This is a genomic window from Roseibium sp. (assembly GCF_965216085.1).
Classification (GTDB): Bacteria; Pseudomonadota; Alphaproteobacteria; order Rhizobiales; family Stappiaceae; genus Roseibium.
On record NZ_OZ244138.1, the window covers coordinates 1,322,069 to 1,378,469 of the forward strand.

A 56,401-nucleotide genomic window follows, 5' to 3' on the forward strand; every position below is an offset into this window, starting at 1 on the left:
TTTGATAGAGTCGACGGGAACGGTTGAAAACAATTCAGTGGACTTGAGAAACGCTGTTGAGTCGTCTCTTCAGGCGGTCTCTGAAGTCAGCAGTGCGTCAAGCGATGCCAACCAGTCTGTAGAGACAGTAACAGGGGCTTCCAATCGTTTGTCGGACTCCTTGTCGCGGGTTCGCGACGATGTCGATCAGGCCAGTGATATTGCAGATGCCGCTGTCGCCGAAGCCCGCAAAACTGATGAGATTGTTGGGCGTCTGTCGGAAACCGGCCGGGCAATCGGTGAAATCGTTGAACTTATCAGCCAAATCGCAAGCCAAACCAACTTGCTTGCTTTGAACGCCACAATCGAGGCGGCACGGGCGGGAGAGGCCGGTCGGGGATTTGCTGTTGTGGCCAATGAAGTCAAGGCGCTTGCCGAGCAGACCACAAAGGCAACCGACGACATTTCCGCGCAGGTTGCCGCAGTCCAGGAAGTGGCAGAGCAATCAGGTGTCGCCATTTCGTCGATTGCGGACACCATTCAGCGGGTAAGTGAAATTTCGTCGAAGATCCGGGAAGCTGTCGAAGACCAGACGTCTGCGACAGGGGAAATCAACGGCAGCGCACAGACGGCACTGGACAGCTCGGAGCGTGTTTCAGGCAATGTCAGCACATTGAACGATGCGATGGAAGCGAGTCGGACGGCAACGGAAGGAATGACCAGTGCATCCGCAGAATTGGGTAGTCTTTCCAATTCCCTCCAAGCTCAGGTGTCCCAATTCCTGCAAAGTGTCCGCGCAGCCTAAATCTTTGACGCTTGTCTATGGTGGTTAAGTCACGCTGCCTTACATGTCCCGGGCTGTATGAAGCATTACGACCGTGCACCCACATGTCACATATGTGGCTGATTTGTCACAGCTCTGGGTTTAGGTGCAGTTCGGCGGAAATCGCTCTTCCCTTAGCCGCGTTTCCAAAGTAACAAGAAGTCCTCAACCTTGACGGGTTGTTGTTTCGATCCCTTTGGCCGCCCGGCCAAGCAACCAGGAGGGCTTACATGCTGAATCGTTCGACGCACACAGCGACAGCCGTCCATCGGGTTCGCACGGGATCATCTGCGCGTTTCGCCTAAATAAGCGCGCCTGAGTTCCTAAAACTTTTCCGACGTCCGGCTTAAGCCGTCCATCAGTTCTGGCTGCATGCGTGTCCTTGCGCGTGTCTGCGGGCGTTTCTCTCAATTTACTTCGTTTCGGAGACACATCATGTCTTTCGGTGATCCCTTTGGGCCATTCCAGCCCAGCATAGGCCCGGATATCGTCCAGGAGCCACCTGTCCGGCGGCCAGACGTCATCATTGAGCCGTATTTGAAATCGCGCCCGTCCGCTCGACTGGGTATACGCAACTTCTTGAAGATATTCGGTTTGTTTGGCGGGGCGACTGGCGTTCTGACAGTGCTGTTTGCGGCGCCGGTCTTCATTTCCGAATTCGCGGCGATCAAAACTGTCGGCGTCCATGGCAAGACTCTGACAGCGCTCCAGTTCGCTGACCGGCTTGAAAATCTTCTGTTTGGTTCCTTTATCGTGGCAGTATCGCTGGTAAGTTTCTGTGCTTCGGCAGCGATTGCATCTCCGCGCCTCGGCGTGCGCGATCATGAGAGGGAGCCCTATAAATTCGAGTGCGGGGATGGTCATGCATCCGTCCAGCCCACTCATGCAAAGGTTCATCATGTATAAGTGGTTCGAAAACCTGATTGATCCGTTTGAAAACACGGAACTCGATGTGCCGCCGAAAGGCTTCTGGGCTTTCTGTTGGTACTACACCAAGCCGGTGTGGCCAATCCTTGCCGTGGCCTCGGTCTTGGGCGCTACAATTGCGATCCTGGAAGTCATGGTCTTCACCTTTCTGGGAGACCTAGTGAATTGGCTGGGAACGGAAAACGCTGAGACGTTTTTTGCTGACAATTGGGGGCGGCTCCTTTGGATGGGGGCTGTTGTTCTCGTCCTTCTGCCAGCGGTCTCGGCGGTTTGGGAAATGGCTTTCCATCAGGGGCTGATGGGCACCTATCCGATGTCGGTGCGCTGGCGGGTTCACCGGTATCTGCTCCGCCAAAGCGTAGCGTTTTATCAAAACGACTTTGCCGGCCGGATCGCCAACAAATTGATGCAAACGGCCCTGGCTGTCCGGGAGGTTGTGACCCGAATTGCGGATATCCTTGTCTATGTCGTCGTTTATTTCGTCGCTGCTTTGTTCGTGGTCGCTGAGGCAAGCCCGTATTTTGCGGTACCCTTCGTGGCCTGGCTGTGCGGATATCTGCTGACAATGCGGATCTTCATTCCACGATTGAAGAATATCTCCCGGGACCAGGCAGATGCCCGCTCGCTCATGACCGGTCACGTGGTGGATGCTTACACCAATATTTCCACCGTGAAGCTCTTCTCGCATGCTGCGCGCGAAGAAGACTATGCCAAGAGGTCCATGCTCGACTTTCTGAAGACAGTTTTTCTTCAGATGCGTTTGGTGACGGGCATGAACATCACTTTGATGGTGTTGAATGTCGCTTTGCTGTTCGGGGTTGCGGCACTCTCTATCGGCCTGTGGCAGCAAGATCTGGTGGGGACGGGCGAAATTGCAGTCGCTGTGGCGCTGGTTCTCAGGCTTCAGGGCATGTCCCAGTGGATTTTGTGGGAAGTCTCGGGCCTCTTTGAGAACATCGGTACCGTTCAAGATGGCATCAACACCATTTCGCGGGAACGCGACGTGGTTGATGAGCCGGATGCAAAGCCTCTAGTTGTCGAAAAAGGCGAGATCCAGTTTGATAACATCCGGTTCCACTACGGCAAAGATGCCGGGGTGATTGAGGACTTGAGCTTGACCATCAAGGCCGGTGAAAAGATCGGGCTCATTGGCCGCTCTGGCGCCGGTAAGTCCACCTTGGTGAATTTGCTTCTCCGATTCTATGATCTGGAAGGTGGCCATATCCGGATTGATGGACAGGATCTGTCTAAGGTCCGTCAGGATGACATTCGCAAGAATGTGGGTGTGGTTACACAGGATACGTCGCTGCTGCACCGGTCGATTTTCGAGAACGTTGCCTATGGCAAGCCGGATGTCAGCCGGGAAGAGGTCATGGCGGCGCTTAAAAAGGCGCACGCCCATGAATTTGTGCACGGACTTGAAGACCAAAACGGCCGGACCGGTCTTGATGCACACGTCGGCGAACGTGGTGTAAAGCTTTCCGGTGGTCAGCGCCAGAGAATCGCGATCGCCCGAGTGCTTTTGAAGGATGCGCCGATACTTGCGCTCGATGAGGCTACATCGGCATTGGATTCAGAAGTGGAGATCGCGATCCAGGAAAGCCTGTTCGACTTGATGGAGGGCAAGACCGTGATTGCAATTGCTCACCGTTTGTCGACGATTGCGGCCATGGATCGTCTGATCGTGATGGACAATGGCCGAATCATGGAAGAAGGGTCTCATCACGAGCTGCTGGAGCGCAATGGGGTGTATGCGCAGCTCTGGCAACACCAGTCCGGGGGCTTCCTGGCACCGGTTCAGGCCGCCTGATTCAGACGAATAAACAAAGCTAGGCCGGGATTTTTGCAAATTCCGGTCTTGCAGCTTCCCAAAAAATGGCAGAAAAACGGCGCTGTTGTGGTTTGATCTGCGACATATGGGTAATGAGGCGTTTGTTGAACTGGACAAGCGCTTTGAAGGGTGCAAAAAGACACACGCTTTGCTGGGTGCGGAAACTCGCCGCACCTGGTCACCGTTGAGCCCGGCATTCGTTCGCTGATGTTCCTTTCAAGGGAAACATCCGGACATGCGCGGGCTTTCGGTACAGGTAGAACAGGTTTCGAGAGGACGCGACCTTGGCACATACGGATCAGGCGGAACCAAACCGCCGCGATTTCCTCTACATTGCGACCGGCGCCATGGGCGTTGTGGGCGCTGGCGCGTTGGCATGGCCGTTCATCGATCAGATGAACCCGGATGCCTCCGCATTGGCTTTGGCTTCGATTGAAGTCGACATCTCTGCCGTGGAAGAGGGGCAGTCAATCACCGTGAAATGGCGCGGTAAACCGGTTTTCATCCGCAACCGCACCGAAGCGGAAGTGGAAGAGGCCAAGTCCGTTCCGCTTTCTGATCTTCCAGATCCGTTGGCACGTAACGCCAACCTGCCGGCAGATGCTGATGCTTCCGACGTCAACCGTGGCGTCGAAGGTCAGGAAAAATGGCTGGTTCAGGTCGGGATCTGTACCCACCTTGGCTGTGTGCCGCTTGGCGATGCCGGCGACTACAAAGGCTGGTTCTGCCCTTGCCATGGCTCCCACTATGACACTGCCGGCCGTATTCGTAAGGGCCCGGCTCCCGAGAATTTGCTGATTCCGCCGCTGCAATTCGTTGGCGATTCAACGATCAAAATCGGCTAACGGCAAAGATTTTTAGGAGACAGCCATGGCTGGACATTCGAATTACGTACCGCAGAGCGCTGCGGCGAAGTGGCTGGAAAGCCGCCTGCCGGTTATTTCGCTCATGCATGGGTCCTTTGTGGATTTCCCGACACCGAAAAACCTCAATTACTGGTGGACTTTCGGCGGCATTCTTTTCTTCGTGCTGATTGCTCAGATCATCACCGGTATCGTTCTGGTGATGCATTACACTCCGAGCACTGGCGCAGCTTTTGACAGCGTCGAGCACATCATGCGTGATGTGAACTTCGGCTGGCTGCTGCGTTACCTGCACGCCAACGGCGCATCGATGTTCTTCATCGCCGTCTACATCCACATTTTCCGCGGTCTCTACTACGGTTCCTACAAGGCGCCGCGCGAGATTTCCTGGATCCTGGGTGTCATCATCTTCCTGATCATGATGGCAACTGCCTTCATGGGTTACGTTCTGCCATGGGGCCAGATGTCTTTCTGGGGCGCAACCGTGATCACCAACCTGTTCTCGGCGATCCCGCTGGTGGGTGAAGATATCGTGATCTGGCTGTGGGGCGGCTTTGCGGTCGACAATCCAACGCTGAACCGCTTCTTCTCGCTGCATTACCTGCTGCCGTTTATGATCTTCGGCGTGGTTCTGCTGCACGTTTGGGCATTCCACACCACCGGTAACAACAACCCGTCCGGTGTTCAGCCAAAGACCAAGCAGGACACGATCCCGTTCCACCCGTACTACACGGTCAAGGATCTGTTCGCGATCATTGTCTTCATGATCTTGTTCGCGTATTTCGCATTCTATCTGCCGAACTACATGGGTCATGCGGACAACTACATCGAAGCCAACCCGCTGGTAACACCGGCGCATATCGTTCCGGAATGGTACTTCTTGCCGTTCTACGCGATCCTGCGTGCAGTCCCGGATAAGCTGGGCGGCGTTATTGCGATGTTCGGTGCTATCGCGGTTCTGTTCATCCTGCCGTGGCTTGACACTTCCAAGGTTCGCTCTGGTGCTTACCGTCCGCTGTTCAAACAGTTCTTCTGGATCTTCGCGATCAACGCGGTCGCTCTTGGCTACCTCGGCGCGATGCCGGCTGAAGGCTGGTACGTGATCTTCTCCCGGATCTGTACCCTCATCTACTTCGGCTACTTCCTGGTTGTCCTGCCGATGCTCGGCTTCTTGGAAAAACCGTTACCGCTGCCAGCTTCGATTTCTGAAGCTGTCCTGAAAGGCGGGTCCGGCACGCCGGCTGGTGCAACAGCTGCACCGGAAACGAAATAACGCGAACCGGATCAGGAGTTATTTGAGACAATGAATACCATGATCAAAATGGTTCGTTCCCTAGCAATGGTGGCAGCTGTCGCCATTGCGGCCCCGGCCAACGCTGCCGGCGGGAAGATTGAGGTCGACTTTCAGCAATGGTCGTTTGCTGGTCCTTTCGGTTATTTTGACCGGGGACAGCTGCAGCGCGGCTTTAAAGTCTACCGGGAAAACTGTTCTGCTTGTCACGGCTTGAGCCGGGTTGCTTTCCGCAACCTTGCTGAAGACGGCGGCCCGGGCTTCACCGAAGAGCAGGCAAAGGCTATTGCCAAAGAATATACCGTCATTGACGGTCCGGATGACCTCGGCGACATGTTCGAGCGTCCGGCGATCTTGGCAGACCGCTTCCCATCACCGTTCCCGAACGAAAATGCTGCGCGTGCATCAAACAACGGCGCTTATCCGCCGGACTTCTCTTTGCTTGCAAAAGCCCGTGCTCCGCAGCGTGGTTTCCCGTGGTTTGTCTTCGACATCTTCACGCAGTATCAGGAAAATGGTCCGGACTATATCTACTCGCTGCTGACCGGCTACGTGGATGCTCCGGAAGGAGTTGATGTGCCGGAAGGCCAATACTTCAACCATTCGTTCCTGGCCGGCCAGTTCATCTCCATGGCTCCGCCGCTTTATGAAGAAGCGGTTGAGTACACAGATGGCACGCCGATGACCACCGAAAACTATGCGCGTGATGTTGCCGCGTTCATGATGTGGGCCGCAGAGCCGCATCTTGAAGAGCGCAAGAAGATCGGTTTCCGCGTTATGCTGTTCCTGATCGTCTTTGCGGGAATGCTGTACTTCACCAAGAAAAAAGTCTGGCGGGACGTGGAGCACTAAGCTTCCGGCTACGACTGACGATTTCGGAAAAGGCGGGCTTTGGGCCCGCCTTTTTTCATTTGGAACTGTTCAAGACCGGTCTCGCTTGCTAAGCAATTTTCTGGATTTAGTGATTTCTCCAAAGAGGGCAATTATGAGCGATGCGGTTCTAGGGATCATCGGCGGATCCGGTATTTATGACCTTCCAGGTCTGGAAGAGTCTCAGTGGATCAGCGTGGACAGCCCCTGGGGGGAACCGTCCGATCAGGTCCGGATCGGGATGATCGATGGCCTGAAAATTGTCTTCCTGCCGCGTCATGGGCGGGGCCACGTTTACTCTCCGACAACCATCAATTACCGCGCCAACATCGATGTCATGAAGCGCTGCGGTGTGACCGATCTCCTATCCGTCTCGGCTTGCGGGTCTTTGAAGGAAGAACATGCGCCGGGCATGTTTGTGCTGGTGGACCAGTTTATCGACCGCACTATTGCCCGCGAAAAGAGTTTCTTCGGAACCGGCTGTGTGGCGCATGTCTCCATGGCGACCCCGGTCAGCCCGAAGCTTGTAGATGCAGTTGCCGCCGCAGCCGAAGCGGAAGGCTTGAAATACCACAAAGGCGGGACTTATCTCGCGATGGAAGGCCCGCAGTTCTCCTCACTGGCCGAAAGCCAGCTCTACCGCTCCTGGGGCTGTGACGTGATCGGCATGACCAATATGCCGGAAGCAAAACTCGCCCGTGAAGCCGAGATTTCTTATGCGACCGTTGCCATGGTAACGGACTATGACAGCTGGCATCCGGATCATGGCGAAGTCGACATTCAGGCAATCCTGAAAGTGCTTCATGAGAATGCGGAGAACGCTCAGCGTCTGGTTGGGCGGGTCGCTAAAGACTTGCCAAGAGAGCACCAGTCCTGTCCGGCAGGTTCTGATACCGCTCTGGAATTTGCCCTGATGACGGCACCGGAAAAACGCGATCCAAAGCTTGTTGCCAAACTTGATGCCGTTGCCGGACGTATCCTGAACAAGGCGTCATAGCCTTTCTGCCAATACACCTAATTCTCAAAAGGCTTCGACCCGCGCGGTAAACTTGATATAAGCGTCGGCCGGGGCTGTGCAGCGGATTGAGTTGCGCTTAATAGTTTTTGCAGGGAAGAGAGCAAAATGACCGATCAGACAATCCAAGATGAACTGATCAGCGCAATCCGAACCATTGAGGACTACCCGAAAGAGGGGATCCTCTTCCGCGACATCACAACGCTATTGGGCAATGCCCGCGCTTTCCGGCGCGCGGTTGATGCGCTCGTTCAGCCTTGGGCAGGGTCTAAGGTTGATCAGATCGCCGGTATCGAAGCACGGGGCTTTATTTTGGGCGGTGCAGTTGCGCACCAGCTGTCTGCCGGTTTTGTGCCGATCCGCAAGAAGGGCAAGCTGCCACATGAAACTGTGCGCATTGCCTATTCGCTTGAATATGGCCTGGATGAAATGGAAATGCACAAGGATGCGATCCAGCCGGGCGATAGGGTCATTCTGGTTGACGATCTGATTGCGACCGGCGGAACCGCTGAGGCTGCCTGCAAACTCCTGAGATCCATGGGTGCTAATATTGAAGCGGCTTGTTTCATTGTAGACCTGCCGGATCTTGGCGGCCGGAAAAAGCTGGAAGAGTTGAAAGTGCCCGTGCGTACTCTGGTCGAATTCCCGGGGCATTGATCCCTTATGGGGGCAGGCGGGCTGGACGAACCGGCCAAACCGGTTTTCAACAAAGACTTTCAGCAAGACTTTCAGACCCTGCTCAGGTGGCGCCGGGATGTGCGCCGCTTTCGGACGGATCCGATTGCTCCAGAGATTTTGATAGAGCTGCTTAGCCTGGCGGATCTTTCGCCTTCTGTCGGCAACAGCCAACCCTGGCGGATCGTGCAAGTTGAGAGCTCAGATAAACGGGCACGCGTTGCTGCATCGTTTGAAGCTGAAAATACTGCAGCAGGCAGCTCCTATAAAGATGAGAAGGCGCAACTGTACCGCCAGTTAAAACTTGCGGGCCTCAAGGAAGCTCCGGTTCATCTGGCGATCTTCAGCGATACCAATCCCAAACAAGGATATGGCCTTGGGCGGGCAACTATGCCCGAGACGCTTGCTTATTCCACTGTCAGCATGATCCATACTTTCTGGCTGGCTGCCAGAGTGCGAGGCATCGGCGTTGGGTGGGTCTCCATTTTGGATCCGGATCAGGTTACCCAGATCCTTGAAGTTGATACGAGCTGGAAATTTGTCGCTTATCTGTGTGTCGGATATCCTGAAGAAGAACATATGGATCCGGAACTGGAGCGTGTCCGCTGGCAGGCCCGCAGCCCATTGGACGAGCGCCTGTTTCGCCGCTAGCATAGCGCCCGGCCGATAAAATAAATGATTCACGGTCAGTCGCAGGGAGTTGAGGAGCCATCATGTCTGTAGCCATCCATGCAACAACAGTGGACGATCATGCTGATGTTCTGCAGCTTTTGATGGACCGGTGGACCTCACCGGAGATGATTATCGAGAATGAAACGATCGACGCTTCCCGGCTGCCTGGGTATACCGCGCGCAGTGATGGCGAATTGGTCGGATTGGTCACACTGATCAAGCGGGAAACCGAATGGGAAATCCTGACACTGGATTCTCTGAACCGCTGGGATGGGGTCGGTAGCCGGCTGTTGCAAGCTGTTGTTGAGGAAGCCAAGGCCAATCATATCCACCGTCTGACGGTCCGCACCTCAAACGACAATCTGGATGCTTTCCGGTTTTATCAGCGCCGTGGGTTTCGCCTTGAACGGATCGGACAAGGTGTGATCGATGCTGAACGGGAGCAGAAACCAGGCATTCCGCTTGCAGGCGATTATGGCATAGAGATCCACGACGAAGTGTTTTTTGCCCGTAGTTTATAAGCGCCCACAGCGCTCCTAGATCAACGACTACTTCTCCTAAACGCTGCCGGTTTTGCCGCGAATAGCGCAGATTTGCCTTGCGCTGCACAATAGTTATAATTCCGGCATCGTGTGTTCAAAAAACGACATTTTGCATCAGCGCGACGAACTGCAAAATGTTGAAGGGGGAGTAAAAAATTGTCTGCCGCAAAACCTTTGGAATCGGCCGAAGATATTTCTGATATTGCATTTGGTTTTATGGGGTCGAAGGCTCTTTTTTCTGCTCTTCACGCAGATATTTTTTCTATTATTTCAGAGAAGACTTTAACCCCTGCAGAAATTTCTAAGAAATGTAAACTGGATACTGAGCGCGTTACAACACTTCTAACCGCACTGACGTCCCTCGGCTTGGTGCGGCGCGAAGGGGATGGTTTTACCAACTCCCCCGCTGCAGAAGCCTTTCTGGTAAAGGGTCAAAAATATGATTTTGGCGATTATCTGCGGTTTCAGATCGACCGGCAGATGTACCCGTTTATGACCCAGCTCAACGAGGCGTTGGAGGGTTCTTTAGAAGAGGATCAGGTTGCTTCTTACGAGGAATGGTTCAGCGATGCGGATGAGGCAAAACTTTATTCCCAGTCACAGCACTCCGGATCGCTTGGGCCCGGCCGCGGCCTGGCCAAGTTGGTTGACCTTTCGAACACCAAAACACTGCTGGATGTTGGCGGCGGAACCGGTGCCTTTTCCATCTCTCTCTGCAAAGCCTACGACAAACTGAATTCCACTATTCTGGACTTCCCGAATGTCGCCAAGGTCGGCCGGGAATACATTGCTGCTGAAGGGCTGGACAACCGGATATCCTATCAGCCGGGCAATGCGCTCGATGATCCGTGGCCGCCTTCTGCCGATGCCGTTTTAATGTCCTATCTGTTTTCCGGTGTGCCGGGGACGTCCATTCCGGGCCTCGTGCGCAAGGCGATGGACACGCTCACCCCGGGCGGCGTCTTTATGGTGCACGACTTCATGGTCGATGACAGCCGGGAAGGGCCGAAGCTTGCCGCGCTCTGGCAGTTGCAGCACACGGCCTTTAATCCGGAAGCAAAATCAATCACCAGCGACTATGTCGCTGGCCTGATGGAAGCGGCTGGCTTTGACGGGATCACTGTTAAAGAAATGATCCCGGGCATGACGACCTTAGTTTTTGGACGAAAGCCAGTCTGATCACCACAAGCACTGAACGCCGGGATCAATCCTTCCGGCGTTCGACAAATACGTTTGCCTTGAAGGAAAAAACCAAGTCTCCATGCTGGTTGCGCGCCATCATATCTGAATGGAGAATGCCCCATTCCGGACGACTGCGGCTTTCTGTTTTTCCAGTTATGACCCGCTGATACGACAATGTATCACCGGCAAAGACCGGCTTGAGCCATTTCAGCTTATCAAAGCCTGGGGATGGGCCGATGCGTGCGACAGTGCGGCCTTCATCAACTGCCTCTTGAACCAATCGTTTGTTTGTAGCCACTAGCAGTTTCATAAAGACAGCTGCCGTATGCCAGCCGGACGCGCATAGCCGACCGAAATGTGTCTGTGCAGCGCCTTCTTCGCTTAAATGGAATGGCTGAGGATCGTACTTCTCGGCAAAGCGGATAATTTCCTCAGCCGTAAAGGTATGGTTGCCGAGGTCTGTCGTATCGCCGATCACGATATCTTCGAAGAACTTTGTCATCCGGCGGTCTCCCGCTTGCGGAAGAGGATCGGGTTTTCCCAAAACAAAACCTGAGTTTGATCCTGGTTGGCCGCGGTGACGCGGAATGTCACGATGCCCAGATCTGGTTTGGACCGCAGCTCCTTGCTGGTCAGCACTTCTGCGCGCGCCGTCAGCGTGTCGCCTGGATAAACGGGCTTCTGCCACTTCAATTCGTCAATGCCCGGAGAACCCTGGCCGGATGACCGGTTGAGAAGACCGGTTGCAAGCAAACGCATGACCATGGCCCCAGTGTGCCAGCCGGAAGCTGCCAATCCGCCCAGCAGGGACGCTTTGCCGGCTTCTTCATCGAGGTGAAAAGGCTGAGGATCGAATTCAGCAGCAAAGTCGATGATTTCGTCCTTGCTAACGCTGATGCTGCCCAACTCAAAGATCTGGCCGGGCTGAAAGTCTTCAAAATGATAGATGTCTGGCATGAATGATTTCAAGGTCGGAGGGGCCATAGCGCAGGGATCCGCGCTATGGTGGTCCGCAATTCTACCGATTAATCAGTCGTAGTAAATCTCATTATCACCGAGATAGACGTTGCTGGCGGCACAAATGTCGATCGCGATCAGCTCATCCAGGACTTCGCTGTCATTATCACCCAGCCATCCGACTTGGAACACCTGATCGCAGTTCCCAGTATCTGCATTAAAGGACGCCTGAGCGTTTTGGCCAGGAACTAAAGCATCTGTGAGCCAATTGTCGCTCCAGCCATCACCGGCATTGGTGTAAAAGCCGACAACCACATTACCTTCTGTGTTGTTGTAAATCTGGAAATAGCCTTCAGACCCGGTGCCTTGTGCCAAAACAGTTCCAGAAAAGGCGGCCAGTGCCGCCGTAAGGCAGAGTGATTTTAATATTCTCATGAATTCTCCCCCCAAAAAAAGATCCTTGGTTACGGATCTTGTTTTTATGCTAGTGCTATGGACGAGATATGTAAAATCCAAAAGACCTCAGAAGTATTGTTTGAATATTTTAATCTTCTATCCGTTTAGCTCATCAGCTTGATCGAGATAGTAAGCGAGATCTTCCTCGTTGTAGATATTTACTGGTAATACTCGAATCGATTTTCCTTTGCCCGTCAATAACCCGCGGCTGTCGGTCATCTTTGCGCCCTTCAAGAATCCAATGTCGATCCCATGCGGCATCGTTCTTAAATGGCAGATCCCACTTTTCGCATTGGCATAGGTTGTGATCCTTGGTTTCTGGGTTTCTTGGAACCCATATCTTGTCAGAAGAAGATCGCGTACCTGAAGGAATAGGTCGCGTTGATCTGACGCCATGTCCCGTTCAAATTGTGTCATGTGCTGCTCCGTTTTTGTTGACCGGAGCTCTCATAACTGGTCGCAACTGACATCCTTATGGCAGGAGACTTCAATCAGCCTCGGAAAAACAGTGAACCGAAAATGTCAGAGCGGCCAGAAAAGAAGAATCGCTGGAATGCCGATTGCAAGAACAAGCGCTTCCAGCGGCAATCCAATCCGCCAGTAGTCACCGAACCGGTAACCTCCGGGGCCCATGATGATAGTGTTGTTCTTGTGCCCGATTGGCGTAAGGAAGGCGCAGGAGCCGGCAACGGCGACAGCCATCAAAAACGGGTCGGGGTTTACATTGAGGCTGTTTGCGATCTGAACCGAAATAGGCGCCGCAATCAGGCAAGTTGCGACATTGTTCAAGAAATCCGACAGGGTCATGGTCACGGCCATTAGGACCGCCAGCGTGACCCAAGCCGGCGCGCCTGCTGTGAGTGTTAGAATGCCGTCGGCAATGATCTGAGCGTTGCCGGCTTCTTCAAAGGCTTGTCCCAACGGGATCAGGGATCCAAGCAGGACGATCACTTTCCACTCCACAGCCGAATAGACTTCTGTTCCACTAACGAGACCCGCTGCGGCATAGAGAACCACACAAGCGGCCAAAGCCACAGGCAAATAGGCGAACCCAGCTACCGCGGCGGTGATTGCCAGCGCAAATCCCCCGATGGCAAGCCAGGCTTTGTTGCGCTGGATCATGCCAGTCGTCCGGCCCTCGAGCGGGAATACGCCCAGCCATTGGATTGCGGTATCAAGCCGTCCGGATCTTCCAAGCAGCAGGAGAACATCTCCAGCGCGAATCTGTTCGTGCCGGACCCGGTTCTGGATGCGCCGGCCTTCCCTGGAAATACCGAGCAGAGTAACGCCATAACCGTACAATAGGCGCATCTTGAAGGCCGACATGCCGACAATTCGGGCACCGTCCGGAACAATTGCCTCGACCAGATTGAGCGCGCCGCCAGTGATCCCGCCCTTGTGTTGCTCTGACCCGGCAAAGTCGAGTTTGGCAGCGCCCATAAAGGCTTCGATGGCTTTGGGATCCCCTTCAACCAGTAGAAAGTCGTTTTCCTTGATGAGCTCGGCCCGGGCAAACCCCCGGATCCGGCGCCCATGGCGGATAAGTCCGATTATGGTGATGTCTTTTTCTTCTGCCACTGGATAAAGATCGCCGACCGTAAATTCCTTATCCTTTGAGAGCTTCCCGACCTTGAGTTCCGCGCTGTAAAGACCATCCGCAAGGCCTGTTTCGTCAGGAGCTGCCCGGAAACGGGCCGGTAGCAGGCGCCAGCCGATCAGGGTAACGAAGGCGATGCCGCTGATGGCAACCGCCAAACCAACCGGAGCGAAGTCAAACATGGAAAATGGGCTGCCGAGCGCATCGGACCGGTATTCGGCAATGACGATATTGGGTGGCGTGCCGATCAGGGTGATCATGCCGCCGAGGATTGTTGCGAACGACAACGGCATCAGCGACAGACCGGCCGAGCGGGACGCTTTCTTGGCAGCTTCAAGATCGAGCGGCATTAGAAGCGCCAGCGCTGCGACGTTGTTGATAATGCCGGACAGTGCTGCTCCCACCACGGCCATAATACCGATGTGTCCGGGAAGGCTGCGCGAAGCGGAGAGCAGTTTTCCGGCGACGAGTTCAACTGCTCCGGAATTCATCAGGCCTCTGGAAACGATCAGGACGAGGGCGATGATGATGACCGCGGAATGGCCGAAGCCTGAAAAAATCTGACCCGATGGGACGAGGCCTAATAGGGCGGCCAGGATCAAGGCGGCGAAGGCGACTAAGTCAAACCGGATCCGGCCCCAGACCAGAAGGGCGAAGACAACGGCGAACAATAAAAAAAGTAGAATTTGATCAGGGGTCACCTGGAACAATCTCCGATCCCGATAAGCGCAAAGAAGTGTCAGAAACTTAGGCCGGATTGGAGTTGAGCGTCGAGCGATTTCTAATTGGTGATGTCTGGCAGTAACCGCTTTCATGGCGTAACTGTAAAAGCGGGCAGACGGTGCCGGTGCTCATGTTGCCGTACCATGAGGTCTGTCGGGCGACTTGTTGGTGTTGTTTCTGGAAATTAGGTTTTGTGAGTGCCTTGTGGTAATCTAGGGTTGTATTGATGGCAGGTGCGGCTACAGAGATGTTTTTGCCGCTGTGTTTGTTTGAACACCCGGTCGCCACAATCAATATCCACTTCTTTTCAAAGAAGGCGGTATCTGCCGCTGGAAGAGGAGAATACTAATGAGCAAAGGACAAAAAACTGCCCTTGAGACCATCACCAGCGCGACCTTCGCGCGCATACAGTATTATGTCAGGGCAAGTCACTACCGGCAAATCCATGGAAAATGGGCCGGCGAAGCTGCGCCAAACCCGCTTGTTATGATGGGGTTGGAGCGCAGCTAACACTGCTGGAGCTAATCCGTCCGGCGGGAGGTCTTACGGTTCATTCAACCGCAATACTGAGCGGGGGAAGTCCATCGACTGTTCCGAGCAACTTATCGCCGCGGACAACGGGTCCGACACCTGCTGGCGTTCCGGTTTGGATGATGTCACCGGGGGCCAGCTCGAAATAGTCTGACAGATAGGAAATCATTTCCGGAATTTTCCAGATCATCTGATTGAGATCCCCCTCCTGGCGCAGGTCACCATTTACGGTCAGCTTGATCGTGCCGGTATCAGGATGGCCGCTTTCGGTTGCAGGAACCAAGGCTGTAATGGGCGCCGAATCTTCAAATGCTTTGCCGATTTCCCAAGGGCGGCCCATCTTTTTAGCCTGGCCCTGCAAATCTCTGCGTGTCATGTCGAGGGACACCGCATAACCAAAAACGTGATCTAGGGCTTCGCTCACCGGGATGTTTCTGCCGCCTGATTTGAGAGCCACGGCCAGTTCTATCTCGTGATGCACATCTTCCGATTTCGGCGGATAGGGGAACGTGCCGGATGTGTCGAGATTGTTAGGGTTTTTCTGGAAAAAGAACGGTGGTTCCTTGTCCGGATCATGGCCCATTTCCACTGCATGAGCTGCGTAATTTCGCCCGATGCAATAGACGCGTCGGACCGGGAAAAGAGCATCGGTCCCCAGAATGGGGAGGGTGGGAACCTTCGGTGGCTCAATCACAAAATCTGGCATGCGTGACCTCGGCTTGTTCTTGTAAGCGATGGCGTTCGACCCTACTCAAAAATCGATCAATCGCAATCAATATTTTTAATTTCGATATTTTCTTGCAAAATTCGAATTGATCTGGATTAATTGGAATATTGATTGGAAATAGATCGATCAATTGATGCGATGGCGAGACATCGCACAGCAATAGGGTCTCTGCATACAGCCGACTCTGTGCATAATCGATTATTGTCAATCAGAAATAAAAAAATCGATAAAAATACAATTTTATGTTGATTATCGATTAGACTCAGTGTTTGATCACGAGTGTGTGATGAGGGAGAGCGATCTGTGTTAACCCGTCCGGAATCATCGAATTGCGCAAACGCCGTCAGCGCCTTGAAAGCCTTTATCGCTGACAATGCGTATCAGCCTGGTGACCGGCTTCCGGCCGAACGGGAGTTGATTGATCAGCTTGAGATCAAACGGACGGTTCTGCGAAAAGCGCTCGATATGATGGAGCGGGAAGGGGCTATCTGGCGACATGTTGGCAAAGGGACTTTCGTTTCTGCTCCGACTGACATGCTCGACATTGGCAGCTTGTCTGATATTGGCCGGCAGATCACACCGGTCAAAATGATGAAGGCGCGTCAGTGCATAGAGGCTGCGATTGCAAGAGAAGCGGCAATCCATGCCTCACATGAGGCCGTTCAGAAGATCAATGGCTTTAAGGATCGTATACGCGGCGTGTCGAGCTGGGCCGAATACGAAGCGCTGGATGATCAATTCCATGCAGCTGTTGCGGAGGCTGCGGACAATATTCTGCTTCTGGCCTTGTTTGATCAGCTTAACAAGGTCCGCCGGGCTGTCGCTTTAAGTACGGTCATCCGCGCAACAGAGCGGCCGCCGGAAAACCATACAAGTTTTGAAGAGCATGACCGGATCTGTGCGGCTATCGAGGCGCGAGATCCAAAGGCTGCACATGACGCGATGTGGCAACACATCCAGTCTGTGTCGGCCCGATTATTCGAGCAGCTGTGAGGAGGCTGTTTTGAACCGGCAAAGAAGGCGAAGGAGGTCGCACTCTAGGCCGGAATAAAGAACCGCGAGGTTCAAGTTGGGAGGAAATAATGAAACGCTTACTTCGTAAACTCTGCGTGGCCGCTGCCGCGCTGCCGATGGCTGCTGCCTTAATGACCGGATCTGTAGCTGCGGAAGGCAAGATCAAGATCGCATTGGCCGAAACGCCATCAGACGAACTTGCCGCGTTTTTCGTGGCGCTTGACCGGGCGAAAGCCAATGGCCTCGACTACGAGTGGACCGCTTTTTCCGATGAAGAGTTGGCTATTCAGGCCGTGTTGAGCGGTCAGATGGACATCGGTTTTGGAACACCCTATGCGGCCATGCAACGCTCTAAAGCCCCCATCCGGATCGTATTTCAGCTGTCCAAGCTGAAGTTCTTCCCGGTCACGTCCAAAAAGTACAGCAAACTTGAGGATCTCAATGGGGAGCCGATCATGCTGCACTCCCGCGGTGGCGGGACAGATTCCATTGCCAATGTGATTGAGGACAAGCTCAACATAAAATTCGGTGACCGGTCTTATGTTCCAGGTTCGTCCAACCGGGTGGCGGCACTGATGGCCGGGCAAACCGATGCGACGATTGTTGATTTGTCGAACAAGAACAAAGTGATGAAAATCGCCGGTGACAAGTTCAACGTCCTGCCGATGTTTGAAGTTGAAGCGAGCGATGAAGCATTGTTTGCAAATCTCGATTGGATCAAATCCAACGAGAAGGATGTCGCTATCTTCGTTGAGGCCCTGGTCAGCACTTGGCTGGACATGTCGAAAGATCCGACGATCATTTCCAAGGAAACCGATCCGGAAGGTCCGATTGGCCAGTTGCCACCGGAAATCCTCGGCAACTTGGATACCTTCTATTCGGACGCTGTTGCAGGCGGATTGTATTCTCCGAACGGTGGAGGCCGCACAGCCGCAAAGGCGGACCTTGAGTGGTATCACAATGCCGGTCAGCTAGAAGGTGATCTCGCGTCCTTGAATATCGAGGACTTCTGGTACCTCGCACCGCTGGATGCAGCGACGAAGTAAGCCGACCGCTCAGGCTGCCGGACGTCCGGCAGCCTGACATGCTTTTTCCGTTCAATAAGGACAGCGATAAATGAAAAGCCGCTCTTTCTGGCTGAAAATTCTATCGGCGGTGATCCTGTTTGGAGCTTGGCAGATCGCAGGAATGATTCCGGTCAGCTACGCGTTTCCGACTTTCTTTGAATCCATGGGCGCATTGCTGCGCATGGCCGGTGATGGAACGTTGTTCCAGGCCTATCTGGAAACCTTGCGCCCATTGGTCGTCGGTGTCGCGATTTCAGCGGTTTTTGGAATAGCTCTTGGGTTGTGGATCGGCCTCAGCGCCAAGTTTGACTGGCTGTTCTCGCCGATTTTCATCGTCATGCAAGCCGCGCCGCTGGCTGCTCTGATCCCGCTTCTGGTGATGGCTTATGGGATCGGCCTGACATCCAAAGTGTTTGTGGTCTGTATCATGGCGATGCCGGTCATCGTTCTGAACACCGCAAGTGCCGTGCGCAATACGCCGTCGTCGATCAAGGATATGGGCCGCTCATTCCTGGCGTCAGACAGGGAAATCATCTTGAAGATCATCATTCCGGCGGCATCGCCGGTGATTTTTAGCGGGCTCCGCCTCGGCGTTTCAGCCGGCTTCATCGGTGCCATTCTGGCGGAACTTAAAATCACGCCGACCGGTGTTGGCGACATCATCACCTACAGCCGTTCGATCGCGGATTATCCGGCCATGTACGCTGCGATCTTCTCAATCATCCTTCTCGCCGTCGTGTTCCTGAATCTCTTGGAACGGCTTGAGGTCTACCTGTTTGAAGGAAATGTCCGTGGTTATGCCTCAGATTAAAGAAGTCGTGGATCCCGCAGCCGCACCGGTCGACAACGCGGTTGTTGTCCGTGGCGTGTCAAAAACTTATGGCGATGTTGAAGCGCTGAAAAACCTGTCCTTGGAGTTTCCAAGAGGTCAGTTGACGTCTCTCTTGGGGCCATCTGGTTGCGGAAAGACAACGCTTCTGAAAATCATCGCCGGCCTTCTCGATGCGAACAGTGGGGAAATCGAAGTCAACGGCAAACCGGTCACGGGGCCTGGCCCAGACCGTGCCTTTGTTTTTCAAGATTTTGCTCTGCTGCCATGGGCCAATGTATTGAACAATGTGGCCTTTGCCTTGGAACTCAGAGGTGTTGGGCGCTCCGAACGTGAAGCGATTGCAGAGAAATACATCGCCGAAGTCGGCTTGAAGGGCTTTGAAAAGAAGTATCCGCATCAGCTTTCCGGCGGCATGCGCCAGCGGGTTGGACTGGCGCGCGCCCTGTCGGTGGATGCGGACGTTCTCCTGATGGATGAACCGTTTTCAGCTGTTGATGAGCAAACTCGGCGCAAATTCCAGGAAGATCTTCTGAACCTTGTCCAGAACGAAAACAAGACATTTATCTTCGTCACGCATTCGATCGAAGAAGCTGTCTATGTCTCCGATCAGATCGCGATTTTGCTGCCGCGTCCGAGCCGTGTCTCTGAGGTTATCCGGCCGTCAGGATTGCGTACCAAGAATGTCGACAACATTCGCAGAGACCCAGAATACCTCGACATCGTCGACAGTATCTGGGCATCGCTGCGCAGCTATGTGGAATAGGAGGCGATATGACTATTTTTGGAGTTCGCCTGCCAGCCATGTCGTCGCTCATCCTGTGGGGGCTTTTGTGGGAGATTGTCGGCCGTTTGGATCTGACCTTCTTCATCCCGCCCTTGTCGGAAGTGGTGGTGACGCTGTTTTCAGTGATTACGACCGCGCCCTTCTTAAAAGCCCTGTCTGAAACTGCCTACGCATTTGCCGTTGGGGTGACGTCGGCGATTGTGATCGGCATTCCGATCGGGATCTTGATGGGCAAGAACCGTTTGATCGATGAGTTGTTGTTGCCTTGGGTCAACATGTTCCTCAGCGCGCCGTTGACCGCGCTGGTTCCGGTGCTGATGGTCTTGTTCGGCTTTGGAATGAAATCGATCATCATCACGACGACGCTGTTCGCGATCTGGATCATTATCCTGAATGCCCGGGCGGGGGTGTTGCAGATCAACCGGTCCTTGATCGAAATGGCACGGTGTTATGGCGCCAATCCGCTGCAGGCCTTTTACAAGATCTATTTCTGGGCGGCCTTGCCGGAAATTCTCGGCGGCGTGCGCATTGGCGTGATCCGGGCAGTCAAAGGCGTGATCATCGGCCAATTGCTGATCTCGATTGTCGGCTTCGGCGCACTCTTTGAGCTCTACGCCAACAACTTCCTGATGGCGCATTTCTGGGCGGTGCTGCTGGTGCTGTTTGCGCTAGCCTTCTCAGTGGCCGAGTTCCTCGGGTACCTGGAACGGCGGGTCTCATATTATGCGGCGTCGCGGTAGGCTCGGGCCCTATCGCGAGAACTGGAACCCGGGCAGATTGCCCGGGTTCATTTTGTTTTTATTAAGGTGCTTGGACCGCCGGTCTTTGCTGTCAGTGACAGAGAGCTCCGGTCCTCATGTATTTTCAGCTGGAAGCAGAACCGGAGCGGACTGCTGAAACGATAGGCTGACATCGGTCCCAGGTTGAAGCGGCGCGTTGATGTCGCCAGAGGTGACAAACAGCGACCCAAACTCTGCCTTCAGCGTGTATTCCATATGGCGGCCGACATAAGTTGCCTTTGAAACCTGCGCTGGAATGCCGCCGTCTTGAGATCCGACTGAAATGCCGATGCGGTTTGGTCTGACTGCAAGGACAGCCGGGCCGGCAGACAACCCGCGTGCGGGCAAGGACTGCCGGTAGGCCCCAATGCTGATCGAAGCTTGGTCTCCGTCAACACTTTCGATGTCACATCTGATCAAGTTCGCTTCGCCGATGAAATCGGCCACAAATTGATCGTCTGGATATTCATAAAGGTCGCGAGGGGCACCCTCCTGAGCAATCTGAGCATTGCGCATCACAATAATCCGGTCGGAGACCGCGAGCGCCTCTTCCTGATCGTGGGTGACATAAACCACCGTCAGTCCCAGGGATTGCTGAATATCGCGGATTTCCTCACGCACCTGACGGCGCAGCTTGGCATCCAGGTTTGAGAGCGGTTCGTCGAACAAGAGAACCTGAGGCTCCAGTACCAAAGCGCGGGCGACAGCAACACGCTGCTGCTGGCCGCCGGAAAGCTCCGACGGCAAGCGGTCGCCATAGCCGGCCAGACCTACCAGTTCCAATCCGTCCAAGGCCCGGTCTCGAACCTCAACCCCTTTGAAGCCGCTGAATTTTAGGCCATAGGAGACGTTCTCCAAAACGCTCATGTGCGGGAAGAGCGCATAGGACTGGAACACCATGGAGACGTCCCGGTCGGTCGCCGGCAATTTGGTGACATCCTGATCGCCGATCAGGATGCGGCCTTCTGTTGCCATTTCCAGTCCGGCGATCATGCGCAAGGTCGTTGTCTTGCCGCAGCCTGACGGGCCGAGCAGCGTGACCAGCTGCCCGGCTTCGATCGTCAGCGAAATGCTATCCACCGCGGTGACGTCCCGGCCATAGACCTTGGTGACGTTTTCAAACGTGACGGAGGCTGCATTGCCTTTGGGTTTCACAGTCATCGTCGGTTCCGTTCTAGAAGTCATTTGGCACGCTCCGTCCTCCGGCCGATGTCGGTTTTACCGACAAACAGTTGAAGCAGGGCGATGGCTGTGAGCATCACCAAAATGAGCGTGTTGGAATAGGCAATCGCCAGTCCGTAGTCGTTGTTTTCCACCCGGCCGATGATGTAGCTGGTTGCCATGTCGTATTCGGCGCTGACCAGGAAGATAACGGCGGAAATCGCGGTCATCGCCCGGACAAAGGAATAGACAAGAGCCGCCAGGATCGCCGGTTTCAAGAGCGGCAGGATTACCCGTCTGAACGTTGCCGCACTGTTGGCACCAAGCGTCAGCGAGCTTTCATCCAGGCTCTTGTCGAGTTGGCTCATCGAGGCGATGCCGGCCCGGACTCCAACGGGCATGTTGCGGAAAACAAAGCTGATGATCAGGATGACGCCGGTTCCGGTGATCTCGATCGGCGGGACGTTGAAGGCGAGAATGTAGCTCACGCCAATAACGGTGCCGGGGATCGCGAAACTCAACATCGTGCCGAATTCAAACGCATTCTTTCCTGCAAACGACTGCCGCGTCAGCAGATAGGCCGTGACAAGGCCGACAGCAGCCGTCAATGGAGCCGCAAGAGCAGAGATTTGGATGGTGGTCCAGAAACTGTTCCAGGCAGAGCCTGTCCAGCGGATGCCGTCTTCAACCAAACGAATGGAGAAGGCCGTCTCATAGTGTTTGAAGGTCAGCGTGTTGTTGACGCCCCAAAGCTCGACGAACGAACCATAGAAGATCATCACGTAGATGACGGCGGTGAAGGCCGCCCAGATGAAGGCGATCGAATAGACTGGGATCATCACGCCAAAGGGTAGGGTCGGATGGATCCCGGAATCGCCTTTGCCCGATACCGTTGTGTAGGATTTTTTGCCAAGCCAGAAGCGCTGCGCATAAAAGGCCGAAAGAGTGAAGCCGAGCAGAACAATCGCCAACACCGCCGCGCGGCCTTGGTCATATTGCGCGCCAACAATGGCGAAGAAAATCTCCGTCGACAGCACATCGAAGTTGCCGCCAAGAACTAACGGGTTTCCGAAATCCGCCATGCTTTCGATGAAGCCGAGCAGAAATGCGTTGGCGAGACCCGGACGCATCAATGGCAAGGAGACTGTCTTAAAGACTTGCCAGCGGTTGGCCCTCAAAGTCTGTGCGGCTTCTTCCATCGACGGGCTGACACCTTCAACAACACCAATCAGCACCAGAAAGGCGATGGGTGTGAAAGCGAGTAGCTGGGCGATCAGGATGCCCGGAAGGCCGTAGACCCAGCGGGTTGGCTGCACGCCGAGAACATCAGCGACAGCGGTCGTGACTGTGCCGGACAAGCCAAACAGCAAGATGATTGCCAGGCCAATCACAAACGGTGGGGTGATGATCGGCAGAACGGTCAACGCCCGCAGGAGCTTCTTGTGCCGGAAGTTGCTGCGAGTTGCCACAAGTGCAAAGACTAGGCCGAGCGCGGTGGTCAGGAAGCCAACCAGGATCGCCAGGAACAGCGAGTTCCAGGCCGCTCCGCAGCGTCCGCCGGACAGGCAATCGAGGCTCCAAAGGCGGGAACTCAGGAACTTGGAGAAGAAGACAGCGACCGAATAGGTGTTTTCTTCGGTAACGAAGGCGGCGATCAGCAGTTTGGCGATCGGGAAGAAAACGAACACCGTGACAACTGTGATGACGAAGCCGATCGATGAAACGACAAAGACATCACCATTGACGGCGCCTCGAGCCGCGATCCCTTGTGTGAATAGGAACAAGAAACAAGTCGCCACCAGCATGGCGCCATAGCCCATGCCAAATTGCCGGTCTCCCAGTTGGCCGAAAAGGCTTTCCAGCCAGGAAAAATTCCAGCCGCGCAGGCCGATGCCGAAGCCTTGCGCGATCAGCCATGCGGCGCCAAAACCACCGGCGAGGATAAGTATCCGGGCGTAATTCGGATGTGCCTTGGGCAATGAGACAGCAGCAAGTGCGCCGAGCAGCGGCAGCACGAGCGGTGAAAGCCAGAGTTTCTCGCCTTGAGCAAGGAGGAGCAGACCCGGAGCATAATCGCTGTCGAAGGGATAGCCGTCGACCAGCCACTCCAGGGTCCAGAATTCCTCAATGCCATACCAGGGGAGAACGGCAAATCCCAGCCATCCGATAACGATCCAGAAGATCAGGACAGGACGGCTGGAATTACTGTTATGAGCGAGTTTCACGATTATTGCGGCAGTGTGGAGACCTCATCATCCCATTTTTTTAACAACCGCTTGCGTTCGTCGCTGGAGCCGTATTTTGCAAAATCGTAGTCGATCAGTTTGATCGAGGACAGATCCGGCGCCTTGTCCGATGTTGGCGCGTTTTTGTTGGACGGAACCTGGAACGCGTTGACCTGCAGTGCCAATGCCTGCGCATCAGCCGACAGTGCCCAGTCGTAGAACTTCTTCGCGTTTTCCGGGTTGCGGCCATCCTTCACGATAGACATGGAGCCGATTTCGTAGCCTGTACCTTCACACGGTGCGACCACCTTGATCGGGAAGCCGGCCGCAGCCTGTTTGACGGCGTCATGCATGAAGACGATGCCAATGGTGTTTTCGCCGCGAGCTGCTGCCTTGATCGGAGCTGATCCGGATTTTGTGTACTGGTTGATGTTCTTGTGAAGGCCCTTCATGAACTCAAAGCCTTCGTCTTCGCCGAAGAGCTGCATGATGGTCGCTAGCGTTGTGTAAGCTGTTCCCGAGGAATTCGGGTTGGCCATCTGGACGTGGCCCTTGTATTCCGACTTTAACAAGTCCTTCCAGCAAGACGGCTCGGGCAGATTGTTCTTGGCAAGAACATCCGTGTTGTAGCCGTATCCAAGTGCGCCGGAATAGATGCCGATTGTTCTGTCACCGGCAGAGCTTGCCTGCGAAATAGCCCAATCCTGAAGCTCGCCGCGGATGGGCGTGACATAGGATTCTGTCAATCCCTCTTCAGCGGCCTGAAGATGCGGGTCACCAGTTCCGCCCCACCAGACATCCCCTTTCGGGTTGGACGCTTCCGCCTTGATTTGAGCGAAGGTTTCACCGGAGCTTTTCCGGGTCATGTTCACTTTGATATCGGTCGCGTCCTCAAAACCGTTGGCCATCAATTGGCACCAGTCTTCCTGCGCGCTGCAATACAAAGTGAGCTTTTCCGCCGACAGAGCAGGACCCGCGGCCAGAAGGCCCAACAATCCAGCCGACGCTAACATCAACGATTTCCGCATTCCTACCTCCCAGTTAGAATATTTATTTCATGAGGTTATTAGAATGGAATTTTTTGGACAACTAAAATTTTGCCAACTAATCAATTTTTCTGTTTTGCCGGAGCAATTTGCGCCGGGCAAAACAAAAAAGGCGCCGCGATGTGCGGCGCCTTTGAAAGCGAATACGGAAATTAAGAAAAATCAGGTATTAAACTTGAACAGCAGGACATCACCATCCTTGACGATATATTCCTTGCCTTCATCGCGGGCCTTTCCGGCCTCCTTGGCAGCGCTTTCGCCGCCAAGCGAGGTGTAATCGTCATAGGCGATCGTCTGTGCGCGGATGAAGCCGCGTTCAAAATCCGTGTGGATCACGCCGGCAGCCCCCGGCGCCTTGGTGCCTTCAGTGATGGTCCAGGCACGGGTCTCTTTTGGACCGGCAGTGAAGTAGGTGATCAGACCCAAAAGGTCGTAGCCTGCACGGATCATCCGGTCGAGGCCCGGCTCCTCCAGTCCGATGGTTTCCAGGAACTCTTCCTGCTCTTCATTGTCCAGCTGCGAGATCTCCGCTTCGATTGCAGCGGAAATAACAACGGATACAGCGCCTTCAGCAGCTGCCTTTTCGGCAACTTTCTGGGACAGTGCATTGCCGTCGGCGGCCGATCCCTCGTCAACGTTGCAGACGTAAAGCACCGGCTTGGAGGTCAGCAAGTTGAGGCCCTTCAGCATCTTGGCTTCTTCGGCATCGGCAACGTCCAGCATGCGGGCTGGTTTGCCGTCTTGCAGCAACTCAAGGGCGGCTTCCATGATCGGCAGCACGGCCTTGGCTTCCTTGTCTCCGCCAGTCGCCTTTTTCTTCAAGGGCGCGATGCGCTTTTCAAGGCTTTCCATGTCGGCGACCATAAGTTCGGTCTCGACCGTATCCGCATCGGCGATCGGATCGATGGCTCCGTCCACATGGGTGATGTCGTCATCTTCAAAGCAGCGCAGCACATGGGCGATGGCATCGACTTCGCGGATGTTGGCCAGAAACTGGTTGCCAAGGCCTTCACCTTTGGAGGCACCGCGTACCAGACCGGCGATGTCGACAAAGGTGATCCGGGTCGGGATCACTTCTTTGGAGTCGGCAATATCCCGGATCGCATAAAGGCGCGGATCCGGCACGGCCACTTCGCCGGTGTTCGGTTCAATGGTGCAGAAAGGGTAGTTTGCGGCCTGAGCCGCCGCTGTCTTGGTCAGCGCATTGAAAAGGGTGGACTTACCGACATTCGGCAGTCCGACAATGCCGCACTGGAAACCCATCGTGAGTTCGCTTTCGGTTTGTGTCTGAAACTGTTGCCGCGCTACATGCCCGAGGGGGCAGACAAGGTCAAGGGTTTCTGCGATGTCAGCTAGGAGGCTGGCTGCCGATTTGGCGCTGTCTTTGCGGAAATGAGCAGCGCCGTTATTCGCTGGTGCGCGCGATGCGGTTTAATATCCCCGAACTCACTGCCAGGATCGCATTTTCATCCAGGGCTTCCGGAGAATTCCAGGTCGCTACAAAACACCACTTTGTGCCGTCGTGCGCAGTCAAATGGTATGTGAGGTTCAGAACGCCGGTCTCACTGCCGCCTTTGAAAGCAATGGTTTTCCAATCCGCCGGCTTTGCCTGCCCGGAATTGATCTTGAACACGGGCAGATGGTCCACTTTCGCAATGACTTTGCACAGGCTGGGGGCAGCCGCATACCACTCCAATCCCGGCTGATAGCCGTTGTTGACATCGCCGGGGTCGGGCGCGTGGCGTCCTCCCAGTTCAGCAAGAATTCTGCGTTTTTCCGAAAGACCGCCAGAAAGATACTCTGATGCCTCTTCGTCAGAGGCTTTGAGCTGGAAGAATTGGCGTGTTGTCAAAAAAGGAACTTGTTCTGAGATCTTTTCGAGTTGTGCCAAAGGCAGCTGCGACATGAGGAGGTCTGTTGCCGTGTTGCCGGAAATAGAAATCATCAAGGCTGCTGCGGTTTCGATCGTAACGTGATGACCATCGGGCCAGGTGTGCAGAGTTCCGGATGGCAGGGATTTATGGAGTTTATTCAGTGTGAGCACGCTCGACCATTCAAGCTCTCCCGCTTCCACTTTCATTGCGAGTGCGTCCAGCACAAACAATTTGAAAGCAGACCCGACAGCCAGTTTTTCCGACGGGGCGTGGCTGGCGACTATCTCTCCGTTCTTCGTCAGGAGATAAGAGGACTGCTCAGCAAACCTTGGAAGCTTTTTGAGGAGGTCTTTTAGAGTGCCAGTTTGTTGAATGTCCTTGATTTCAAAACCGGTTATTCGACCGTTGCCACTTCGAAATAGCCGAATTGCAACATCATGTGTTGCCGTTGAGAGCGCAAAGTTTCTAGATTGGGTCGATTTGGAAACCTGTTCCGCCGGGCCATAAGTGGTTTTGAGCTCTTTCAATGCTGGCCGCAGCCTTGTCATCGGGACAGCGGTCCGGAAGGACTGCGCGAACCAATCAGAGTGCGGGGCGGTTTCGTTCCAGACCCGTAACAGGAGCGTTTCATCGGACAGGTCTGCAGTATCGGTCTCAGCTTGGGCAGGGCCGGCAACCAGAAGAAACAAAAGCACTATTGTTAACACTGTTTTCAAAGCGGTGCCTGAATGGTTGGGGTTGGCAGGTCCTATCTAATTTGTAAAAGCAATTGAGCGCAGGGTCATTATGTGACCTGCTCTCTTATTGAGAAGCGCTCAGAACAGTTACTGCAGTCCAGTTGGATCGATCAGTCCACCACTGCATCCCATATCGGTTTCATCTGCCGCAAGCATCAGTTCTCCCAGGTCCGCCGCCGGATTGATTTGACCGCGCAGGCTGATCCAGATTTCGTTGATTAAGGTGCGGTTGCCATCGTTGGTGCACTTGATGAGCACACGGTCGCCTGCACCTTGACCAAAATCTTGATCAAATGCGGACCGAATTTGAACGCCGGTCACTTCCCGGCCGACGTTGTTGAAGAAGAGGTCGCCAACGGCTGAGTCATTCACAAGACCTGTTAGCAGGAGCGTGTCGTCATAATATTCATCGGCGCCGCCTTCGCCGAAGTAACAAGTGCCGTGTTTGATCCATTCATGATGGTGCAGGTGGCTGGCAACCCCGGGCATGGCCGCGGCGAGTGCATCGGCTGTTTCGGTGTCGAGGTCCGGCGCGGGGAGTAAATGCCAGCTGCCCGGCTTGTCGAGGTTACGGACAGAGGCGGAGACGCCGCAATAATCATTGCCGCGGGGTTGTGGCCACAATCCATGGATTGAGAGCTGCCGGGTCGTGTGGGGCAGATTTCCGGTATTTAGATCCTGGCATTCCTGTTTGCCAGGCCGGATTTCGCAAAAGGCCGGCTGCCAGCTCAAGGTCAGAAGATTGTCCGTCGATTCTCGTGCATCCAGAACCGGCGTGATTTCATCGTCGGTCAGAGGCGGCGCCGTTGCCGTATCCGCTTCAACAACATGTATGCCGCAGGAGGTGCTTACCCAGCGCGATTGGGTTACGGGGGCGCCATCGACATGGATTTGGAAAAAGTCCCCGCCTGTTTTGTTGATCCCGAGAAGCTCATAGGCAAGCTGCGGTGCGGTCAGAATTTCACCGGGATTTGTCTGACGGTTTTTGCTTTGGTAGGCCTCGCAGACCTTCTCCGCGATGAAATAGCCTTCAAGCTTTTCAAAGGCGGCTGGAGACCCAATCGACAAGCCCAAAACGGCGGATGCTAATAGAAAGTGACGCATGGTTTTCCCCTAAGATAACCTCGGGCCATTATGTCTATGCAGGTCACTATATTATGACGGGAAATTCCATGGAACTAAATTTTTGATTGAACCTAGCTGCCAAGTAGCTTCTTCAGCATATCAGCCATCGGTCCAGACTTCGGCAGGGGCGCTGCCTGGGTTTGCCGCGCCTGATGGATATGGCTTTTTTGTTTTGGCTTCAATACCTGTTCGGTTTTGGCTGAGGTTGGTTTGCCGTTTCGCCGCGCTTTTTCTGGTTCTAAAGCCAACGTGAGCTTGTTGGCGAATTGGCTGTCCTTTGCCTCAGCCATCAGGTCGGCATTGTCCGCAATTTCGGTTAGAAGCGGTTCCAGCCAGTCTTGATCGGCTTTTGCGAAGTCGCCCAGAACATAATTGGCCACGAGTTTCTTGTCGCCTGGATGGCCGATCCCAAGCCGCAAACGGCGGTAGTCCGGACCGATATGAGCCGAAATTGACCGCAAGCCATTGTGGCCGCCATGCCCTCCGCCTTTTTTCATGCGGAATTTCGCGGGTGGCAGGTCCAACTCGTCGTAGATGACGACAATGTCTTCCGGGTCGATCTTGAAAAAGCGCATCGCTTCCCCGACCGAGCGCCCGGATTCGTTCATATAGGTCGACGGTTTGAGCAGGAGCACCTTTTCGCTGCCGAGCCGGCCTTCGGAGACCTGACCCTGAAACCGAGCCCGCCACGGCTGAAAGCCGGAATGGCGCCGGTGGATTTCGTCGGCGGCCATAAAACCAATGTTGTGCCGGTTGCCAGCGTATTTTGCACCGGGATTTCCAAGGCCGACGATCAGTTTCATCACGGGTCTCTGAGAGCGTTTCAGTGGCCGCAGTTTAACAGCCGAAAATTAAAAAGAAAAAGCAGCCGGTTTGGCTGCTTTGGGGATGCAGAAGGCGGTGCCGCCTTCTGCAAAATCAACGAGAAGATCAAGCTTATTCGCTTGCTTCTTCCTCACCGTCTTCGGAAGCTTCAGCGTCGTCCTGAGCACCGCCACCAGGAGCAGCCAGTGTTGCAACAGTGAAGTCACGGTCGGTGATGGTCGGCTGTGCGCCTTCCGGCAAAGTGGTTGCGGAAATGTGCAGCGTGTCACCGATTTCAACATTCGCCAGATCGAAGACCAGGGATTCCGGAATCGCATCTGCTGGAACGATGAGTTCGACCGTGTGGCGAACAACGTTCAGCATGCCGCCTTTTTTCAGGCCCGGGCAGGTTTCTTCGTTGATGAATGTCACCGGAATGTCGACGGTCAGTGTCGTGTCACTGGAAACGCGCAGGAAGTCAACATGCAGGACATCGTCGCGCACCGGGTGCAGCTGGAAGTCCTTCGCGATGACTTTGTGCTTTTTGCCGTCAACATCGATTGTGCCGATGTGTGTCAAAAAACCACCTTTGTGCAGGGTCAAAGTGGTTTCTTTCACCGGAATGGTGATCGGCATAGCCGGTTTTTTGTCGCCGTAGATAACGGCAGGTAGAAGGCCTTCGCGACGCAGTGCCCGTGCGGCCCCCTTGCCCACACGATCCCGTGCCGACGCCTTCAGCTCATAGCTGGCAGCCATGGCAAACTCCTATAGGTATATGATATGGACCGGCGAACAGGCGCACCGAATTGACGATAACTTGTCCGGGATCGGTCCTTTGAACGCCTCCTCCAGGGGTGCAGGCGCGAGCGCGCGTATAGCTGAAAACATAGTGGAATGCAAGTGTGCCTGCGCATTCAGCGCGATCTCGTTCAGCCGCCCGGCAACCGGCGGGATGTGTCTTCCAGATAGTCCGGATCAGCCTTTTTTGCAAAAGATGCCCGCCAGGGCGCTGCCAGTTCCGGCAGGTTCGATAATGCCAAGGCTGTGGTACTGTCCAGCCTCGGATTAAAGCGGGCTATAATGACGTTGCGCAGGTTCCAATCCGGGCATGGCCGTTCAATAAGGACCATCGTATCACCCGCCTGAATATGGCCGGTTTCCAAGACGCGGTAATACCAGCCTGTTTTACCTGTTTTTTGGAAGTTGGCGGCGAGAGCCGGATTGGACGTATGCAGGTTGAGTTTCCAGCAAGGCTGGCGGCCTTGAGCAATCTGGAGGCGGACCGAACCCACAGCAAACACGTCGCCAATACAAAGATCCGTCTCGGTGAACCCGTGCGAAGAGATGTTTTCACCGAATGTCCCGGGCTCGTAGGCGAAGCCGTCTGTGCCAAAAAGTTCCGCCCAGTCGGCGTAGTGTTCCGAAGGATAATGGTGCAGAGCCTTCTCCGGGCCGCCGTGAACTTCTAGATCGGCCTGTTGGTCGTCAGAAATGCCGGTTTCCGTCACAAAAACAGATCCGCCAACCCGGTTTTTGCGGATCGCAGACGGCGCTTTTCCGTCCCAACGCTGTTCCGGTTTTCCGGTGTAAAGTCCGAGGATTTCTGCGGCTGTCGTCATGTCGTTGCACCTTGCTTGGCAGCGTGTTCGTGGCAAATCTGGTTTGTTTCAGACGATTTCAAGGGCACCTCTAACAGCTGGCAGTACAGGCCTGCATCAGTTTCCTGGTGGTGTCTACAGTCTTTGCAAAGGCCAAAGGATTTTCCGCCGCGCTGGTCAAGAAGCTGACGGACCAACGCACTTAAACCATCCTGCAGAGCAACCGCACTATCCATCGTAAGTTCCGCGATTGCGTCCTCCATAGCCGACTGTGTTTCCAGTATCTTTAGGCCAGGGAGCGTGAGGTCATAGCGGATACTGCGTTTGTCTTCCGGCAGCCGTGTCTCGGCAATCAGGTCCTTCCGGGCCAGCGCTTTCAAGGTCTGCGAAGCGGTTCCGCGCGTAGTCGCAAGATAATCGGCGACATGGGACGGCGCCCGGGAAAACTTGTTTGCCCGGCCGAGATAGGCCAGCGCAGCATATTGCGATGGATTGAGCGGGCCATTCCATTCTTCAGCAGCGTTCAGGCGGCCTAGCCGGTCAATCAGATCTGCAATGAGGCGGCTTTGTCGTTGGGGGTTCAGCATAGAAGTTTTATAGCGAGTCGAAATTAAACTTGCAATAATAGCGACTCGCTATTATTAGGTTGGCATCTTTCAACAAGGAGAACATCCATGCTTAAGAAACTTTTTGGCGGCCTGGTTTCCGTATTGGTTCCTGCAACGGCGTTAGCAGGTGGAGATCATAGCGGCCACGCGATCCATCAACACGGCGCGGTCTTGTCGGCCGAAAATGTCGAGATTGACCAAAACTACGATATCATGGCAGCACACGTGCACCGGAACGGGCGAATTGTGACGTTTCACATGACGCTGAAAGGAACGGCCGGTGCAACGGTTCCTGAACCGGCCGGCCAGCTCGCGGGCGCCCCTGTTGAGGCCTATGTCTGGCCGACATCGCTGAAACCGGACGCTGTGGGATTTGAAAGTGAAGATGGCATTTTGGCGTTGGTTGCCACGTCCCACCCCGACTTCGATGATACGCCACTTTTTGATGAGGACGGGGATGGTGATGTCGGGAACGATGGCGCCAAATGGCATTCCCATTGGGTCGTGCTAACGCCCAATGAAGCATGCGGAGCCGGGGCCTTGTCTGTGAAGGATATTCCGGATGGTGTTTCACCGAAAATGCCAGCCACCTGGCCCGGATTGCCGATTTACATCGATAGCCCGGGCTATTCACCGGTGCTTTCGGGTGAGGAGATCACAATCAATGTCAGCTTTGATGATCCGGCCATTGCCAGCGGAATGTCTTATGACGGCGTGACGTCCGCCCTACGGGTCAATCAGAACATCCACGCGCCATTGCTCTGCGTCGTTGATGTCTTTGATGTTGCTTCTGGAGATCTCAGCCTTCCAGGAAAGCTGAACTGAAAATTGCGGCCATGGCTGCAAACAAAAAAAGCGCCGGCATGGCCGGCGCTTTGACGTCTTCTGTGATCCAGAAAATTAATTGAACAGACTGGAAACTGATTTTTCCAAGGCTGTGCGGTTGATCGCTTCGCCCATCAGCGGCGCGATGGAGATCGCCCGGATGTTCGGTGCAGCGGTGATCGCAGCGGTCGGCTCGATGGAGTTGGTGATCACCAGTTCCTTCAGTTTGGACGAAGTTACACGCGCAACCGCGCCACCGGACAAAACACCGTGGGTTATGTAGGCGGTCACCGACTTGGCGCCCTTGGCAAGGAGCGCATCAGCTGCATTGCAAAGCGTGCCGCCACTGTCGACGATGTCGTCCACTAGAATGCAATCGTAACCATTCACATCGCCGATGATGTTCATGACTTCCGACTCTCCAGGCTTGTCGCGGCGTTTATCGACGATGGAGAGCGGGGCCTCAATGCGCTTCGCCAGCGCTCGGGCGCGAACCACACCGCCAACATCCGGGGAGACGACCATGACATTGTCGGTCGCGTAGCGCTCCTTGATGTCCCGGGTCATCACCGGAGCTGCGAACAGGTTGTCGGTCGGAATGTCAAAGAAACCCTGGATCTGTCCGGCATGGAGATCCAGCGTCAGGACGCGATCTGCACCGGCCTCAGTGATCAGGTTGGCCACCAGTTTTGCGGAAATCGGTGTCCTGCCTGACGCACGGCGATCCTGACGGGCATAGCCGAAATAAGGAATCACGGCCGTGATCCGGCGGGCCGAGGACCGGCGGAGCGCATCGATGATGATTAAGAGCTCCATCAAATGGTCGTTGGCCGGATAGCTGGTGGGCTGGACGACAAAGACGTCCTCACCGCGTACGTTTTCCTGGATTTCTACGAAGATTTCCTGGTCGGCAAAGCGCCGGACCTGGCATTTGGCCAATGGTACATCCAAATATTTGGAGATTTCCTCAGCCAGGGCTCGGTTGGAGTTGCCCGCGACGATCTTCATAAGCCGCAAGTCCTTCTGGTGCGGAGCCGGGTCTATTGGGCCAAGGCGGCCTGATAAACACGCGGTAGGAGCCTAAGTCGTTCAAGGTGCCTCTTGCCTGGACTTTTGCTAAAAAAACCTCGGCAGGCGGCGGCGTTGTAACAATCAACCGGTCAGACGACAACCGCGCTATTGGAGTCTGGCGCGGTTTTTTTCGATTTTATGACGAACAAGGTGCTTGAACCGTTTCAATAGGTTCTTATTGGTTGAGCCAGGCCTTGATTTCCACCACAGATCGTTCCGCGATGCGCGAAAGCACGTCGGATGAGGCACCCGTCCATGGATCTCCCGTCGATCCACCCGTCTCCTCCGTGCCAGAGATTCGCTTCAGGCGGCGCCCCGATCTGTCGACAACATCAAACACATAAAAGATGGTGCCCTGGCCGGGCTGTCCTGTTGCTGCCAGGTAGCCATTGACCCGGTAGGTGGCGTCGGCGCCGACACGCCTGACCAACTTGAGGCCCTGAGTGGCCGCTTTTGCGCCGATTTCGGATGACAATTCATCCGCTATGTTTCCGGGCGCGCCCGTGAACGGTTCGAAGGCGAAAGTCACGCCCTGTTCCTGATCAATCTCCTGGATGAATTGTGGAGCAGTTGGCGTTGCAGATATCGCTGATGGCGGCTGAGGCGATCCTTGGCAAGCTGCCAGGCCAATCAACAAAAGAAGACCGCCCGCGGCCTTAAAAAGGTTTGCTTGAGCAATTGAGATTCTTTTGCACATGAAGACGGTTGGCCTGATTTATGTAATTTACGAGAGAGTCGGTTGCCCGGAAAACCCGGAAACCCGCTCAGATCGGGTTCTGGTTTAGCCCGACTTGCGCGGCAGGTCGAGAGGGATGGTGGATAAGCAGGGTTTTTGGACCTTGGGTTTTTATCCTGATCGACCCTTTCTTTCGAAAAATGAGTCTTTTGGCCAGCGCCAGTGTCGAGGAATTCGGGTGAAACGGCAGGAGAACCATGAGCCTCGATGATCTCTTATTGTTGCGGCCTCTCTGGCGTTTGGGAACAAACTCAACCCTTGATCATGATCGCACTGACCTGCCGTCCATAATCCGGCTCCTTGCGGTGCGTCGTCCGGCGGTAGGAAAAAAAACGCGCTTCATCCTTGTAGGTGCAGATATTCATGGCATTGACGTGCGCCAAACCAAGGCCGGTAAGCCGATCTATAATGAAGGCCGGAAGGTTGAACATATGAAAACCGTCTTGGGACGAGGGTATGAAATACTGCGCCCAAGAAGATGATTCCGATAAGAAGCGGTCGTGGAACTCCGGGCCGACCTCATAAGAAGCTTGCGAAATGGTGGGGCCGAGCACCGCCCGGATTCGGCCTCTTTGCGCACCCAGGTTCTCCATCGCAGCAACCGTATTTTGAAGAACACCTGAGATCGCCCCCTTCCAGCCTGAGTGGGCCGCACCGATGACGGATGCTTCAGGATCAGCAAACAACACCGGACCACAGTCCGCCGTGGAGATGCCCAATGCAAGGTTGGGGGTTGCGGTGACCAGGGCATCTGCTTTGCGGTTCTGATTATCCAGCCAAGGGCCGTCAACAGTCAGCACATCTGGAGAATGGATCTGATAGGGAGAGACCAAATGATCGCGAGCGACGCCAAAGGATTGCGCGACACGGGACCGGTTCTCCAAAACCAGTTCCCGGTCATCGTCCGAGCCAAGGCCGATGTTCAAGCTGTGATACAGACCGGAGGAGGCCCCGCCGTTGCGGGTGAAGAACCCATGTGAGAGTCCGTCAGACTGAAGTTCCGGGGCTTCGAGTTTCATGTGGCTCTCCAAAATTGGACTCATCCATTCTCAAATGCACTTAAGGTGCCGGATCAAATGGTGCAAAGGGTATTCCGTCTGCGGTAATCGCAAGCACCTTAAAGAGCGCCCCCATTTGGTCAGGGGCCGCCAGGCGTTCAACCGCATCACGGATGCTGTCTTGCTGGTGTGGTGATTTTCCGGCGCCGAGGCTGCCAGCACGTTCCAGGAGCCCAGCCCGCAGCAGGAATTCTCCTTGTTCGAGAAGCGGCAAGGGGACAGCTCCGGCAGCCTGCGCGGCGAGGGCAAGGGTCTCAAAATTGACGTGGGCCGTAATGTCGGCTTCGCCGGGATGCGCAAGAACATCATCATAGCTGTGGTTATAAAGGGCCTGTAATGTGTCTCCGGCAGCCGATTTCGCGTAGCCATAATCTATGAAAAGCGCGATGCCGCCGTGTTTGGCAATCCGTGCGGCGATTTCTTCTGCGATCGCATTGGCCGCAGGTTGGGTTTCCAAAATGCTGCCGCCTGACGCGCTAACGGCTCCGGCCGGAATTGCAGTATCGGGCAGTCTGGCTACGCCGACGCCAAAAACAAGGTTGCCTTTATCGTCCAACCCGACCTGACGTTCTCGCCAGCCGCTGACTGTTTTGACGAATTGGTGAATGGGTAGGGCGTCGAAAAACTCATTCGCGATGACAATCAACGGGCCGTCCGGCACTTGGGCAAAGTGATCCCGGAACTCCGGCTGAAGCGCGGCTGTCTGTAGCGTATCACTCTGAATTTTCCGGAGGCGCGGGCTCATTTCGACAAGGTTTAGGCGCGCCGCATTGAGGAAGGCGGGCCGCCGTGCAGCAACCCTTTGAAAGTCTGCCATCAACGTACCGCGGCCCGGGCCAAGTTCCACTAGCTGGACGGCGTCCGGCGCGCCGAAGCTTTCATAAGCTCCCAGGCAGACGGCGCCGATCATTTCGCCAAACATTTGGCTTACTTCCGGCGCCGTTATAAAATCGCCTTTCCGGCCAAATGGCTCGCGTGTTGTGTAATAGCCGAACTGAGGATCGCTCAGGCACAACGTCATATATTCGGCGACAGGCAGTGGGCCGCCGGAAGCAATGCGTTGGCGAAGTTTGTCTTTCAAGCCCGTCACTGTTCGGCAGCCGGTTGTGGGCGTTTGGCAGCCCAAATCATCGCGGCGATGCCCGCCAGAACCATCGGTGCGGACAACAGCATCCCCATGGTCAGGAAACCGCCGAAATAGCCGATATGGGCGTCAGGTACCCGGTAAAACTCAACGAAGGACCGGGCTAATCCATAGCCGCAGGCAAAGGCGCCAGCTAAAAAGCCCGGCTTTTTCAGAAGATGAAACCGGTGGCTCAATACCCGGAGAACCAAGAATAGAACAATACCTTCCAGGGCCGCTTCATAAAGCTGGCTCGGATGGCGAGGTTCAGGACCGGCGTTGGGAAAGACAAACGCCCAAGGAACATCAGTTGGCCGGCCCCAGAGCTCACTGTTGATGAAATTCGCCATCCGTCCAAAAAACAATCCAATCGGGGCAGCACAGCCCGCCAAGTCGAACATAGTCCAAAGCGGAAAACCGCGCTTCCACGCAAACAGGATCATGGCAATGACCGTTCCCGCAAAACCACCATGAAATGACATGCCACCGGACCAGATGGCGAGGATTTCTCCTGGATTTGCGAGATAGTAGGCCGGATTATAGAAGAGCACATAGCCAAGGCGGCCGCCTAAGATAATGCCAAATGTCCCCCAAAGGACAAAGTCATCGAGATCCACCGGAGTTGGTCTCTTATTCCCGGCCCACAGTCCATCATTGAGCACAAGCGCGCGCATGTAACGCCAGGCCAAAACAATCCCGGCGATATAGGCCAGCGCATACCAGCGCAGAGCAAATGGGCCTATTTCAACAATGACGGGGTCAATGGCTGGAAACGGCAGGGCAAGAAGAGGGGGCAATCTGAAACCTCATGAGGTCGGTAAAGCTGCGAAGGCGGCTATTCGGTGGCAACGCTTGCGCGATCTACTGCGCTGCGTCAAGGCTCTCGCCTTGCATCATTCTTGTTCAATACCGGCGTTATACTGAGTTTCCAATTGGCTGCGTCGATATCGAAGCTTGAAGTTGCCTTCGAACCCTCATACGTAGCGTGTATCTGGAATTTCCTTATATAGGAGCGGCATATGACCCAAGGCCCGAACCGTTTGCTCGATGACTTTGCCAAATTGATGACCGATGCCGCTGGTGTCGCACAAGGGGCCCGCCGCGAAGTGGAAACTGCCTTTAGAGCTCAGGCTGAGCGGTTCATGTCGGATATGGACATTGTCTCGCGCGAAGAACATGACGCTGTTAAGGAAATGGCAGCTCGTGCCCTCGACAAAGTTGAAGAGCTTGAAACCCGTCTTGCTGCCCTGGAAGGCGGCGATAAGGATGCGCCATCCGGGGAGTAATGCTGCTTGGGTAAGGTGGCGCTACTAAACCGAATCGTGACGGCAGAGGATGGTCCGGTGAACCGGGCCATACCTTCTGGGCAAATTACCTTGCCAAATCAGTGCAATTTAGTGTGATCGACCGATTTCTGTTAACGAATCATGACGGTAGGGTAACGGTTGAACTTGGCGGAATTGCAGTGTTTTTGCGCAGTTTGGCTAATTAAGTTGCTGAGTCGTCCACAAGTTTCGATATTTTTATTGAATTTGGTAGGTAGGCCGTAAGTCCTTCCTGCTCCTATACTCAAGGACAACAGGGATTCGTCGGAGCAAGACGGAACCGGTCATTGATTGGGCCAGTTAAGGACGCGTCTTTGCTCCTCTGCTTGGGACTTACCCCGGCGGCCCACCCGGTTATCCTAATCGGGTACTCGGCCCCGGCTGGAAAGGGGAGTAGGCATCATGAGCCTCATCGAGATCGACTTCGAGAGACCTGACAACCCCGTTGATACCATCGAAACTGTGGCCGCCTTGAACGACTGGACGTTCGAGCGCTCAGATGATGATGAGATCACGATCTCCATTGCCGGAAGCTGGTGTAATTATCATGTTTCCTTCTCCTGGATGGAGGATGTTGAAGCCCTGCATCTGGCCTGTGCCTTTGATCTCAAAGTGACAGAACTTAGAAAGACGGAAGTCGTTCAGCTTCTGGCTCTGGTGAATGAGCAATTGTGGGCGGGCCACTTTGACCTCTGGAGCAAAGAGGGCGTGGTGATGTTCCGCCAATCGCTCATTTTGGCAGGCGGCGCCGAACCGACTTCGGCACAGATCGAAACCATGCTGTCGAATGCCCTTGAAAACTGCGAGCGTTTCTATCAAGCATTCCAGTTCGTTGTCTGGGCCGGTCACAGTGCACAAGAAGCGCTTAGTACCGCTCTGTTCGAAACTGCAGGAGAAGCATGACCTTTTCAAAAGAGCGCCCCTTTCTGCTTGTCGGTGCCGGCAAGATGGGAGGGGCCATGTTGTCCGGCTGGATGGCGGACGGTATTGATCCGGCTTCCGTTCTGGTACTGGATCCGTTTTTGTCAGCCGAAGTCAGCAATCTGCTGACCAAGCACGGCATCCGGCATGTCACCGACGTGCCGGAAGAGATGACCGCCGGCATCGTTTTGGTGGCCATAAAACCGCAGATGATGGACGAGGTTCTGCCTAGCCTGGCGCCGGTGATTGACCAAGAGACATTGGTTTTATCGGTTGCCGCAGGCACACCTGTCTCTAAGTTTCAAAGTGCATTTGGCGATATTCCTGTCGCGCGCTGCATGCCCAATACGCCGGCAATGGTCAAACGTGGCATCACCGCCGTTTTTCCGAACCAGAAAGTTTCTGAAGAGCAAAAAAGCACGGTCACCCACCTGTTGACGGCAGTGGGGAAGGTGGTGTGGCTCACCAGTGAAGACCAGATCGATTTGGTGACAGGTGTGAGTGGCTCGGGGCCAGCCTATGTGTTTTACCTCGCAGAAGCCCTGCGGGAAGCGGGCAAAGCAGCCGGATTGCCGGACGCCCTTGCTGAGGAACTGGCGATCGCGACGGTGTGCGGCGCAGGGGAGCTGATGCATCAGTCGGGCGAAGATCCAGCAATCTTGCGTCAAAACGTGACCAGCCCGAACGGCACGACGGCTGCGGCACTGGATATCCTGATGGCCAGCGGCGGTTTGCAGCCCGTGATGACGGATGCCGTGGCAGCCGCCGTCAAACGTGCCCGGGAACTTGCTGGTTAGCTAAAGCATTTGGGGTGCGGCGAGATACCCCTTTTCGCCGCATTCCGGGTTTCCTATGTTTCTCATAAGACAAGGAGATCCGGATATGGCGACCGCAAAGACGAAGCAGAAGATCCTCACCACTTTTTTGGACCTGATTTCGGAGAATCCTTATGAGGATGTTTCTTTGCAGCTGCTTGCGGAGACGGCAAAGGTCAAATTGTCGGAGCTGCGCCGCGCCTATTCTTCCAAGCTGGCTTTGGTTGAAGCCTTTTACGAGAGTGTCGATACGGCCGTTCTAGATCAGCGTGACGAGGATCTTGGCGATCAGCCGCCCCGCGATCGGCTTTTCGATATTCTGATGACCCGCATCGATGTCTTGGCCGAGAACAAAGAGGCTGTTCGGGCTTTTGCTAAGGCTGCATCGCAGGATCCTGGCCTTGCCCTGGATTTCAACCGCTTTGCCGTCCGCTCGCAAAAATGGATGCTGGTTGCCGCCGGGATCGATCTTTCCGGAATTAAGTCCGGTATCGTGGCGCAGGCTCTGGCGGTGTCCTTTGCCCGTGTAGTCGACACCTGGCTGGACGAACCAGATGAAGGCATGCCGCGTACCATGTCCCGCCTCGACAAGGAACTCGACAAGGGATCGTCCTTCATGAAACGGCTGAACCGTCTGGAGGGCGTTGCCAAAGGATTTCGGAAGTTTGTGAAGGCTGCTTCCAGAAGGCGGCCGCAGCGCTCTGGCCGGGACGGATATCCAGACGATGATTACGCTGCGGATTCCGAGCCTGAGGCAATGCGGGAAAGCGGCGTGTAATTCTGGGCTTTACTCGTTCCAATTCTGTCGCCATCTTCACTTCAAAATGATGGAGTGACGTGTGAGCGACCAGATTAGTTTTGACGATTTTTTGAAAGTTGATGTCCGGGTTGGCCGTGTAATCGAGGCCGAGGAATTTCCTGAAGCCCGGAAACCGGCCTACAAGCTGCGGATCGATTTTGGACCGAACATCGGCATCAAAAAAACCTCAGCCCAGATCACCAAGCACTACACTCCGGAAACGTTGAAAGACCGGCTGGTGATGGCTGTGGTCAACTTTCCACCGCGCCAGATCGGACCGGTGATGTCGGAAGTCTTGACGCTTGGCGTACCCGATGGTGACGGTGAAGTGGTTCTTCTGACGCCAGACAAGGACGTGCCAATCGGCGGGCGGCTTTATTAGAGCGCCGAGCGGAAACGTGGAAGCGTTTGACCCGTCTCATTTGTTTGCTGGCAAGGCAGGCCGCCCGCAGTGGTCTGGCGCCATAAGGGTGGGTCAACGCACGTCAGCAGGCCAATGAGACGGGCCCCTCCCGGTGGCTTTTGGCGATCCTCCGGCCGTGTTGCACCTCTTGCCCGATGCCCCGCATCGCGCTGCGTGCCGCGCCTATCCGGATAAACCGCCCAAAGCCATCAAACGTTTTCACGTTTACGACCGGCGCTCTAAGCCGGAATTCTTAGCCGGGCTCTGAGGCCGCCGAGCGGACTGTCTTCCAGATAAAGATCACCGCCATGAGACCGGGCGATGTCGCGGGCAATGGCAAGCCCCAGTCCGCTTCCGGTCTCATCCAGGTTCCTGGCAAGATCCAGCCTTTGAAAGGCGCGAAACGCCTGGTCGCGCTGGTCTTCCGGAATGCCGGGCCCGTTATCGTCAACGGTGATGACCAGCCAATTCTTCTCAATGCGGCCACCAAGGGCGACGCGATCGCCATATTTGCAGCCGTTGGTGACAAGGTTGGCGAGGCATCGTTTCATAGAATTGCGGCGCAAGAGAACTTCCGACGGTCCTTCAAAGTTTGCTGACACCGTGTTGCCGGAAATCTCCGCTTCTTCTTCCAATTCTTCAAACAGCAACGCCACGTCAGTCTCCTGAGGGTCTTCATCTCCGTCGCCTTTTGCAAATGCTAGGTAATCTTCCAGCATACCGCTCATCTCGTCGACGTCTTTGCGCATGGCATCGCTTTCCGGCGTGTCGCCAAGGAAGGCCAGCTGCAGGCGCAGGCGCGTCAGGATGGTGCGTAGATCGTGGCTGACACCCGCCAGCATGGTGGTGCGTTGCTCGATCTGACGTTCAATCCTGCGGCGCATGTCTGCAAAGGCAATGCCGGCTCTCCGGACTTCCAGAGCACCGCTTGCCTTGTAGTCATCAACCGGACGTCCCTTACCAAAGGCTTCGGCTGCGTTGGCGAGCCGGATAATTGGACGCATTTGATTGCGTAGGAACAAGACGGCGATGATGATGAGCACAACCGCAGTTGAGAACATCCAGACAAGAAAGATATGAGAGTTGGATGCATAGGTTTGGCTGCGGCGGGTAAACACGCGCAGGATCGCGTCGTCCAGCTGAATGCGGATCTCGACAAATCGGGACCGGCCGACGGTGTCGATCCAAAATGGCCGCCCAATGGTCTGTCCGATTGCCTTGCTCAGTTCCTGATCAATCACGTCGAAGAAAGGTTTGGGAGCAGGCGGCGGCAGTGGTTCTAACGGCAACACCGACATCGACATGCCAAGTGCACGCGATCCCATTTCCTCAATTTTTGTATGTTCCGGGTCTTGCGGAAAATTCTCCAGCGCATAGACAACGGCAGCAATCTCACGCACGACCGCTTCGGACATCCGCCGGGAAACCAGCTGATAGTGGCGCTCCATAAACACAAAGGCGATCACGGATTGCAGGATAACAACCGGGATCACAATGATGAGGAAGGTTCGCGTGTAGAGGCCCTTGGGCATGACCCGGTACAGAAAACGGGACACGCGCCGATAGCCGCGATGAACCGTTTGAAGGGGCAGATACGGGGTAAACCTCTGGAGAAGCCTCTCAATGCTTGCCATATGTGCGGAGCCTAGTCACATGCGAGCCGGTAACCGATGCCGCGGACCGTTTGCAGAAATATCGGATTTCCAGGATCTTCTTCAATTTTCCGCCGCAGGCGGTTGATTTGAACGTCGACTGTGCGCTCACCCAGGCCGCTGTCATCGCCAACAATCTTATGCCGTGGAACGGTGGCACCTGGCTGTTCAGCAAAGATCGACAGGATTTGTTTTTCCCGGTCGGTCAAGCGGATGGATTTATCGCCGTTCTTCAACTCACCGCGAGAGGTATTGTAGCAGAAGGGGCCAAACCGAATTTCGGTGACGGTTGTTGGCGGCTGATACTGGCCACGCCGCAAGATAGCACCGATGCGCAACAGGAGTTCTTTCGGCTCAAAGGGTTTTCCGAGGTAATCATCAACACCGGCCTCCAGTCCCGCGATGCGGTCTGGGGCGTCGGTCCTGGCCGTCAGCATCAAGATCGGGACCTGGGATGTCTGGCGCAGGGACGCGGCGAGCTCTGTGCCTGTTTCACCCGGCATCATGACGTCCAGGATAATGAGGTCGAACTCCAGGCCGGACAGGCATACCCGTGCTTCTGCCGCATTGGCTGCTGCCGACACCCGGTAACCATTGTCTTTTAAAAGCCGCCCAAGAAGATCTCGGATCCGGCTGTCGTCATCCACCAAAAGCAAGTGGGGTGCATTGTCTTCGGGAGCGGTCGCGTTCATTACCGGTCACGTATCCTTCCAAACACAGGCATCGGCCGGAGCCGGTCAATCTTTCAGGTCATACGAACTGCGTATCAGTTCGATGATGTCATCCCGGGCTTCCGGATCAATCACTTGCAACAAAAAACGCCGGACGACTTTATCGGCGCCATCTGGCAACCCAATTAGGGCACGTTCAAGGCGGTTTTGTTGCAAACGGGCCAAGTCGTCCGCTAGGGCACGGCCCTGATCAGTCGTATAGAGCAGACGCTGGCGGCGGTCATGCGGTCCTTCACGCTGTTCGATGATCCCGGCATCGACGAGTTGCTTCAAAACCCGGCCGAGGCTTTGTTTGGTAATCCGCAAGATTGCAAGCAGATCCGTTACCATGATCCCTGGATTGCGTTCCACGAAATGGAGAACTCTGTGGTGCGCCCGGCCAAAATCATATTCGGCCAGAACATCGTCCGGATCGCCGGTAAAATCCCGGTATGCAAAGAATAAAAGCTCGATCAAATCATAAGGAACGGCATCTACAGGATCCCCTTCATCTCCTGCCGGTGCCAGCCGACTCATTTTATTGGATTTGGAGGGTAAGGAAGCTTTGAAATTTATGTCAGTCATATTGACTTATTTCGGACCGATTGTTACTTGTTGACGGCGGTGCGCGAAATGATTGGTCGTTTTGTTGCTTTTTTCAGCATTTACTGACAGACGAATCCAATCAGGATCGGCGCGCTTCTCAAGGATACCGATAGTTGACGTGCTGTGCAAAAGATACAGCCATTCGATGGGCCTTCTTTCGCCAGAGCCAATTGAATAGCAACTAGATAATGAAAACATGCTCTATAGAGCGGGCGGGAGTTAAGAAATGGCTGGAAAGCCCTTTGATCAGCTTACGGGTGATATCTGGTATGATGGCACCTTCGTGCCCTGGTCGGATGCCAAACTGCATGTCTTGAGCCATGGACTGCACTACGGCAGCAGCGTGTTCGAAGGCGAGCGCGCCTATGGCGGCCGCATTTTCAAGTCCGAAGAACATACGGAACGTCTTCTGGCCTCTGGCCGTGAACTCGGGTTCGAAATTCCCTGGACAGCGGAACAGATCAACGTTGCCAAAGAAGAAACTCTGGCACGCATGAACCTGACCGATGCTTATCTTCGCCCGGTTGCTTGGCGCGGCAGCGAGATGATGGGTATTTCGGCGCAAAAGAACACCATTCACCTCGCGATCGCTGCCTGGGAATGGCCGAGCTATTTTGCACCGGAAGAACGCCTGAAAGGCATCCGCCTCGACATGGCGGACTACCGCCGTCCGGACCCGAAAACCGCGCCATTTAAGGCAAAAGCGGCCGGGCTTTACATGATCTGCACCATTTCCAAGCATGCAGCCGAGGCCAAGGGGTATACCGATGCCTTGATGCTGGACTGGCGCGGTCAGGTCGCAGAAGCAACCGGTGCCAATGTGTTCTTCATCAAGGATGGAAAGATCCATACGCCAACACCGGACTGTTTCCTGAACGGTATCACCCGTCAGACAGTTATCGGCCTTGCCCGGGACCGCGGAATTGAGGTTGTTGAGCGGGTGATCATGCCTGATGAACTCCCCAGCTTTGAGCAGTGCTTCGTGACCGGTACGGCAGCTGAAGTGACCCCAGTGTCCGAGATTGCGGGGAACACTTATGAAGTTGGCGAGATCATCAAGACGCTGATGGAAGATTATGACGCGGCTGTTCGTCCGCAAGCCGGCGAGCTGAAAACGGCTGCCACAGGCTGAGTACAGTTCTGTTCCTGAAGTTGAAAGGCGGCCTCGGGCCGCCTTTTTTATGTGCGGTTGCTTGTGAGAGGCTTTCGGCCGCGGATCTTGGCTAGGCGCCGACCACTGCTGATCGCCATGCCCGCATCATGCTGGATCGCAAGCAGGGCAGGGGTGATCGAAATCACCAGAAACAGTCCAACCGCCAGCCCATAGGACAGGGTGATGACCGTGGGCAGCAAAAACTGCGCTTGCCGGCTGGTTTCAAAAAGTAACGGCGCGAGCCCGAAGACGGTTGTGGCGCTCGTCAGAATCACTGGACGCAGCCTGTCGCTGACACCGTTGATTAGGGCTTTCTTGAACGGCTGGCTCTTGGCGTAGTCGTCAATCGTCGTAACCAGAACGATGCTGTCGTTGATGATGATTCCGGACATGCCAATGAAACCGACCACGGAGAACATCGATAAGGGAATGCCATGCAGGTAATGCCCCCACAACATACCAATCGCGCCAAAGGGGATAATTAGCATGATGGTCAGTGGCCGGGTCCAGGATTCAAAAATCCAGGCAAGTGTCAGATAGATTCCGGCAAGACAGAGAGCAAAACCAAACATGGCGTCGGTGAGGAAGCTGCTTTCCTGTTCGGCTAGACCTCGGACTTCGCTTTCAACATCAAATTCCGCTGCCAGCTGCGGCAAGAACTCTTCAGTCAGGCGTTTCATGACCAGGCTGGCGGCTTCCGGGTCGTCTTCGGAGATGTCTCCGGTCACCTGAAGGGTTTTCAATCCGTCGGTGCGCCGAACCGAAGCAAAGCCGTAACTGCTGGACACTTCGACGATTTCGTTCAGGGGTACATAGGCGCCCGCATTGGTTCGGATGCGTGTGGTGTAGAGAAATGCTGAATCGACTTCGTCATCCGGCATCAAGACTTTTACGGTCGCAGTCCGGCGGCCGACCGGGAACTCGGCAACTTCGACACCTTCCAGCCGGTTGCGCAGGATCCGGGCAACATCATCGGTGTTAAAACCGAGTGCTTCACCGCGCGGAGTGAGAGTTAGGTTCAATTCAGGTTTGTCGTAGGCGAGGGTGTCTTCCAGTCCGCTCACCCCATCCAAAGATGACAATGCCAGTTTCAGGCTTTCAGCCGCAGCCTTCAACGTTTCTGTAGAGGCGCCGTACAGCCGGATATCAATCGCATCTCCGCCGGGACCGGAATGATCACCGCGCACGGACAAGGTTTCCAAAAGAGGCGGGCGGTTAATTTCCTTGCGCCAATCCCGAATAAATCCATAGGCCGAATAGGGGCGCAGATCCGGGTCGATAAGTTCGATGGTAATCCCTCCGAGGAGATCGGCATCTTTGGTGTCAGCACCGGCCAGTCCGCGGCCCATATTGCCGCCCACAACCGTGAGTGCGAACTTTAACGGATTGGAGCCATACTCTTCTTCATACCGCTGCCCAGCGGTATAAAGCGCCCGTTCCAATTCCTTGACCATGTCCTTGGTGTTGGTCCTGTCTGCCCCTGGCACCATGGCAAAACTTGCCGAAATCACAGTCCGTTCTGGAGCGTTGAAAAAACGCCAGCGAACCGAACCATCAAAAAACAGCGACAGCGATAGAGCCAATATCATCACCGCAAAACCGAGAGTGGGATAGCGTGCCGTGATGACCCAGGACATAACGCGCCGGAATATGTGCTCGCGGTACCAGACAAAGGCGCGGTTGAACATGCGGTTTGGCCAGTCATACCAATGCTGCTTTTTGCTGGCTGCAAGGGAATGGCGCATGTGAGCTGGTAGAATTAGAAAAGATTCGACCAGACTGGCGATCAAGACAACGGACACCGTGAATGGAATGTCCGCGATGAGGGTGCCAAACCGTCCGCCGATGGCAACCAGGCCCGCAAATGCGATCAATGTGGTGATGGATGCGCTGAACACGGGCGCTGTCATCCGTCGGGCGGCAAGACTGGCAGCTTCTGCTGGTGAATACCCCCGCCGGTGCAAAAAATCGGCATGCTCCCCGACAACAATGGCGTCATCAACGACGATGCCGAGGCAGATGATCAGGGCAAAGACCGACACCATATTGAGGGTCAATCCAAAGAAATACATCAACCCAATGGTGGCCGTCATGGCGACCGGAATACCTGCGGCGACCCAAAAGGCTGTTCTTGAGGACAAAAACAGAAACAGGAACGCCAGAACCAGCCCCAATCCGAACAACCCGTTTTCGATCAGGATGCTCAACCTGTCGATAATGTTTTGCGAGCGAGTGCGGGTCAGCTGGACCAAGACGCCTTCTGGCAAAGATTCTTGATAGGCTGCTGTAACCCGCTCAACGTCCCGTTGGATGGAAATCGTATCGCCCTGTGCGCTGCGATAAACCTGTAGGACAACCGCTGGCATCCCCGTGTGGAAATAAGCCCGTCCGCTTTCAACACCTTCGGTCTTGATTTCAGCTACGTTTCGAAGGTGCAGTTTCTCGCCCTGTGCCGGAGCCTTGAGGACAATTTCACCGAGTTCTTGTTCACTGCGGCGGTTTTGTCCCGTTCTGAGGCGTGCACTTCCTCCGCTGACATCGCCGGCGGGAGTAGTTTCCATTTCAGCCGCGACCACATCTGCGATGCCGTCAATGGTAAGATTATGCTGGATCAGCATGGCTTCACCCACATTCACGCGGATGATCGGGTTTTCCAGGCCGCGCAGGCTCACACGGGTAACGCCTTCGCGGAACAACTGCGTTTGCAGATCTTCGGCGAACCGGGCGAGCTGATCGATGTCCACTGGACCGTAGATGACAACATCGGTTACCCGGTCGCGATAAACGCCCCGGGTGATGACGGGTTCGTCTATCCCGTCTGGAAGGCTGGACCGGGCCTGGTCCACGGCGGCTTTGACTTCGTCCGTCGCCTGTCCCATGTCCCAGCCGTCTTCGAACTTCAGTTCAATGCTGGCCCGGCCCTCACGGGCAACGGAGGTTGCCTCATCGACACCATTTATCGACAGCAACTGGGGACCCAGAATTTCAACGACCGTCCGATCCATATCCTCAGGGCCGGCTCCTGACCAGGAAATGTCGATATCGACATCTTCTCGTACAAAGTCAGGAAAAAACTGGGTTCGGATTTGAGTTCCTGCAGCTATTCCGAACAACAGCATCAGCAACAGCAGCAGATTGGCCGCGGTGCGGTGCTGAACCATGTAGTCCAGAAACGATGCGAAACGCGGACCTCCCGGGGAGCGCATGATCAGTTACTCTGCCAAGGTTTTAGGGCGGCCGATATCATGCGTGTCATCCCCGGCGCTCCCGGCGCTGTTCCAGGCGCTCGATCAAGTCTTTGGGAACCATCGGCTTATTCAACAAAGCAAGAAATTTTGCTTTGCGCTGTTCGGGCATGTTGCTTTCGGCGAGTTGCTGGATCAGCGCTTCTCGCCGTTCCGGCTCTAGGGCGACCAGGTCACCGGGAGGTGTGGCTTCTCCCGATTGCGACAGAGCAGGATCAGTATCTTGTTTCAAATCTTTCTGGCGGGGTGTGACTTTTAGACCAGGACCAAGTTGAGGCAGGCGTTCACGCACATACGTTGCATTGAAGGGCACATTTGTCAGCACGACTTCATCGCTCATCCGGCGCAGCACTTTGGCGGTAATTTCTTGCAGCCGGCTGTTTTCATCGACGAGCATCAAACGGCCGTCCTCGGTGATTGCGGCGGCTGGCACCACCGCGACACCGGTCAGTTCGGGCTCCTGAACCTCGACTTTGACAAAATCGCCCGGCCGCAAAACTGTCCCAGGGCCAATATCGAGACTTGCAAACAGAGTCCGGCCGGCTTCGCCTTCTGCGACAACGGCGGCAGCGCGGTCGATATGCGCAGGAAGTGTCACGGACCGGGCGCCGAGTTCTAGCGTGATGGTGACGGGCGCTTTGATCAAAGCACCGCTTTCATCAAGCAGGCGGGAGAACTCGCCGGTCGAAAGCGGAAAACGGACCTCAAGGGCTGCAGGGTCAATCAGAAGTGCGAGTGTTTCGGAGGGACTGACCCTCCGGCCAAGGTTCGCATCGACGTCAGACAAATATCCGGCGAACGGGGCGGTGAGGGTGGTTTCTTCCAGAACTCGTAGAGCATCTTCCATGGCTAGCTGAGCGCGCTGGACACTGAGATCCATACGTTCGACTTTCTTGCGCGCTGTGATGACCGACTGAAGCCGGTTGCTCAGAGCCTGTTCCAAAGAAGCCACGGCCAGCTCTTCAGTTTCCACCTGAACAGCGGTCGAATAGCCCTTATCCCTGAGCTGGAGTTGCCGCTCAAGCGCTTGTTTGCGCAAATTGAGTTGGCGCCGGGCCGCTTCCAGTTCCTGTTCCGCGCCGACAATAGCTTCTTCTGCTTCCGTCTTCTGAGCTTCTGCATCGGCGAGCGCTGCTTCTGCATCAAGATATTGGAATTCGGCATTGGCCGGATCGATGCGTAGGAGCAGTTCACCTTCGGCGACCGCCGCGCCGTCGCGGAATTTGGCGGCAACTTCCACTAGGCGGCCTTCCGAACTTGCGCGCAGCTGCAAGGTTCGCCAGCTTTCGATTGTACCATAAGCGGTCGTGATCGGGGTTACAGTTTGCGGGATTAACTTGGCAACATTAACGGCGTAGCTGCGTTCGCGGACCGGGCGAGACCGGGCAGGTTCTTCCGCTGTCACGGATTCATACAAACGGTAGGCACCAAAGCCTCCGAAACCGACCATAACTGCGATCAATGCCAAGCCGATCAGGCCGCGCACCAAAAATCGCATTCACCTCTCCCACCATCGCTTGCACTTGCTGGCCTGTCAGGAGACCTCGACCAACATGTAGTGCTTTGTGCCTGTTTTACCACGTCTTTAAGGCGAGAAACTGAAAAGCTTGTAACCAGGTGTCACAAAAAAAACCGGCACCAATGATGCCGGGTTCTATTGCCGTTAGGGCAGGGTTTCTTAGAATTTATACGCGATACCTGCGCGAACCTGGTGGTTGTTGAAGTCGGAGTTGACCCCCGTTCCGCCAAGGTTGAAGTTCTGATCGCCGAAATCCTGATAAGAATAGTCGAAGCGGGCAACAATATTGTTGGTCACCGCAGCTTCGGCACCGGCGCCAAGTGTCCAGCCGAGCGCTGTTTTACTGTCTTTAAAGCCGTTCGCAGAGGCTTCGAGGTCAGCAAGAGCAAGACCACCGGCACCGTAGATCAAGTAACGGTCAAAGGCGTATCCGAGGCGACCGCGGAAATTGGCGTTCCAATCCGAGCTAGATTTCAGCGAAAGGCCGCCCACAGTGCCACTTTTTTCGATGTCGGTTAGGTTGAAGTCCGTTTCCAGACCGACGACGACGTTCGGCGTTACCTGGAAGTTATATCCTCCATAAACGCCACCGCCGACACCATTGGTGTTGAAGTCGTTGCTCAGACCGCCGGTGGTATTATCGAAGTTGCTAAACACCCATCCCAATTGGCCACCGACATAAATGCCGGTCCAATCGACGGATTGCGGTCCCGCCGGTGCCGCGTCGTATGCGGGCGCTGGTGCCGGAGCCTGCGGCAGGTCGGCTGCCAAGGCAGGAAAGGTACCTGCCGCGCTGGCTGTGAGGGCAAAACCTGCAAGTGCAAGACGGTTCATTGAAATTACTCCAAATCCACACTAATTCGTTCGTTCCAGACGGGCTTGAAGCCGCGTCCACACTTCCCCCGCTCATTGATATGGGGACCGTTTGTGGCGGATCAGGTCAGACAATGTGGAGTTTTGGTGACAAATGGCGGCAAATTTCTGTCAGGGTGAATGGGAAATTAAGTATTCAGCAATATGCGAAAATTGGGTTTGAAGATCCTTGTTCGCAGCTTCCCCCGCACCAATCTATTGCGTATAACGCGCCCAGTCGAAGACGCGCCGTGTCAAATGCCGCGCTTTTTCACAACTCAGACCCGAACCGGAACTCAGAATGCTGTTTGACTACATAAGCCTGGCAGGCGGATTGGTTGTGCTGATTATCGCCGGCGATGTGTTGGTCAGGGGGTCCGTTGGGATCGCCCAGCGGCTTGGCATTCCAAACCTGGTGATTGGCTTGACGATTGTGGCGTTCGGCACGTCGGCTCCTGAATTGGTGATCTCGCTTAAAGCGGCCTTAAAAGATGCAGGCGGCATCGCCATTGGTAACGTGGTCGGGTCCAACATCGCCAATGTGCTTCTTGTTCTCGGCATGCCGGCATTGATCGCCGCCACACCTTGCGGCGAACAGGGCGCAACGCGGACTGCCGTTTTCATGGTTGCGGTCACGCTGGTATTCATCGCCCTTTGTTTCTATTCGCCCATTGGCCTCTGGGCAGGCATTCTGCTTCTGGCTCTTCTTGCTGTTTTCCTCGCCGGGTCGACGATTGCGGCCCGGCGCCATCGTAAGGATCTGAAGGCAGCAGCCAATGCAGCTGGAGCTGATGTTGCCGCCGACAGTTTCGATGAAGACGAGTTGGAGGATGTCGATGACGTTCCCGATTCTGTCTGGATTGCGCTCATCTATATTGTCCTCGGGCTCGTCGGACTGCCGCTTGGCGCGCATTTCACCATTACAGGTGCCACCACGATCGCAACCGCCTGGGGTGTGAGCGAAGCGGTGATCGGCTTGACGGTGATTGCGCTTGGCACGTCCTTACCGGAACTTGCAACGACGGTGATGGCGGCCATTCGCCAGCATGGCGGCGTTGCGATTGGTAATGTGATCGGCTCGAACATCTTCAATCTGCTGGCGATTATCGGCATTACGGCCGTGGTTGTTCCGATTGATGTGCCGCAAGAGGTGCTGAAACTCGATGTCTGGGTAATGCTAGCGTGTGCCGTTCTTTTGACCGCGCTGGCCGGATTCAAGATCTGCCTTGGCAAAATCTCTGGCTTTGTGATGACTGCTGCCTATGCGCTTTACATCGCCAGTGTTTACATGCTGGGCTATGCTGGTTGAAGGTCTTGAACCTTACTTCTTATCAATTCTGCGATTAGCGGATCCGGCTTGAAAGGCAGGTATGGACGACGTGTCCGAAACCGACAATCTCAAGGACGATGCATCCAGTAATGACGAATGCCCGGCACTGAAGGGTGTCGAAGTCATTGCCCGAGAAGTCAAACGCCTGCCAAATGGGCCGGGTGTTTACCGGATGCTCGATGAAAATGGCGACGTTCTTTATGTCGGAAAGGCGCGCAGTCTCAAGAAACGGGTGACAAGCTACACACGGCTGCAAGGACAATCCAACCGGATCATGCGGATGATCCTGGCAACGACCGCTATGGAGTTCGTCGTCACCAAGACCGAACCCGAAGCGCTGCTTCTGGAAGCCAATCTGATCAAGCGGTTGCGGCCCCGTTTCAATGTTCTGCTGCGGGACGACAAATCGTTCCCTTACATTCTGGTGACCGGTGATCATGAGGCATCCGCGATCATCAAGCACCGTGGTGCCAGAAAGCGGAAGGGCGAGTATTTTGGACCCTTTGCCTCAGCTGGCGCGGTTGATCGCACCATCAACGCTTTGCAGAAAGCCTTTTTGATCCGGACCTGTTCCGACAGTTATTACGAGAACCGGTCTAGGCCATGCCTGCAATATCAGATCAAGCGTTGTGCCGGCCCCTGCACGGGGGAAATTGCGGAAGAGGACTATGCCGGCCTTGTGTCGGAAGCGAAGGCGTTTCTGTCTGGCCGCAGTCAGTTGATCAAAGGGCAGCTGGCTCAGCAGATGGAAACGGCATCCGCCGACTTGGAATTTGAGCGGGCTGCGATCTACCGCGACCGGTTGGCCGCGCTTTCCCATGTGCAGGCTCACCAGGGGATCAATCCGCAGACCGTGGAAGAGGCCGATGTCTTTGCCATTCACCAGGAAGGCGGACAATCCTGCGTACAGGTATTTTTCTTCCGGACAGGGCAGAACTGGGGCAACCGGGCCTATTTTCCCAAAGCCGACAAATCCTGGGACGAGGCGGATATTCTGGAAAGCTTCCTGGCGCAGTTTTATGACGACAAACCAGCCCCCAAACAGATCCTCCTGTCCAATCCGCTGAGTGAACAGGACCTCCTGGCCGAAGCGCTCACCGAGCGCATGGGCCGCAAAGTCGACGTCTCTGTTCCCAAGCGTGGGGAGAAGAAAGAGCTCGTCGCGCATGCGCTGACCAATGCCAGGGAGGCGCTGGGCCGGCGATTGGCCGAAACCTCGAGCCAGGCACGGTTGCTTAAAGGCGTTGCGGAAGCTTTTGATCTGGATAAACAACCCAGGCGCATCGAGGTCTACGACAACTCGCACATCATGGGCACAAATGCTGTGGGCGGCATGATTGTCGCGGGCGCTGAAGGCTTTGCCAAAGCGCAGTACCGGAAGTTCAACATCAAATCGGAAGATCTGGTGCCAGGCGACGATTACGGCATGATGCGTGAAGTTCTGACCCGGCGCTTCTCCAGGCTCCTAAAGGAACATGCTCGGCCTGAAGGCATGGCGGATGATGTGGCGGACGCTGAAGCAGTTGCAGAGACTGATGAGGCCGATGTGCCCGTCGAAACTGACATCCCTGCCTGGCCGGATCTGGTGCTGATCGATGGCGGACAGGGGCAGTTGACGGCTGCCCGGGAAACGCTGGAAGAGCTTGGCATTACGGACGTGCCTCTAGTGGGTATCGCCAAAGGGCCCGACCGGGATGCGGGCCGTGAGAAGTTTTTCATTCCAGGCCGGCAATCCTTCATGCTGCCCGAACGCGATCCGGTGCTCTATTTTGTCCAACGCCTGCGCGACGAAGCCCACAGATTTGCCATTGGTTCGCACCGGGCGCGGCGGAAGAAAGACATTGCCAAGAACCCGTTGGATGAGATTGCCGGTATCGGCCCAACCCGCAAGAAGGCACTGCTGTCACACTTCGGCACGGCCAAAGCCGTGTCAAAAGCGGGTGTGGAAGATCTTGCGGCAGTTCCGGGCATTTCCGAAGCCATCGCCCGCCTGGTTTATGATCATTTCCACGAGTGAGTTTGTTTTTCTGCGCAGACGCAATAAAAGAGCGGGTGCTGCGGCTCCGTATTGTTCAAAAATGCTCGAGTTGCCAATGAACGTCTAAGGAAAACTCTTGCCAAGATCTCCCAGTGACATTTCCCGGATGGTCCGCAAGTTGTTAGGGCTTGCGGCATGGTGTGCAGTGCTTGGGGCTATCTGTGCCAGCGCGCTTGGCCTGTCATCATTTCTGGTGCCAGATTATTGGCTCTCTGACAACATGAGCTTCTTCCTTTGGCAATTCCTTTATGCAGGATTTGGTGGGGTGTTGCTCGGAGCGATTGGCCTCTTCTTGGCTCATCGGTTTTGGGCGCTCTATCGCCTGACGGTTGCCGTTGCCGCGATCGCAATAGTGTCGCTTGCGGTCCTGACCGGCTTTCGAACCGTTGAAAACACAAAACCATTTGCACCCACAACTGGCGAAGTCCAAACGCTCAAAATCGCTTCGATCAATTTGGAAGCGCTGTTCCTCGGAGATCCGATTCTTGAAACCTACCTGGAAGAGGTCGATGCCGATGTGATTGTCTTTCAAGAGACGATCTGGAATTTGCAAAAATGGCAGTGGCAGCGGCGTGGTCTGCCCATCGGCGGCACGGACAATGGGATTTATCCGGCCAACTATCATGTCGGCCAGCTGGGCGGACTGGTGGTGTTCTCCAGATTTCCGATCGAGGACACGGCCTCTATTGTGATTCCGGGTGTCTCGATGCCAGGTGCCAATGTTTATCACGATGCCGACCGGGAAATTTTATCGATGTCTTTGCTTGTCGGGGGACAGAAGGTCAAACTTGTCGCCGTCCATCCGGATAGCCCCCGGACCCAGCCACGCTGGCAAAACAAACGCTCCTATCTGGACATAATGGACGAAGCAATCGCGCAATTGCGCCAGGAAGATCCTGCTCCATTTGTTGCGATTGGGGATTGGAACAGCGCTCCTTGGTCGGCCCGCTTCCAACGATCATTGACCCAAAATGATCTCAAAACCGCTTATCCAGATGGCATCCCGCAGCCAACGCGGTATTTCTATGACTACCGGCTGCGCTGGATTATCGGGGCTCCAGTTGACCAGGTCGCGGTTTCGGACGATGTCGGCATCGAAGATGTGGCACTTGGCCCACATATCGGGTCAGACCACAGGCCATTGATTGTTACGCTGCAGCTTCCTGAGGCGGCAAAAAACTGAGGCGCGGATTACACGTCTGGATTCCTCTGTGGGCTGGGCCAGAAAACAATTGAGCTTGGGCTCAGGATTGGAAAAACTGCAGCGGACTTTTGACCGATTCCTGCGGAAAGCCTAATGGCCAAACTCTACTTCAATTACTCCTCGATGAACGCGGGCAAATCGACAGTCCTGCTGCAAGCCTCCTATAACTACGAGGAGCGTGGGATGAACACGTTGCTCCTGATTGCGGCATTTGATGACCGCGCCGGTAAGGGCAGGATTGCTTCGCGCATCGGATTGGCAGCGGATGCGGATGTGTTTTCCGCAGCAGATGACCTTTTTGATCATGTGGTGGCTGATAGAAAAAACCGGGAAATCCACGCGGTTTTGGTCGATGAAGCGCAGTTTCTGACGGAGGAACAGGTGTGGCAACTGGCGCGGGTTGCCGATGAATTACGCATTCCGGTGATGTGTTTTGGGCTACGCACAGACTTTCAGGGAAAACTCTTCCCGGGCAGTTCGGCGCTGCTCGCGATCTCCGACAATCTGAAGGAAATCAAGGCGGTTTGCTGGTGTGGACGTAAGGCAACGATGGTGGCCCGGCTGGATGCTGACGGCAATATCGTTGATGAGGGGGATCAGGTCGTCATTGGCGGCAATGAGACCTACATTTCTTTGTGCCGGCGCCACTGGTCCGAGAAAAATCTTGGCGGTCAGGATTAGCGGATAACAGCCGTGTGCAAACGGACGGCTTGAAGCGCTGGCTGGACCGGCCTAAAAGAACGGCAGGAACTTCTTGAGAAGGATGGCCACATGTTCGGCAAAGTGTTGAAGTCATTGTTTGGGACGTCTGAAGGCGGTCAAAAGACCGGCAGCAGTGTCTCAGTTGACTATGACAGCTACACAATCATCGCGGAACCGCAACAATCCGGCGGTCAGTGGCAAGTCCGCGGCCGGATCGAGAAACAGGTCGGAGAAGACCTGAAAAGCCATGTCTTCATCCGGGCGGATACGCTGCCGGGTGAGAGCGAAGCGGCCAACGAGATGATCCGCAAAGCCAAATTGATGATCGATCAACAGGGCGATACCATATTCAAGTGAGGGCAGGGCCGGACAGGTTGAAAGGCTCCGAATTTCTGGACCTGCCTGCCGTTTGCAGTTAGAGCCTGAAAGTCCAGCCAAAAAACCCATCACCTTCCCCGAATAGCCTGATACAGACCGGTGTTAGAAAGCCAAATGAAAAACAGCGTCGCCTTCAGCTTGCCAAATCTTTTGACATATGGGCGGATCTTGGCAGTTCCTGCCGTGGCTGTTTGCTTTTATTTTGAAGGCACAACACCGAGGTGGATCGCGCTTGGCCTGTTCATCCTTGCTGCCATCACTGATTTTTTCGACGGATATCTGGCGCGGGCCTGGCAACAGCAATCTGCTCTTGGCCGGATGCTCGACCCGATCGCCGACAAGCTTCTGGTTTCCGTCGTCCTGTTGATGCTGGCGGCAGATGGCACCATTGGCGGATGGTCTCTGGTGGCCGCAATCATTATCTTGTGCCGCGAAATCCTGGTGTCTGGATTGCGGGAATTCCTAGCCGAACTGCAGGTCAGTGTTCCGGTGACCCAACTGGCCAAATGGAAAACAACACTTCAGATGATTGCCATCGGTTTTCTGCTGGCAGGACCTGCGGGTGATACGATCTTTCCGTATACGTCTTTGACGGGTCTGATCGCGCTTTGGGTGGCAGCC

General features: G+C 55.0%; 57 protein-coding genes (2 of these 57 cut by a window edge). 30 read left to right on the forward strand and 27 right to left on the reverse strand.

Going from position 1 to position 56,401, the window contains the following annotated elements; all coding sequences use genetic code 11:
- The 11 genes from ACOOFE_RS06070 to ACOOFE_RS06120 form a co-directional block, all read left to right on the forward strand.
- Window positions 1-784: the 3' portion of a methyl-accepting chemotaxis protein gene (locus ACOOFE_RS06070; RefSeq protein ID WP_420414136.1), read on the forward strand. Its footprint begins 536 nt before the window's first position; 784 of the gene's 1,320 nt are visible here — the last part of the coding sequence; its start codon lies beyond the left edge, outside the window; its stop codon occupies window positions 782-784.
- Between the two features lie 453 nt (window positions 785-1,237).
- Entirely contained in the window at window positions 1,238-1,708 is a 471-nt protein-coding gene (locus ACOOFE_RS06075) for a hypothetical protein (protein WP_420414137.1), read from the forward strand.
- Window positions 1,701-3,539 carry an ABC transporter ATP-binding protein gene (locus ACOOFE_RS06080; protein WP_420414138.1) on the forward strand — a complete coding sequence of 613 codons (1,839 nt, stop codon included), beginning with the start codon at window positions 1,701-1,703 and terminating at the stop codon, window positions 3,537-3,539. Before ACOOFE_RS06075 ends, ACOOFE_RS06080 begins: the two co-directional genes overlap by 8 nt.
- Window positions 3,540-3,844: 305 nt before the next feature.
- The gene (gene petA / locus ACOOFE_RS06085; RefSeq protein WP_141185578.1) at window positions 3,845-4,405 is read left to right on the forward strand and encodes a ubiquinol-cytochrome c reductase iron-sulfur subunit; all 561 of its coding nucleotides are present in this window, start codon (window positions 3,845-3,847) and stop codon (window positions 4,403-4,405) included.
- A 25-nt stretch (window positions 4,406-4,430) separates the two neighbouring features.
- Window positions 4,431-5,696 carry a cytochrome b gene (locus tag ACOOFE_RS06090; RefSeq protein WP_141185579.1) on the forward strand — a complete coding sequence of 422 codons (1,266 nt, stop codon included), beginning with the start codon at window positions 4,431-4,433 and terminating at the stop codon, window positions 5,694-5,696.
- Between the two features lie 30 nt (window positions 5,697-5,726).
- On the forward strand, window positions 5,727-6,566 hold the full coding sequence (locus ACOOFE_RS06095; RefSeq protein ID WP_420414139.1) for a cytochrome c1: 840 nt from the start codon (window positions 5,727-5,729) through the stop codon (window positions 6,564-6,566).
- Window positions 6,567-6,699: 133 nt separating this feature from the next.
- Window positions 6,700-7,581: an S-methyl-5'-thioadenosine phosphorylase gene (locus ACOOFE_RS06100; RefSeq protein WP_420414140.1), complete on the forward strand. Its 882-nt coding sequence runs from the start codon at window positions 6,700-6,702 to the stop codon at window positions 7,579-7,581.
- 126 nt (window positions 7,582-7,707) lie between these two features.
- On the forward strand, window positions 7,708-8,256 hold the full coding sequence (locus tag ACOOFE_RS06105) for an adenine phosphoribosyltransferase (protein WP_141185582.1): 549 nt from the start codon (window positions 7,708-7,710) through the stop codon (window positions 8,254-8,256).
- A gap of 6 nt (window positions 8,257-8,262) precedes the next feature.
- A complete protein-coding gene (gene bluB, locus ACOOFE_RS06110; RefSeq protein ID WP_420414141.1) occupies window positions 8,263-8,925 on the forward strand; it encodes a 5,6-dimethylbenzimidazole synthase in 663 nt (220 codons plus the stop codon).
- A 62-nt stretch (window positions 8,926-8,987) separates the two neighbouring features.
- Window positions 8,988-9,467 carry a GNAT family N-acetyltransferase gene (locus ACOOFE_RS06115; protein ID WP_141185584.1) on the forward strand — a complete coding sequence of 160 codons (480 nt, stop codon included), beginning with the start codon at window positions 8,988-8,990 and terminating at the stop codon, window positions 9,465-9,467.
- A 177-nt stretch (window positions 9,468-9,644) separates the two neighbouring features.
- Window positions 9,645-10,667, forward strand: a complete 1,023-nt coding sequence (locus tag ACOOFE_RS06120) for a methyltransferase (RefSeq protein WP_420414142.1) — start codon at window positions 9,645-9,647, stop codon at window positions 10,665-10,667.
- A 25-nt stretch (window positions 10,668-10,692) separates the two neighbouring features.
- On the opposite strand, the gene ACOOFE_RS06125 is transcribed toward ACOOFE_RS06120, so the two are convergent.
- The 5 genes from ACOOFE_RS06125 to ACOOFE_RS06145 all read right to left on the reverse strand — a co-directional run bounded on the left by ACOOFE_RS06125 (window position 10,693) and on the right by ACOOFE_RS06145 (window position 14,381).
- A complete protein-coding gene (locus ACOOFE_RS06125) occupies window positions 10,693-11,172 on the reverse strand; it encodes a MaoC family dehydratase (protein ID WP_420414143.1) in 480 nt (159 codons plus the stop codon).
- Window positions 11,169-11,627, reverse strand: a complete 459-nt coding sequence (locus ACOOFE_RS06130; RefSeq protein ID WP_420414144.1) for a MaoC family dehydratase — start codon at window positions 11,625-11,627, stop codon at window positions 11,169-11,171. The genes ACOOFE_RS06125 and ACOOFE_RS06130 overlap by 4 nt, the downstream gene beginning before the upstream one ends.
- Before the next feature lie 72 nt (window positions 11,628-11,699).
- Window positions 11,700-12,062: a hypothetical protein gene (locus ACOOFE_RS06135; protein WP_420414145.1), complete on the reverse strand. Its 363-nt coding sequence runs from the start codon at window positions 12,060-12,062 to the stop codon at window positions 11,700-11,702.
- A gap of 117 nt (window positions 12,063-12,179) precedes the next feature.
- Entirely contained in the window at window positions 12,180-12,500 is a 321-nt protein-coding gene (locus ACOOFE_RS06140; protein ID WP_420414146.1) for a hypothetical protein, read from the reverse strand.
- Window positions 12,501-12,605: 105 nt separating this feature from the next.
- Window positions 12,606-14,381 carry an SLC13 family permease gene (locus ACOOFE_RS06145; protein ID WP_420414147.1) on the reverse strand — a complete coding sequence of 592 codons (1,776 nt, stop codon included), beginning with the start codon at window positions 14,379-14,381 and terminating at the stop codon, window positions 12,606-12,608.
- A gap of 370 nt (window positions 14,382-14,751) precedes the next feature.
- Between ACOOFE_RS06145 and ACOOFE_RS06150 the strand changes: the two genes are divergently transcribed.
- Complete coding sequence (locus tag ACOOFE_RS06150; protein ID WP_168206332.1) at window positions 14,752-14,913, forward strand: hypothetical protein; 162 nt, start codon at window positions 14,752-14,754, stop codon at window positions 14,911-14,913.
- A gap of 40 nt (window positions 14,914-14,953) precedes the next feature.
- Here ACOOFE_RS06150 and ACOOFE_RS06155 read toward each other — a convergent pair whose 3' ends face one another.
- Window positions 14,954-15,640: a fumarylacetoacetate hydrolase family protein gene (locus tag ACOOFE_RS06155; protein WP_420414148.1), complete on the reverse strand. Its 687-nt coding sequence runs from the start codon at window positions 15,638-15,640 to the stop codon at window positions 14,954-14,956.
- A 324-nt stretch (window positions 15,641-15,964) separates the two neighbouring features.
- Between ACOOFE_RS06155 and ACOOFE_RS06160 the strand changes: the two genes are divergently transcribed.
- The 5 genes from ACOOFE_RS06160 (at window position 15,965) to ACOOFE_RS06180 (ending at window position 20,098) form a co-directional block, all read left to right on the forward strand.
- Entirely contained in the window at window positions 15,965-16,654 is a 690-nt protein-coding gene (locus tag ACOOFE_RS06160) for a FadR/GntR family transcriptional regulator (protein ID WP_141185592.1), read from the forward strand.
- Between the two features lie 89 nt (window positions 16,655-16,743).
- On the forward strand, window positions 16,744-17,721 hold the full coding sequence (locus ACOOFE_RS06165) for an ABC transporter substrate-binding protein (protein WP_420414149.1): 978 nt from the start codon (window positions 16,744-16,746) through the stop codon (window positions 17,719-17,721).
- Window positions 17,722-17,791: 70 nt separating this feature from the next.
- Window positions 17,792-18,553 (forward strand): ABC transporter permease, encoded by a 762-nt coding sequence (locus ACOOFE_RS06170; RefSeq protein ID WP_420414150.1) that lies wholly within the window; start codon window positions 17,792-17,794, stop codon window positions 18,551-18,553.
- Window positions 18,540-19,337, forward strand: coding sequence for an ABC transporter ATP-binding protein (locus tag ACOOFE_RS06175; RefSeq protein WP_420414151.1), 798 nt, complete (start codon window positions 18,540-18,542; stop codon window positions 19,335-19,337). Before ACOOFE_RS06170 ends, ACOOFE_RS06175 begins: the two co-directional genes overlap by 14 nt.
- Before the next feature lie 8 nt (window positions 19,338-19,345).
- Entirely contained in the window at window positions 19,346-20,098 is a 753-nt protein-coding gene (locus tag ACOOFE_RS06180) for an ABC transporter permease (protein ID WP_141185595.1), read from the forward strand.
- A 114-nt stretch (window positions 20,099-20,212) separates the two neighbouring features.
- Here ACOOFE_RS06180 and ACOOFE_RS06185 read toward each other — a convergent pair whose 3' ends face one another.
- The 10 genes from ACOOFE_RS06185 to ACOOFE_RS06230 form a co-directional block, all read right to left on the reverse strand.
- Window positions 20,213-21,322 carry an ABC transporter ATP-binding protein gene (locus tag ACOOFE_RS06185; RefSeq protein WP_420414152.1) on the reverse strand — a complete coding sequence of 370 codons (1,110 nt, stop codon included), beginning with the start codon at window positions 21,320-21,322 and terminating at the stop codon, window positions 20,213-20,215.
- Entirely contained in the window at window positions 21,319-23,523 is a 2,205-nt protein-coding gene (locus ACOOFE_RS06190) for an ABC transporter permease (RefSeq protein ID WP_420414153.1), read from the reverse strand. The genes ACOOFE_RS06185 and ACOOFE_RS06190 overlap by 4 nt, the downstream gene beginning before the upstream one ends.
- A gap of 2 nt (window positions 23,524-23,525) precedes the next feature.
- Complete coding sequence (locus ACOOFE_RS06195; RefSeq protein ID WP_420414154.1) at window positions 23,526-24,551, reverse strand: ABC transporter substrate-binding protein; 1,026 nt, start codon at window positions 24,549-24,551, stop codon at window positions 23,526-23,528.
- Between the two features lie 180 nt (window positions 24,552-24,731).
- Window positions 24,732-25,832, reverse strand: a complete 1,101-nt coding sequence (gene ychF, locus ACOOFE_RS06200; RefSeq protein ID WP_420414155.1) for a redox-regulated ATPase YchF — start codon at window positions 25,830-25,832, stop codon at window positions 24,732-24,734.
- A gap of 142 nt (window positions 25,833-25,974) precedes the next feature.
- Window positions 25,975-27,138 (reverse strand): serine hydrolase, encoded by a 1,164-nt coding sequence (locus ACOOFE_RS06205; RefSeq protein WP_420414156.1) that lies wholly within the window; start codon window positions 27,136-27,138, stop codon window positions 25,975-25,977.
- A gap of 129 nt (window positions 27,139-27,267) precedes the next feature.
- Window positions 27,268-28,284: a ribonuclease T2 family protein gene (locus tag ACOOFE_RS06210; RefSeq protein WP_420414157.1), complete on the reverse strand. Its 1,017-nt coding sequence runs from the start codon at window positions 28,282-28,284 to the stop codon at window positions 27,268-27,270.
- 92 nt (window positions 28,285-28,376) lie between these two features.
- Window positions 28,377-29,108: an aminoacyl-tRNA hydrolase gene (gene pth, locus ACOOFE_RS06215; RefSeq protein WP_420414158.1), complete on the reverse strand. Its 732-nt coding sequence runs from the start codon at window positions 29,106-29,108 to the stop codon at window positions 28,377-28,379.
- A gap of 133 nt (window positions 29,109-29,241) precedes the next feature.
- Window positions 29,242-29,865, reverse strand: a complete 624-nt coding sequence (locus ACOOFE_RS06220; RefSeq protein ID WP_141185602.1) for a 50S ribosomal protein L25/general stress protein Ctc — start codon at window positions 29,863-29,865, stop codon at window positions 29,242-29,244.
- Between the two features lie 173 nt (window positions 29,866-30,038).
- Complete coding sequence (locus ACOOFE_RS06225; RefSeq protein WP_420414159.1) at window positions 30,039-30,728, reverse strand: MOSC domain-containing protein; 690 nt, start codon at window positions 30,726-30,728, stop codon at window positions 30,039-30,041.
- Entirely contained in the window at window positions 30,725-31,294 is a 570-nt protein-coding gene (locus ACOOFE_RS06230; protein WP_420414160.1) for a MarR family winged helix-turn-helix transcriptional regulator, read from the reverse strand. The genes ACOOFE_RS06225 and ACOOFE_RS06230 overlap by 4 nt, the downstream gene beginning before the upstream one ends.
- Before the next feature lie 87 nt (window positions 31,295-31,381).
- On the opposite strand from ACOOFE_RS06230, the gene ACOOFE_RS06235 reads away from it, so the two are divergent.
- On the forward strand, window positions 31,382-32,140 hold the full coding sequence (locus ACOOFE_RS06235) for a hypothetical protein (protein WP_420414161.1): 759 nt from the start codon (window positions 31,382-31,384) through the stop codon (window positions 32,138-32,140).
- A 75-nt stretch (window positions 32,141-32,215) separates the two neighbouring features.
- On the opposite strand, the gene ACOOFE_RS06240 is transcribed toward ACOOFE_RS06235, so the two are convergent.
- From ACOOFE_RS06240 to lgt, 5 genes are all read right to left on the reverse strand, one after another.
- Window positions 32,216-33,148 (reverse strand): ribose-phosphate pyrophosphokinase, encoded by a 933-nt coding sequence (locus tag ACOOFE_RS06240; protein ID WP_141185608.1) that lies wholly within the window; start codon window positions 33,146-33,148, stop codon window positions 32,216-32,218.
- Between the two features lie 238 nt (window positions 33,149-33,386).
- Entirely contained in the window at window positions 33,387-33,740 is a 354-nt protein-coding gene (locus tag ACOOFE_RS06245; protein WP_209011012.1) for a hypothetical protein, read from the reverse strand.
- Window positions 33,741-34,198: 458 nt separating this feature from the next.
- A complete protein-coding gene (gene pgeF, locus ACOOFE_RS06250) occupies window positions 34,199-34,966 on the reverse strand; it encodes a peptidoglycan editing factor PgeF (protein ID WP_420414162.1) in 768 nt (255 codons plus the stop codon).
- A gap of 40 nt (window positions 34,967-35,006) precedes the next feature.
- Window positions 35,007-36,095, reverse strand: a complete 1,089-nt coding sequence (locus ACOOFE_RS06255; RefSeq protein ID WP_420414163.1) for a class I SAM-dependent methyltransferase — start codon at window positions 36,093-36,095, stop codon at window positions 35,007-35,009.
- On the reverse strand, window positions 36,092-36,925 hold the full coding sequence (gene lgt / locus ACOOFE_RS06260; protein WP_420414164.1) for a prolipoprotein diacylglyceryl transferase: 834 nt from the start codon (window positions 36,923-36,925) through the stop codon (window positions 36,092-36,094). The genes ACOOFE_RS06255 and lgt overlap by 4 nt, the downstream gene beginning before the upstream one ends.
- 222 nt (window positions 36,926-37,147) lie before the next feature.
- Between lgt and ACOOFE_RS06265 the strand changes: the two genes are divergently transcribed.
- From ACOOFE_RS06265 to ACOOFE_RS06285, 5 genes are all read left to right on the forward strand, one after another.
- Window positions 37,148-37,414 carry an accessory factor UbiK family protein gene (locus tag ACOOFE_RS06265; RefSeq protein ID WP_420414165.1) on the forward strand — a complete coding sequence of 89 codons (267 nt, stop codon included), beginning with the start codon at window positions 37,148-37,150 and terminating at the stop codon, window positions 37,412-37,414.
- Between the two features lie 441 nt (window positions 37,415-37,855).
- Window positions 37,856-38,356: a YbjN domain-containing protein gene (locus ACOOFE_RS06270; RefSeq protein ID WP_141185612.1), complete on the forward strand. Its 501-nt coding sequence runs from the start codon at window positions 37,856-37,858 to the stop codon at window positions 38,354-38,356.
- Window positions 38,353-39,171, forward strand: a complete 819-nt coding sequence (gene proC, locus ACOOFE_RS06275; RefSeq protein WP_420414166.1) for a pyrroline-5-carboxylate reductase — start codon at window positions 38,353-38,355, stop codon at window positions 39,169-39,171. The genes ACOOFE_RS06270 and proC overlap by 4 nt, the downstream gene beginning before the upstream one ends.
- 85 nt (window positions 39,172-39,256) lie before the next feature.
- Complete coding sequence (locus ACOOFE_RS06280; protein WP_420414167.1) at window positions 39,257-39,967, forward strand: TetR/AcrR family transcriptional regulator; 711 nt, start codon at window positions 39,257-39,259, stop codon at window positions 39,965-39,967.
- Between the two features lie 61 nt (window positions 39,968-40,028).
- Complete coding sequence (locus ACOOFE_RS06285; protein WP_420414168.1) at window positions 40,029-40,370, forward strand: tRNA-binding protein; 342 nt, start codon at window positions 40,029-40,031, stop codon at window positions 40,368-40,370.
- A gap of 260 nt (window positions 40,371-40,630) precedes the next feature.
- Here the strand turns inward: ACOOFE_RS06285 and ACOOFE_RS06290 are convergent, their stop codons facing one another.
- The 3 genes from ACOOFE_RS06290 to ACOOFE_RS06300 all read right to left on the reverse strand — a co-directional run bounded on the left by ACOOFE_RS06290 (window position 40,631) and on the right by ACOOFE_RS06300 (window position 43,290).
- Window positions 40,631-41,947: an ATP-binding protein gene (locus ACOOFE_RS06290; protein WP_420414169.1), complete on the reverse strand. Its 1,317-nt coding sequence runs from the start codon at window positions 41,945-41,947 to the stop codon at window positions 40,631-40,633.
- An 89-nt stretch (window positions 41,948-42,036) separates the two neighbouring features.
- The gene (locus ACOOFE_RS06295) at window positions 42,037-42,735 is read right to left on the reverse strand and encodes a response regulator (protein WP_141185617.1); all 699 of its coding nucleotides are present in this window, start codon (window positions 42,733-42,735) and stop codon (window positions 42,037-42,039) included.
- Between the two features lie 45 nt (window positions 42,736-42,780).
- A complete protein-coding gene (locus ACOOFE_RS06300) occupies window positions 42,781-43,290 on the reverse strand; it encodes a MarR family winged helix-turn-helix transcriptional regulator (protein ID WP_420414170.1) in 510 nt (169 codons plus the stop codon).
- A gap of 295 nt (window positions 43,291-43,585) precedes the next feature.
- Between ACOOFE_RS06300 and ACOOFE_RS06305 the strand changes: the two genes are divergently transcribed.
- Window positions 43,586-44,491, forward strand: a complete 906-nt coding sequence (locus ACOOFE_RS06305) for a branched-chain amino acid aminotransferase (protein WP_420414171.1) — start codon at window positions 43,586-43,588, stop codon at window positions 44,489-44,491.
- A gap of 47 nt (window positions 44,492-44,538) precedes the next feature.
- Here the strand turns inward: ACOOFE_RS06305 and ACOOFE_RS06310 are convergent, their stop codons facing one another.
- From ACOOFE_RS06310 to ACOOFE_RS06320, 3 genes are all read right to left on the reverse strand, one after another.
- Window positions 44,539-47,718, reverse strand: coding sequence for an efflux RND transporter permease subunit (locus ACOOFE_RS06310; protein WP_420414172.1), 3,180 nt, complete (start codon window positions 47,716-47,718; stop codon window positions 44,539-44,541).
- A 46-nt stretch (window positions 47,719-47,764) separates the two neighbouring features.
- Entirely contained in the window at window positions 47,765-49,255 is a 1,491-nt protein-coding gene (locus tag ACOOFE_RS06315; protein ID WP_420414173.1) for an efflux RND transporter periplasmic adaptor subunit, read from the reverse strand.
- A gap of 180 nt (window positions 49,256-49,435) precedes the next feature.
- Window positions 49,436-50,110, reverse strand: coding sequence for an outer membrane protein (locus ACOOFE_RS06320; RefSeq protein ID WP_420414174.1), 675 nt, complete (start codon window positions 50,108-50,110; stop codon window positions 49,436-49,438).
- A 319-nt stretch (window positions 50,111-50,429) separates the two neighbouring features.
- Between ACOOFE_RS06320 and ACOOFE_RS06325 the strand changes: the two genes are divergently transcribed.
- From ACOOFE_RS06325 to pgsA, 6 genes are all read left to right on the forward strand, one after another.
- Window positions 50,430-51,437, forward strand: coding sequence for a calcium/sodium antiporter (locus tag ACOOFE_RS06325; protein WP_420414175.1), 1,008 nt, complete (start codon window positions 50,430-50,432; stop codon window positions 51,435-51,437).
- 61 nt (window positions 51,438-51,498) lie between these two features.
- Window positions 51,499-53,475, forward strand: coding sequence for an excinuclease ABC subunit UvrC (gene uvrC / locus ACOOFE_RS06330; protein ID WP_420414176.1), 1,977 nt, complete (start codon window positions 51,499-51,501; stop codon window positions 53,473-53,475).
- 97 nt (window positions 53,476-53,572) lie between these two features.
- Window positions 53,573-54,679 carry an endonuclease/exonuclease/phosphatase family protein gene (locus ACOOFE_RS06335; RefSeq protein ID WP_420414177.1) on the forward strand — a complete coding sequence of 369 codons (1,107 nt, stop codon included), beginning with the start codon at window positions 53,573-53,575 and terminating at the stop codon, window positions 54,677-54,679.
- A 114-nt stretch (window positions 54,680-54,793) separates the two neighbouring features.
- On the forward strand, window positions 54,794-55,381 hold the full coding sequence (locus ACOOFE_RS06340; protein ID WP_420414178.1) for a thymidine kinase: 588 nt from the start codon (window positions 54,794-54,796) through the stop codon (window positions 55,379-55,381).
- 90 nt (window positions 55,382-55,471) lie between these two features.
- Window positions 55,472-55,759 carry an HlyU family transcriptional regulator gene (locus ACOOFE_RS06345; RefSeq protein ID WP_141185626.1) on the forward strand — a complete coding sequence of 96 codons (288 nt, stop codon included), beginning with the start codon at window positions 55,472-55,474 and terminating at the stop codon, window positions 55,757-55,759.
- A 135-nt stretch (window positions 55,760-55,894) separates the two neighbouring features.
- Window positions 55,895-56,401 carry the 5' portion of a CDP-diacylglycerol--glycerol-3-phosphate 3-phosphatidyltransferase gene (pgsA, locus tag ACOOFE_RS06350; RefSeq protein WP_141185627.1) on the forward strand. It continues 75 nt past the right edge of the window, so only the first 507 of its 582 coding nucleotides appear in the window; its start codon is at window positions 55,895-55,897; its stop codon lies off the right edge, out of view.

Bases quoted from the DNA above. Each gene is read 5' to 3' on its own strand.
- ACOOFE_RS06210 (WP_420414157.1), bottom strand. From the start codon at position 28,284: ATGCGTCACTTTCTATTAGCATCCGCCGTTTTGGGCTTGTCGATTGGG.
- ACOOFE_RS06170 (WP_420414150.1), top strand. From the start codon at position 17,792: ATGAAAAGCCGCTCTTTCTGGCTGAAAATTCTATCGGCGGTGATCCTG.
- ACOOFE_RS06125 (WP_420414143.1), bottom strand. From the start codon at position 11,172: ATGACAAAGTTCTTCGAAGATATCGTGATCGGCGATACGACAGACCTC.
- ACOOFE_RS06095 (WP_420414139.1), top strand. From the start codon at position 5,727: ATGAATACCATGATCAAAATGGTTCGTTCCCTAGCAATGGTGGCAGCT.
- ACOOFE_RS06180 (WP_141185595.1), top strand. From the start codon at position 19,346: ATGACTATTTTTGGAGTTCGCCTGCCAGCCATGTCGTCGCTCATCCTG.
- ACOOFE_RS06220 (WP_141185602.1), bottom strand. From the start codon at position 29,865: ATGGCTGCCAGCTATGAGCTGAAGGCGTCGGCACGGGATCGTGTGGGC.
- ACOOFE_RS06340 (WP_420414178.1), top strand. From the start codon at position 54,794: ATGGCCAAACTCTACTTCAATTACTCCTCGATGAACGCGGGCAAATCG.
- ACOOFE_RS06080 (WP_420414138.1), top strand. From the start codon at position 1,701: ATGTATAAGTGGTTCGAAAACCTGATTGATCCGTTTGAAAACACGGAA.
- ychF (WP_420414155.1), bottom strand. From the start codon at position 25,832: ATGGGTTTCCAGTGCGGCATTGTCGGACTGCCGAATGTCGGTAAGTCC.
- ACOOFE_RS06140 (WP_420414146.1), bottom strand. From the start codon at position 12,500: ATGACACAATTTGAACGGGACATGGCGTCAGATCAACGCGACCTATTC.
- ACOOFE_RS06305 (WP_420414171.1), top strand. From the start codon at position 43,586: ATGGCTGGAAAGCCCTTTGATCAGCTTACGGGTGATATCTGGTATGAT.
- ACOOFE_RS06295 (WP_141185617.1), bottom strand. From the start codon at position 42,735: ATGAACGCGACCGCTCCCGAAGACAATGCACCCCACTTGCTTTTGGTG.
- pgeF (WP_420414162.1), bottom strand. From the start codon at position 34,966: ATGAAACTCGAAGCCCCGGAACTTCAGTCTGACGGACTCTCACATGGG.
- ACOOFE_RS06165 (WP_420414149.1), top strand. From the start codon at position 16,744: ATGAAACGCTTACTTCGTAAACTCTGCGTGGCCGCTGCCGCGCTGCCG.
- bluB (WP_420414141.1), top strand. From the start codon at position 8,263: ATGGGGGCAGGCGGGCTGGACGAACCGGCCAAACCGGTTTTCAACAAA.
- ACOOFE_RS06130 (WP_420414144.1), bottom strand. From the start codon at position 11,627: ATGCCAGACATCTATCATTTTGAAGACTTTCAGCCCGGCCAGATCTTT.
- proC (WP_420414166.1), top strand. From the start codon at position 38,353: ATGACCTTTTCAAAAGAGCGCCCCTTTCTGCTTGTCGGTGCCGGCAAG.
- ACOOFE_RS06115 (WP_141185584.1), top strand. From the start codon at position 8,988: ATGTCTGTAGCCATCCATGCAACAACAGTGGACGATCATGCTGATGTT.
- ACOOFE_RS06075 (WP_420414137.1), top strand. From the start codon at position 1,238: ATGTCTTTCGGTGATCCCTTTGGGCCATTCCAGCCCAGCATAGGCCCG.
- ACOOFE_RS06175 (WP_420414151.1), top strand. From the start codon at position 18,540: ATGCCTCAGATTAAAGAAGTCGTGGATCCCGCAGCCGCACCGGTCGAC.
- ACOOFE_RS06195 (WP_420414154.1), bottom strand. From the start codon at position 24,551: ATGCGGAAATCGTTGATGTTAGCGTCGGCTGGATTGTTGGGCCTTCTG.
- ACOOFE_RS06225 (WP_420414159.1), bottom strand. From the start codon at position 30,728: ATGACGACAGCCGCAGAAATCCTCGGACTTTACACCGGAAAACCGGAA.
- ACOOFE_RS06135 (WP_420414145.1), bottom strand. From the start codon at position 12,062: ATGAGAATATTAAAATCACTCTGCCTTACGGCGGCACTGGCCGCCTTT.
- ACOOFE_RS06090 (WP_141185579.1), top strand. From the start codon at position 4,431: ATGGCTGGACATTCGAATTACGTACCGCAGAGCGCTGCGGCGAAGTGG.
- ACOOFE_RS06100 (WP_420414140.1), top strand. From the start codon at position 6,700: ATGAGCGATGCGGTTCTAGGGATCATCGGCGGATCCGGTATTTATGAC.
- ACOOFE_RS06230 (WP_420414160.1), bottom strand. From the start codon at position 31,294: ATGCTGAACCCCCAACGACAAAGCCGCCTCATTGCAGATCTGATTGAC.
- ACOOFE_RS06185 (WP_420414152.1), bottom strand. From the start codon at position 21,322: ATGACTTCTAGAACGGAACCGACGATGACTGTGAAACCCAAAGGCAAT.
- ACOOFE_RS06265 (WP_420414165.1), top strand. From the start codon at position 37,148: ATGACCCAAGGCCCGAACCGTTTGCTCGATGACTTTGCCAAATTGATG.
- ACOOFE_RS06325 (WP_420414175.1), top strand. From the start codon at position 50,430: ATGCTGTTTGACTACATAAGCCTGGCAGGCGGATTGGTTGTGCTGATT.
- ACOOFE_RS06315 (WP_420414173.1), bottom strand. From the start codon at position 49,255: ATGCGATTTTTGGTGCGCGGCCTGATCGGCTTGGCATTGATCGCAGTT.
- ACOOFE_RS06150 (WP_168206332.1), top strand. From the start codon at position 14,752: ATGAGCAAAGGACAAAAAACTGCCCTTGAGACCATCACCAGCGCGACC.
- uvrC (WP_420414176.1), top strand. From the start codon at position 51,499: ATGGACGACGTGTCCGAAACCGACAATCTCAAGGACGATGCATCCAGT.
- ACOOFE_RS06240 (WP_141185608.1), bottom strand. From the start codon at position 33,148: ATGAAGATCGTCGCGGGCAACTCCAACCGAGCCCTGGCTGAGGAAATC.
- ACOOFE_RS06280 (WP_420414167.1), top strand. From the start codon at position 39,257: ATGGCGACCGCAAAGACGAAGCAGAAGATCCTCACCACTTTTTTGGAC.
- ACOOFE_RS06310 (WP_420414172.1), bottom strand. From the start codon at position 47,718: ATGCGCTCCCCGGGAGGTCCGCGTTTCGCATCGTTTCTGGACTACATG.
- ACOOFE_RS06270 (WP_141185612.1), top strand. From the start codon at position 37,856: ATGAGCCTCATCGAGATCGACTTCGAGAGACCTGACAACCCCGTTGAT.
- ACOOFE_RS06235 (WP_420414161.1), top strand. From the start codon at position 31,382: ATGCTTAAGAAACTTTTTGGCGGCCTGGTTTCCGTATTGGTTCCTGCA.
- ACOOFE_RS06320 (WP_420414174.1), bottom strand. From the start codon at position 50,110: ATGAACCGTCTTGCACTTGCAGGTTTTGCCCTCACAGCCAGCGCGGCA.
- ACOOFE_RS06155 (WP_420414148.1), bottom strand. From the start codon at position 15,640: ATGCCAGATTTTGTGATTGAGCCACCGAAGGTTCCCACCCTCCCCATT.
- ACOOFE_RS06105 (WP_141185582.1), top strand. From the start codon at position 7,708: ATGACCGATCAGACAATCCAAGATGAACTGATCAGCGCAATCCGAACC.
- ACOOFE_RS06345 (WP_141185626.1), top strand. From the start codon at position 55,472: ATGTTCGGCAAAGTGTTGAAGTCATTGTTTGGGACGTCTGAAGGCGGT.
- pth (WP_420414158.1), bottom strand. From the start codon at position 29,108: ATGAAACTGATCGTCGGCCTTGGAAATCCCGGTGCAAAATACGCTGGC.
- ACOOFE_RS06300 (WP_420414170.1), bottom strand. From the start codon at position 43,290: ATGAGTCGGCTGGCACCGGCAGGAGATGAAGGGGATCCTGTAGATGCC.